This is a genomic window from Tropicimonas sp. S265A, assembly GCF_049800835.1.
GTDB lineage: Bacteria > Pseudomonadota > Alphaproteobacteria > Rhodobacterales > Rhodobacteraceae > Dinoroseobacter.
Window position 1 is genome coordinate 1 of sequence record NZ_JBNAFU010000003.1, and the last position, 55647, is coordinate 55647.

Here is a 55647-nt window from a genome sequence, read left to right on the forward strand (position 1 = left end):
TGACCTTCCCCCCGATATCCGGGCCATTGCGAACTGGAATTTTCCACCTTTGAATGGATGAAGGAGGAAGACCCATGAAGCGGAAGCGCTTTTCTGAAGAACAGATCATCGGCGTGCTGAAAGAGAGCGAGGCTGGTGCGAAGACGGATGACATCTGTCGGCGTCACGGCATCAGCTCGGCGACATTCTACAGCTGGCGTAAGAAGTATGGCGGGATGGATGCATCTGAGGCCAAACGGCTGCGTGAGTTGGAAGTGGAGAACGCCAAGCTTAAGCGGATCGTGGCGGACCAGATGCTGGACATGACCTCGATGAAGGAACTTCTGGCAAAAAATTGGTAACGCCCATGGCTAAGCGCAAAGCCGTGGGGTTTCTGATCAGCGAGCTGGGTCTGAGCGAACGTAGGGCCTGTCGGATCGTCGGGCTGTCCCGGTCGGTGCAGCAATATCGACCACTGCCGAAGAACGATGAGGCTGCGATCAAGCGCATGAAAGAACTGGCGTCTGAGAACCGGCGCTATGGCTATCTGCGCCTGCACGCGATGATGCGACGCGAAGGCTTGGTGGTGAACCACAAGCGCACGTACAGGCTTTACACCGAGCTTGGCTTGCAGGTTCGGACGAAGAAGCGGCGCAAGCTGCCTAGGCGGGATCGTGTCGCACCCACGGTGCCAGAAAGACCGATGCAACGATGGTCCTTGGACTTCGTCGGCGACCAGTTGGCTGACTGCCGCCGGTTTCGGGTGCTTAACATTGTCGACGACCACAACCGGTTCTGTCCCGGCCAAATCGTCGATGTGTCGATCCCTGGGGCGCGCATGGCGCGCTTTCTGGACGACTTGGCACTGCGTGTCGGGCTGCCGGCAGAAATCGTCCTCGACAACGGCCCAGAAGGGACCAGCAAGGCCATGTTTGACTGGTCAGAGCGGACCGGCGTGCGTCTGCGGTTCATCGAGCCAGGAAAACCAGTGCAGAACGCCTTCGTCGAAAGTTTCAATGGCAAGTTCAGAGACGAATGTCTGAACCTCCACTGGTTCCGATCCCTCCGTCATGCGCGCGAAGAAATTGGAAGATGGCGAAATCACTACAACACCAAGCGCCCTCATTCGGCGCTCGGATATCTATCACCAACGGAGTTCCTGATGAAAACCACCGCGCCAGCGCTTGAGACTCTTGCGGTCTCCACGCTGCCGCTCAACACTGAAACCCAACCGGAAGATTCCAGATCAAACCGGCCCTAACGACGGGGGAAGGTCATTCCCATTCTCTGGTTTCATCGTTGAAACGCTGATGAGGCTCACTTTTCATCGTATTCTTTTCAGCTTCGGGACGTCTCGACATTGTTAAGAAGACCTCCGACCATCTTCGATCGCTGGGATTGCGTCTGCCACCTGTTCGGTCGCCGCTCTCAATGGATTGTCCGCGAGATGCGCGTAACGCGCCGTGGTTCCGGGTTGACTGTGCCCCAAAAGAGCCCCGAGCACCGGCAGCGACATGCCGCTCGCAACTGCGAAAGACGCGTAGCTATGCCTCAAATCATGGAGGCGAAAATCCTTAAGCTCTGCAGCTTCACGCATATGCCCCCAAGGGTCTTTCAAGTTCTTTAGGTGGTCACCAGGCCGCCCGCCACAGATGATGTGAGCGTTCCCGGGTTGGCGTGGGACAGATAGAAGAAGATCAAGCGCCGGTTTGCTCAGAAAGATCGTCCGCGCGCCGGTCTTGGTATCCGGCAACGCTAGCTGGCCCTTCTCGCGATCCAACTCGGACCACTTTGCGGACAAAATCTCTCTGCATCGGGCGCCGGTTAGCAGCAGCAGCTTCACTGCATAGCCAGCGTAGGGGTTCACCCTTTTTGTAAATCTCGTTTTGGTTTTGCTGCAGAACCAGTTGAGCGGCCTTTCTGCAATCACGTCGTCAAGCACGCGCGCCAGTCGCTCGGTTTCAAGCTGTGAGAGGTAGCGCTTCCGCGAAACTTCTTTGTACTTCTTGACCAGCCTTGTGGGGTACGAGTTCTCGGGCCGCCACTCCCAAACCTCAGCCAGCTGAAAGGCTTTGGACAGCAGGGCCAAGACACGGTTTGCCTGATATGGCGTGGTAACGAGGGACTTGTGAAATACGACAATGTCCGGACGAGACACGTCGGCAACGCGAAGCGCGCCGAACTTGGGGCCTAGTATCCGCGCGATCATAGCTTCGTCATTTCGAAGGCTGCTGCGCTTCTTGTTGAAACGTGCGTGCTCCTCAACGTAGCGCTCAAACAGAGCATGCATTGTCGGTGCTTTGCTACTCTGAGCTTTCTCGGCGGCCGGATCGCCGCCAAGCCGCACCACAGCGCTCCAGTCCGCCGCAATTTTTCGCGCTTGCTCTGCCGTCATGGCGCTCGCATCACCGATCTTCGGCTCGCGAATACGCGCAGCGCGTCCTCCTCGCACTCTGTACCTAAGAAAGAAACTCTTCTTTCCGTTCGGCCTGACGAAGAGTGAGAAACCAGAAATAGCCGTATCGTGGATCTTGTATAGCGAAGCTTCCGGGGCAGCTTTTGCAACGACAGTCTTGGTGAGCTTCAAGTGACGTTTTGGCATCGACAGCCCACCTCGTGATCTCTGTCCGGCTCAAATCTGTCTTTCACCTGTCTTCCACATCTTCCGAAAGCACGAAGTAGATTGGAGTGGGTTGCCATGATTAGAAGATACATTATGGTTTAAAAACAACGAAACCAGACAAAACCGTGGATATCGAAAAAGAAATATCGTCTGACTTTTAATCAGTGGGTCGCAGGTTCGAATCCTGCACGGCTCACCACTGAAATCGGTGACTTGTATGCCAAACCAGCTTTGGCTCCTGCTCTCCGGCGACAAAATGGTGACCACTGCGGCACATGTGCTGATCAGCGTCGCTTATCAGGTTGACCATCAACTCCGCGACCCAACCTCCTCGCGCACCGCAGCCCGCTGATGTCTCACGTCAAAACCAGGGCCGAAAGCGAGTAGTCACCGCTGACGCAGACTCCTATCGATGCGGTTGCGAGACCGGGAATTCGATTGCGCCTTTTGACAACGGGAGTTGAGTTCATGCGGCCTTCAATCCATCAGGTGTGTGCCAGAAAGCGGCCAGCTCGCATCGGTGATGAGCCACGATACCCATCGCACCGAAGAGTCGAGACGACGCATGGGCATAGCTAGTGTAGACCGCTGCTACGCCGCGCATGGATGACGGTCTGCTCAAGCGGATCATGCCCGTCTGGCGCAGGTACAAAGTTCACGTTCTTGCCAGATTGCTCGAAGAAGGCCAGCATCTCAACGACAGGGTCAGTTATCTTCAAGCGCAGAACTTCAGTCGCAGCCACGGCCATGGGCGATTGGGCCGGGCTCATGGCATAGGAGCCATTTCCCTTGATGTAGGCGTGATAGCCCCTGTCGCGCAGCAAACGCCGCAACTTCACCACACGGGCAGTCAGATGGTCCACGTGGGCATTGTCGGTTTGGCCGCGAATGGTGCAATCCGGCGGTAACCGGATGAGCGCCAAATCTGTGTAACGGGCGGAATCCAGTCGCAGTTTCAGCCTGTCGTGTTGGTCTCCTCGTCGGCTTGACCAGAGACACCGCGAGCCGCGTTGGACAAGCCGCGCGCCAGAAGGTCAAACACAATGCGAATACGACGGCTGGTCTGCAGTTCCCTGTGGGTCACCAACCAGATCGGAAACTCGAGAGACGGAAACTCGGCCAGCACCTTCTCAACGCCAGGCTCGGAATCGCCCAATACTTCCGGCTGCATGGATACGCCGTAGCCGGCCTTTACCAGTTCCCACGCGACCACACCGCTTTCACTCGACATCACGAAACGATCTGCCCTGACAGGAACGCCCATGTTATGAAGCGGGGCCATAAGCCGTTGAGGATCTGCGTTGCCGACGAAGTCATGGGCCGCAATATCGTGCGCTGTTTTCGGGCGCCCCGCACGGTCAAGATAGGCAGTCGCAGCATAGAGATTGGCGCGAAAATCTCCCACATGCCGCGCAATCAGATCGGGTTGTACAGGGCGGACATGACGGATTGCAATATCCGCCTCGCGCTGGGTGAGGTTCTGCACGTCGCTCGACGCCACGATGCGGATACGAATGCCGGGTGCCGCCTCGCGAAGGGGGGACATAAGACCCGGCAGTATTGACGCGGATAGCAGGTCTGTTGCAGTCACGGCGACCTCACCTGTCACCTCCTGCGACTTGCCGGTGGCCACAATTGAAATCAGCGTGGCCATGTCACCCATTGCGCGCACGCGATCGAGCAATTCGCGCCCGGTTTCAGTCAGCTTGGGCCCTCGCACGCTGCGTTCAACTAGCGTGACGCCAAGTTTGGCCTCCAGGTCAGATATCTGTCGACCGATCGTCGGCTGAGTTGTCTTCAGGGCGCGTGCCGCGCCACTGAACGATCCTTCCTCGGCGGTCGCGAGGAAGGCGCGAACCTGGTTCCAGTCAAAAGAAATCGCATCCCAGTTCATGCATTTGCGTATAGCAAATGTAGGAAATTCGGCAATCTACTGTTTCTCGATGCACAGCTATCTCTGCGCCCAACACGGAGACGCACAATGCATCGAGACAAACCATATCGCGATATCGAACCCTACTGGGATCGGATCGCCCCGAAATATGCGGCCAAGCCCGTAAAGGATGAAGCCGCCTACGCCCAAAAACTCGACCATGTCCAAGCGCTCTTGAGTGCCGAAGACCGGGTTCTTGAGATCGGCTGCGGTACAGGCAGCACGGCGCTTCACCTTGCGCCCGCCGTCTCGCAGATCGTGGCGACAGACATTTCGAGCGCGATGATCGCAATAGCCGAGGATAAAAGGCGCGCAGCTGGCACAACTAATGCCAGATTTGCCCGGGCGGACGCATCCGAAACGCTTTACGAAGCACCCTTTGATGTCGTGATGAGCTTTAGTTTGCTCCACCTCGTGGAAGATGTGCCCGGGGTTCTGGATTCTGTTTACGCCCAACTCAAACCTGGCGGGCTCTTTCTTTCCAAGACGGTCTGCCTCGGCGACGCGTCCCTGAGTCTCCGTCTGTTCGTTCGCGCCTTGGGTGCGGCCGGCCTGGCCCCGCCTGTCACACCGCTCAGCCGGGCCGAACTCGACTGCGCCCTCATGCAAGCCAGGTTCGCTCTCGTAGAGCACCGTTATTTCGGTAAAGGCAAATTGAACCCTTTCATCATCGCACGGCGACCAGCCTGAGCCTCACACCAACAAGAACGAACCCAAGCATGCGTACATATCCCAACCACAGAACCTTCGCACTGTGTTGTCAGTGCTGTGGATTTTCCTGCTCATGAACATCATTTTCCATCACATTCACCAGTTTCTGTCGCCCGGCTACATCGACACCATAATGGCAGACCATTTCAACGGGATGGAAATCACGCCTGAACTCATGCTTCTTGGCGGGGTCCTTGTCTCGGTTCCCATTTCGATGATCCCGCTCTCGCTTCTATTGGAACGTCGATTTCTGCGACCGCTGACTATTGTCTGTGTGATCATCACAACGGTTACGATGATCCCCTCAGCGCCAATCGACTTGGACGATGGCTTCCACCTTGTTCTGCAACTCGTGGGTGGCGCTGGCATTATCTCTATCGCCTTTGGCGGGGCGCTCGGGTATGCGGCCGTCGCGTCAAAAGCGACCGGGCGTTAAAACCCATGGCCCATCTCACAAACACTGACGGCGGTGCTATCGGTATCTACGACAGGTTGGCTCCTGTTTATGACCAGCATCATCAACGCTGGTTGCGGCTATCAGGTGGCGAGGCGCAAGCCGCCCTTGAGGCCGCCGTCAGGGTTGAAATGAAACCGTGGTCCAAGCTCCTCGATGCGGGCTGCGGCACCGGCAGATTTGCGCGCCGACTTTTGTCAGAAAGTGTACGACCTGACCAAATCACGCTACTGGATCCATCAGGGGCCATGCTCACGCACTGCGCCGACCTCCCGGTGGAGACAAGCCGCAACCGGCTTGAGGCTTTGCCCTTTCCCGATGCTTGCTTCGACATAGTGACTTGTGCTTGGGCGCTTGAAACAGTGCCCGCACCGGAGGCTGCAGTGGACGAGTTATGCCGCGTGTTGCGATCCGGTGGGTTACTCTGTCTAATATTCTGTGCGGAAAAACGGCCGCGCAAGGTGTTGGATTGGGTGATGCAGAAGCGAATTACGTATAGCGGGGCGGGTCGGTTTCTCGACACGGACCAGATCGGCGCTCACATACGCTACGCGATGACCTGCGACGTGCAGCTTCTGCCGTCGTCGGGTCCTGCGGCGACGTTGATCGCTCGTAGACACCGGGCTTGATCTGCCGTCTGACCTGTCCCGGTTACGCGTCGCGAGGAAGGCAAAGGACTTGACCTTGATGCATGCAATCACGTTCTCCCGGCTAACGGATGTGGCGCCATCTGACATTGCAGCGCACATGTCTGATCCAAGGGTCGCCGAGCACATGCCGCTTTTGACAGGTACGTGGAACACCCAAATGGCGACCAAATTTATCAAAAAGAAAGAAGAATATTGGGCCCGCGACGGGCTGGGACACTGGGCTTTTCTGGTCGACGATCAATACGTCGGGTGGGGTGGTTTCCAGAAAGAAGAGGGCGAGTGGGATTTCGGTCTTGTCTTGCGGCCCATAGCGTTCGGCCTTGGCAGACGGATATCAAAGCAAGCCATTGATTTCGCCATGGCTGACGACCGCATTCCATTTGTGACTTTCCTGTTGCCGCCAACTCGGAAGAACCTCGGGGCGCTAAGCAGACTTGGGGCCGAGCACGTTGGCGATGTGAACTACGACGGGGCCAAGTTCATGAAGTTCCGTCTAAACACATAGCAATTCGAAGGCCGCTGGTTGCGCTCGTGGCAGCCTCAGCCCACCATCAAGTTGCTATCAATCCAAGGTGTCTGCTGTGACCGAAACGACCCATGCGACCGGCGGCTTGAAAACCTCTGGAAGCAACGCAGCGAAGACTACTCCGCAGCTTTCAGGCGATGCCACGTCAACAACTGCTGCGGCTCAGTTCGTTTGGTTTGTCCGGTAGTTCAGAAACCTGCGGTTATTGGAAGCGAGCAAGCGGTTCGAACACCGGCAATGCAAACCGCAACCGCAGGTCAGTGGACGACATTCGAGTGACAGCCAATGGCGAAGTTTTAGCCAAGGATTCAGGCGCTGCTCTGAGATACGCGCAGCGCCAATCAACGACCTGACACAATCAGGCTCGAAAAACAGCGCACATAAACTCGGAACCTTTGCCAAGCTTCCGCGTTGCCTACGCATGTTTGAACGCATGCCAGTCGACGCCCTTCCTCCGGTCATAACGGATCAACTTCTTTCGTGGTGGGCGTCAAGCTTATCCGCGTTGCCGCGCCTTGCGCTTGCGATCGCGGCTTTACTTTTCACGGCACTGGTCTTGTGGATTGCAAAGGGGACCATCCGAAGACTCGGCGCAAGGTTCAGACTTCGCCGAAACCTGATCGATGTTTTCCTGCTCATGTCGAGCGTTGTGTTTTGGCTTGTGGGGTCCTTGATTGCCCTGACAATCGTCTTTCCCACGATAACGCCATCCAATGCTTTGACCACCCTCGGGCTGGGGTCGGTCGCGATTGGGTTCGCCTTCAAGGACACGTTCGAGAACTTCCTTGCGGGCATTCTCATCTTGCTACGCGAACCTTTCCGCATTGGAGACCACATCGAATGTGAGAGCGTTGAAGGCCAGATCGAGGTTATCACGATCCGAGATACGCATATTCGACAGACAGATGGGCAGCTCGTTGTCATGCCGAATGCGCAGCTGTTTCACAACCCAGTGACGGTCAGGACCAATCGGGAGCTGCGCCGAACGAGCATCATCTGCGGTGTGGCCTACCACGAGAATGTAGATGAAGCCCGAGACGTCATCTCAGAAGCCGTGCGTAGCGTGGACATGGTGCGGGATGACGTGCGCGACATACAGGTCTTTGCAAAAAGCTTTGGGTCGTCCTCAATCGACTTCGAGGTGACTTGGTGGACCGGATCCCGACCTGTGGATATCCGGGCCAGCCGGGACAAGGTTGTGGCAGCGGTGAAGGGCGCCCTCGACTCAGAGGGCATAGAAATCCCCTTCCCATATCGCACTCTGACCATGAACGAGCCGCTGGAGATCGCAGGTGTCGCGCCAAAAAGCGATGCGGCCTGACAATGCCAGTGCACACCTCCTTAGGTGATGGCGCCGATACGTTGCGTATGCGCGCGCGGCTGCCCGTCGTGGCACTCACGCTGGCCAAACACGCGCCAGCCTTTGCGCTTTTGTACCTGCCGCCTGCCGCCTGGGCCTTTCTTTCTGGACACCTGGCCTTGGGCTTTGCGCTCTCTGGACCTGCCGTAACGGCACTCGCGGCGTTTGCCCTTGTCCTTCGCAAACCGCTTCCTGACGATTTGCGCCGGATCGAAGCCATGGTCACGGTGGCCCTCGTCTTCCTGATCGCCGCCATAGGTGCGGTGCCAGCGTTTGTCGAATTGGGAATGCCGCCGGTAGACGCCATGTTCGAAGCGATGAGCGGTATTACAACAACCGGGTTGTCCGTGGCCCAAGCGCCAGATGAGTGGCCTTTTGCGGCCCACTTTCTGAGAGCTTGGATGCAATGGATTGGAGGGCTGGCAATGGCAACGGCCGTTCTTGCTCTTTTGTTGCCGTCGGGCACATCCACACAGCGTCTTGGCGCTGTCGGGATTGACCACGGCGACAGGATCGCTTCGACACGGATGAAAGCCCGCCAACTGCTTGGCGTTTACCTCGGCCTGACACTTGTCATGATCGCACTCGCCGTGCTGGTCATCCCGGGCTGGCACGAAGCGTTGGTTTTGATCTTGTCGGGTATCTCGACAGGAGGCTTCGCGCCAAGATCAGACAGTCTCTCCTCCTACAGCCTGCTTGGGCAGTCGGTCGTGATGCTGTCTTGCGTGCTCGGATCCGTTTCGCTGGTGACCTACGTCCTCGTGCTCAAAGGAAAATTCGCAGACGCTTGGTTCGCAGGGTCTTTACGACGTGTCTTAACCGGTATCGCTCTCAGCTGCGGGGTCTACGCAGCGCTTTTGCTGGCGACAACCACGCTCACGACAACCGAAGTTGCGCGAAGACTTCTTGATCTCGTGTCGGCGCTATCGACCGCAGGGTACTCCATCGGTCCCATGCCAGAGACTGGAGTTACCTTGACCCTATTTCTGATCGCAATGCTGATTGGTGCAGATGTGGGATCCACCGGTGGCGGCCTGAAGCTGGAGCGTGTTGGCACCCTGGCACGCGCCCTCCGGCACGCATTACGGGCACCGTCGATGCCTGATCGCGCCGTCGCACCACTCCGGCAAGACGGCGACAAGGTCTCCGGGAAAGCGATCATCTCCTTGCTGGCGCTGCTGCTGATCTATGCGCTCACCTTGCTCTTGGTCTGGATGCACTTTCTTGTGCACGATCACGCGCCCGCCCCTGCGCTCTTCGATACGATTTCAGCGCTTTCAACCGTTGGCCTGTCTACCGGGTTGGTCGGAGCCGACCTGCCAGCGGATCTCAAGCTGTCACTGACCTTTGCTATGTGGCTCGGGCGGCTTGAGTTCATCGCAGTGCTTGTCGTGCTGCTTCCGAAAACCTGGATGAAAAGGATTTAATCCATGCGTGTTACTGTCTTGGGGGCATCGCGCTTCGGTGCCGCAATCGCGGAACGGTTGATCGAGCAGAACCATGAGGTCATCTTGATCGACAAAGACAAGACGCGGCTCGAAAAGCTCTCCGAAAGGCTTGATTGCGGGATGATTGAAGGGGACGGAACGATGCCCACTGTATTGCGCGAAGCCTATCGCGATCGGGAAGACGTCTTCATTGCTGTGACCAATGCGTCGGATGACAACATCCTTGCATCCATCGTCGCACGGTCCGTTGGATACGGACGCGTTATCCCTCAGATCACGGCGACCGAACTGATGGATGTGTGCCACGAACTTGACCTGGATGACGTGATCAACCCGCATGCGACGGTCTCTGAAAGCATCTGTGCCAGCCTAGAGGATCACACCGAGGTTGACCAGGACACTGTCCTTCACAATGACTTGGCTCTCAAGCGGATCGCTGTGCCCGAGGATTTGCAAGGCAAGACTTTTGGTTCGTTGGACATCCCGGATTGTGCACAAGCCGTCGCGCACATCCGGGACGAGCATGAGAGTTTCCTGCACGAGGATACGCAACTCGAGCAAGGCGATATCCTGATGTTTGTCGTAGCGCGCGACAGTGTGAAAACACTCAAGTCCGCACTCGGCGCATAACCGAAATCTAAGACCCCACCGTGCGCGCAAGGTTTGTCTTTGCAGGCAACAGCTCAGCTCGGTAGCACAGGTACACAGCCCCGGCGATTGCGGCGATGTTGGCCATAAAAGCTGCCAAAAGAATTCCCGAGTAGCCCAACACGGAGACGCCAAGCCACGCGAGAGGAAGATAAACCAGAAAGATACGGCCGAGGCTTAGGCTCATCGAGTAAAGCGCCTTGGATCTCGCGTTCATTGCAGCGTTCGCGGTCACGAGAATTCCGTAGCCAGCGAAGCTCCAACCAACGATAGACAGATACTCCGCAGTAAAGCGTGCTGCATCCGTATCGCTGGCGATAAGGCGTGCCAGTGGGTCCGCGAATGCGAAAAGGCAAAGCCCAAGAACGAAGCCATATCCGAGACAGAAAAGCCACGCTTGCACGACAGAGGCTTTTGCACGTTCATAGGCTTCCGCCCCCCAGTTCTGCCCGACAACCGGACCGATCCCGGAAGACAGCGCAAGCAAAACCACGAGGGCAACCGACTGAATTCGCGTGGCGGCGCCAAAGCCTGCCACGGCGGCATCGCCAAGCGTCGCGACAGCAGCTGTCACCAGAGCCATGCCAGCGGGATTGATGGCGTTTGAGAAGGCCGCCGGTCCACCGACACTCGCTATCGCGCCGAAGTTCGCCTTCAGTCGTTCGCCAAAACCACCGCACAGGAAAACGTGGCGCGCGCGGATCGCAAACCACAAAGCCAACCCTGCCGCGATTACGCGACCTGCAAACGTCGCGGCGGCTGCGCCGGATGTTCCAAGACCTTCGATTGGCCCAAAGCCGAATATCAAAACCGGATTGAGCGCAATGTTCATAGCAGCAGCGACGATCATGAACACGGATGCCAAAGCTGCCTGACCGTGCGCCCGCAGAACGGCGTTCGTGATCATCAGCAACACAAGAAACGGAAAGGATGCTGCCCAGATCGGCACATATACTTCGATCTCGATCAACACAGCATCACTGGCCCCCATCAACCTGAACAGCGGGACGTGAACTGCAAAAAAGCAAAGCGCTACAACGACCGAAAGGGTCAGGCCCAGCGCGAAGGCGTGCACGGACAAACGGGCAAGAAATACGTCGCCTTCTTTTCGGCCGATGGCCTGAGAAACGCTTGCATTCGCGCCGGCAGAAAGGCCAATCGCCAGAGACGAGAGCGCGGAAGTGACAGGATAGACGTACCCGATTGCTGCGAGAGGCTCACCGCCAAGCCGACCTAGAAAGTATGCATCCGCGATACCAACCGACAGAACCGCAAGGATACCAAGGGACATAGGTGCCGAAACAGCTGCAAGCGCGCGCCACACCGGACCCGTCGTAAGATCTCTGCTTGGCATCTGCTATCATCTCCGGAGCAAAAAGTTGATGTGCACATGAAAAGGCCATGCTCCTTGAAGGGAACATGGCCCGTATCTGTATGGACGAGGCGTCAGGCCGCCTTGAGGATGTCGTCCACGGCTTCGCGCGCTTCGTCTTTGGTCTTCCCATATTTCTGCTGAAGAAGGCCTTCCATCTGCTCGCGGTCGCCCTTGGCTTGTTCCATCTCATCATCGGTCAGCTCGCCATAGCTTTCGCGGAGCTTGCCTTTGATTTCGGTCCATTTGCCTTCAATCTGGTCGCGGTTCATTGCTGGTCTCCTTATTGGATGTTGGGCTGATCGCCGGTCAGGTCCGCGCGATCATCTTCTGGCGGAACAACTTCAACGCTCGGCACGGTGACGGTCTCTTCCGTCACGCGTACGTCGCCCACCTCTGCTTCGAAATTCGGCAGTTGGCCGCCTTCAATCGAGACTTCGGGCAGCTGCGCTTCTTGTGTCTGATCAATATCGATCATGTAGATGCCAGCACCCACGGCGAGCACCGCGATGACAGTTGCAATTGCAAGTCCTAGTTTCATGGCGTTCTCCTTCTCTCTGGCCAATCAACGGTCGATGGCGCGAAGAAGTTCCGAAAAAAGTCATGCAAGATCACCGCGATACGAAACAGGAACGGTGATCAGTCGCCGCCGAGGCGGGTGCCTGCGGTCTAGCTGCCACCGCAACTCGCCTGCTGTTTCACAATGGGTGTGGTGCCAGCCAAACGCCTCCGCCAGTTGTCTCCACTTCATATCGAGAAAAGACAGGTCTGGGCGCGTACCGGTGTCCTGTTCTTGCTTGTCTTCAATAAGGCCGAAACCGCCATCGACCCACACGACCATGGTAATGTCCAGGTCGAGCCGCGAAGCGGTTTCCATGTCCTGAACGTTCATCATGACCTCACCGTCACCGCACACGGCCAGCACGCGGTCAAAGCGTCCAAGTCGCGCCGCAGCAATCGCACCAGGTAACGCGATGCCCATGCCGGCAAGCCCGTTTCCAATGATGATCTGCCCGGGTTTACGCGGCGCTGTGTTGCGCGCCAAAGCCAGCTTGTGCGTGCCAACGCCGGATATCAGAACGCTTTCGTCAGTCAGGGCATCTGAAACCGCAAGCGCAAGCGCCGTTGCATCTGGTGGTTGGGACTCGAACCTGCCGCGTGCCCAGTTCAAGTCACGGAGTAGTGCTGATCGCGCTTCTTCTGCCTTTGGCCAGACTTCCCAATGTTGTGCGGAAAGCGCCTCTGTCAGCGCTTCAAGGGACACGAGAAGTGACCCGGCGACCTCCACATCCGGCGACCAATCCGCTCCGGTGTTCAGCTCGATCTCAGACAGGGCCACAACAGGTGTTGCTCTGCCATTCGAGAGCTTGTCCAAAGGGTACTCAACCGGGTCCAGCCCGACAGTCAGGATTAAATCTGCCTCCAGGATCGCATCATCGACATTGTCATGGCTTGGCAATCCGAAAGTCCCGATGAACTGCATGTCATTGGGGTCAACTGCACCCTTGGACATGAAACTCGACGCCACTGGAAGACCGGTCTCAGCCAGCAAGTGCGCAAGAGCCGCAGTAGCGCCAGTGCGCACCACGCCATTGCCAGTCAGAACAATCGGTCGTTTCGACTTCGAAATTCGCTGCGTCGCCTTTGCAATAGCCTCGGGTGCAGCCGTAGGAGCATGTCTCAGCGGGCTTTGAACAGGCGCACCTTCCACGTCCTCCGAGGCGAGATCTTCCGGCAAACTCAGATGCACGGCGCCAGGTCGCGGTCGCATCGACAGGTCCAGTGCCTCGGAAACGGCGTCCGGAATTTCTGCGCCAGACCAGATCATGCGCGACCGCTTGGTAACCGGTTCGAAAAGCTTCTCTAGATCGATAATCTGGTGGCTGTTCTTGCCCTCCGGCACGCGTCGACGCGCGCCCTGCCCCGTCACCGCTATAAAGGGCGCCAGATCCAGCGTCGCATCGGCAACACCCGTTACAAGGTTTGTCGCGCCGGGTCCGAGTGTGGCAAGGCAAACCGCCGGTCGCCCAGTCAATCGCCCATGCACAGAAGCCATGAAGGCGGCGGCCTGCTCATGTCGGCACAGGACCACGTCGATGTCAGACGAGTCGAGCGCGTTTATAAGGTCGGTTGTCTCTTCGCCCGGCAAGGCAAAGATCGTGTCGATGCCGCCCGCTTGCAGGCAACTTACGAATAGCTGTGCTCCGGTCATCGCGTTGCCCTAGATCACACCCATGGCCGAGACTGCATCGGCGACCCGGCGAAAGCCCGCGATGTTTGCGCCTCGGCTATAGTCGATCCGGTTGCCATCTCGCCCTTCGCACAGGACACGCGCATGAATGTCCCGCATGATTTGTTTCAGCTCTGCATCTACTTCGTCAGGGCTGGCATAGCGCCCATGGCTGTTCTGACTCATTTCCAGTCCTGATACAGCGACGCCACCCGCATTGGAGGCTTTCCCAGGCGCGTGTAGGACTCCGGCGTTTTCGATGACGTCGTGCGCGTCGCTGGTCAGCGGCATGTTTGCGCCCTCTGCGATGATCGACACGCCAGTCTCGACCAGAACTTTGGCCATTTCTTTATCAAGTTCGTTTTGCGTCGCACAGGGCAGCGCAATGTCGACCTCTGCTTCCCATGGGCTCATGCCGGATTTGAAGACCGCGCCGCTTTGGCTCGGAGGCGATGAGATATCTTCGCCAGACTGCTTGCGTGCCCGGACCCATTCGATTGTCTCGCGCGCCAGTCCGTCCTCAGCGTGAAGGGTTCCCGAGGTATCCGACAAGGTGATTACCTTCGCGCCTCGCTCGACCGCTTTCTCAGCAGCATGCGTTGCAACGTTCCCTTTGCCTGATATGGCGATCCTCTTGCCCTCGAACTCTTTTCCAGCTTCGGCAAGCATTGCGTCGACGAAGTAGACAAGCCCGTAGCCGGTCGCCTCAGCCCGGATCGCAGACCCGCCGAAACTTTGCCCTTTGCCAGTCAGCGCGCCGTCAAACTTCTGCGCGTGCGCTTTATAGGTTCCGAAGAGCCAACCTATCTCGCGTGTGCCGACATTGATGTCGCCGGCAGGGATGTCCCGGTCAGGGCCGATGAACGGGGCCAACTGGTGCATGAAAGCCTGGCAAAAACGCATGATCTCGGCACCGCTCCGACCACGCGGGTCGAAGTCTGCGCCCCCCTTGCCGCCACCAAGTGGCAGGCCGGTCAAAGCGTTCTTGAAAACCTGTTCAAACCCGAGGAACTTCAGAACCGATGGCGACACGCTCGGGTGAAAGCGAAGGCCACCTTTGTAGGGACCGATTGCATTTGAATACTGAACACGCCACCCGCGATTGACCTCGGTTTCGCCCTTGTCGTTCTGCCAAACCACGCGAAAGCCGATGATCCGGTCCGGCTCGGCCAAACGCTCAAGGACTTTGCTGCGGCATAGGCTGAGTGCGCCTTCTCGATCGTGGTCACATCGCGCGCGACGTGTTCAACGGCTTGATGAAATTCTTTCTGATCAGGAGAATTTGCACGAACTGTGCACATGAAATCTTCAACGAGCGCAGAGCGTCGCATGGGCTCTCCTTGGATTTTCGGGGAAAAGATGAATGAAGGGTGAGCGGACCACTCACGAACCGCTCACCCCTTCAGGGGACCCTACTGCCTTAGGGCGTTTTCCCCTGAAACGCTCTTGCCACCAACGCAATGACGAACAGAGCGATAAAGACAAAGAACAGAATCTGCGCGATCCCGGCAGATGCGCTCGCGATGCCGCCGAAGCCGAACAGAGCGGCGATCAGGGCAACCACGAGAAAGGTAACGGCCCACTTGAGCATCGATTTTCTCCTTTTCAGTTGCACTTACCCAACTGCGACCGACAGAAAACGTTCCCTTACGGGTCAAAAAACTTTGAGCTTGCGCAAAAGCAGCTGCACATCGTCGGTGCGGAACGGCTGCTCTAGCACGTGGATGTTTTGATACGGATGCTCATAGACCGATCTGTGCCCGTTCATGACGACAACGGGGGTACCAAGCGCAACCCACTGTTGCGCTTCGGGCAGTGCGATCACGTTTTCAAACGCGCCTTCGATAAATACGACCGGACATGCCGAAACCGACACGAGCTTGAGGGATGCTGCAATTTCAACTGACTTGGCCCCGGCAGCCACCAACGTTTCCCGCAGGTCCAGCTGTACGAGCGGATTGGAATGAATGACCACACAGGGTGAGTGCGTGGCAACAGACGGCTTATCCATGCAGGAGGTGTCCTGTCGGTTGGTTTCGGGAACGGAAGAAGCTTGGTTGTGTTGTCTGTATGAAGCGCGCCGTGGTTGCGCGCATTAAACTGTGACACAGCTTGCGAAAGAAACCATGGTTACGGACTGCTCAAATTGCCCGTTGCGAAGGCTCGATATTCACAGCGACTTGGGAAAGGACGAACTGGCGTTCATGCGGCGGTTCAAGCACGGTGAATTGAAGGTTGACCCTGGCACCCCATTGTTGATGGAGGGGTCAAACAGCCCGCAGTTATTCACCACTCTCAAGGGTATGGGCGTCCGCTACAAGCTGCTGCCGGATGGCAAAAGGCAGATCGTGAACTTTGTACTCCCCGGCGATTTCATTGGTCTTCAGGCGGGCGTCATGGGGGAAATGAAACATTCGGTCGAAGCAACGACGCCCATGGTGTTGTGTGTCTTTGACCGATCAGAGCTGTGGACCCTGTTTAAACAGCAACCAGACCGGGCGTTCGATCTGACTTGGGCCGCCGCGATGGAGGAGCATTTCCTCGGGGAAGCGCTCACATCGATTGGTCAGATGTCCGCAATCCAGCGGATCAGTTGGGGCCTCATGCGATTCTTCCAACGATGCGTAGACTTGGAGCTGGTCGACAACGAGAGCTGCCCGTTCCCATTCAAGCAGCAAGACCTTGCTGATGCGCTGGGGCTTTCGCTCGTCCACACAAATAAAACGCTGATGAAGCTGCGCGACCGGCAGTTGCTGTCTCTGCAGGATGGGAAGCTGCGATTGCTTGACGCCGAGGGGCTGCAAGAACTTGCGTTCCTTGACCTTCAGCGCCCGTCAAAACGTCCGTTGATCTAATTGAAAAGCCCGGCTCTGCGCCGGGCTCTTTTCATGTTTTTGATTTGGGTCCTGCGAGCAGCCAGATGATGAAGCCCACCAATGGCAGGATAAGCACCAGCAGACACCAAAGAACCTTTCGTCCGGTTGTCGCGCTGGAGCTGAGGATCGACACGAAGGCCCAGATGTTCAGAGCTAAGAGAATGAGGCCGCCTAGGCTGGTAATCTCAACCATGTGTAAGTTTCTTCCTTTCCGGGGCGGACCGCCGTTACGCGGCCTTCAGTTCGGTGCAGCTCTTGAGCACATTGGAGCCATCCGATTGCTTGATCAGAAAGGCAGGCGAAGATGAACTCGCGTTTCGGGTCACTTCAGTGCCCTCAATCATTCTGGAGACGTCGTTGGTGAAGCGCTCAGCGATTTCGCCGGACCCTTCGCCGTCACCCCAGTTCCATTTCACGCTGTCGCCAACGGAAAAGCCCATTATTGCGCCTCCTCAACGGTGACACGATCAGTTGCATCATCCTCGACGAAGGTATCACCCCAAAGAAGTGCGGCAACAATCACGACCAGAGGAACCATCGCTGCGACGGCCATGCCCCACAACGAGGGTTTGTGCCGTTTAGCTTGCTTTTCGATATTTGTGTCGGGTGCAGACATTTTTGTCTCCTTTCAATGGAACAACAGTGATCAGCGTAATTTGTTCCGGGCTACCGGGGCGTCGGGGCTTCGCCAACGCCCGGCTCCACCTCCGCTTTCACCTGTCCCCAGGCAAGGAGGGTAAATACAGCCGTGCCGCCCACCACGTTTCCGGCGAGAACGGGGATGAAAAACTGGAACAGCGCGGCAGACGCCCCCAGCTCACCTTGAATGACGAGGACCCACATCTCGACCGAGCCTGCGATGATGTGGGTAAAGTCACCCGCTGCGATGAGCCATGTGAACAGAAGTATGAGCAGGACATCGGAACCGTTCTGTCCAGGCATCATCCAGACAATCGACGCCACAAGGATGCCCGCCGGAATGGCTCTCAAGAACGCCTCCATCGCGGGGAAACCAGTCGCATGGTACGACAGATCATTCACTACGAGCAGCAGATCGTCCGAAACAGCGCCACTGGTTGTAATGAAGGCCGCAGCGATCAACGCACCGACGATGTTTGCGGCCAACACGATGCTCCAGAGCCGCAGCACTGCAAACAGGCATTCGAGGGACCGTTCCGCCACCAGCGGCAGAATCGTTGTGATCGTATTTTCGGTGAACAACTGCATCCTTCCGAGGATGATCAGCAGAAACCCAAAACTGTAACCGATGTTCTCGATGAGATAGCGCCACGCTTCGTCCGGTAGATAGGCACGGAAAATTGCCTCGCCCAAGACGGAGAATGAAATAAGGATGCCCGCCGCGATGCCGGACCAGATGAGGGAATTGGCCGGACGCTCAAGCTCTTCCTCTCCGTCTCGTCGGATCACTTCGTAAATGAGCTTCGAGTTCAACCGCGTTGCGTCGCGGACGGCATATTCTTCGTTCATCGTCGGCCTCCTGATCGATAGCAGTTCAACCCCGAGGCGCGTGGTTTGTTCCAGATTTCTTGGAACTCGACTGGGGCCGCGGCGTTTACACCTCAGCAGAAAGGAGTTCTGAATATGAACGAGACATTGAAAATTGTTCCGACCGCCGTTGATGTTAAGACCGGTGTGAAAGACACTGCGGCGATCGCCGAAGGGTTGGCTGATGTGCTGGCTGACACCTACCGTTTGGTGTTCAAAACGCACGCGTATCACTGGAACGTAACTGGCCCGGCCTTCTATTCGATCCACAAGCTTACCGAGGACCACTACGAAAACATGTTTACCGCAGCCGATGAGCTTGCAGAGCGTATTCGGTCACTCGGGCATCTTGCGCCCATGCGGATGGAAGACATCATCGGCCGCTCGCGCGTGGAAGACCCGCAAGGAAAACTCTCTGCCGGTGAAATGGTTGAGGACCTTGCGCAAGACCACGAAAAACTGGCGCATCGCCTGCACGCACTGGTCGAGTTGGTCGAAGGTCGTCGTGACCCGGTGACCGAGGACCTCGCGACCGAACGGTCGGCTTTTCACGAGGAAGCTGCATGGATGCTCCGCGCCATCTCGGCATCTTAAAAAAAAAAGCCCCGGCAAACTGCCGGGGCTTTCTGCTCGTCTTGTTTAGGTATCAAACCAGTTCGGCCATTTCCTCGGTGGTCGCAAAAAACATCGCCTGGCTGACGGCTGCGGTCACTTGTTCCTCGGAATAGGGCTTGGTGATCAGAAACGCAGGCTCGGGTCGTTCACCGGTCAACAAACGCTCCGGATACGCAGTGATGAAAATGACTGGTCGATCGCCGAGTTCTTCCAGCAAGGCATTGACCGCATCAATCCCAGACGATTTATCCGCAAGCTGGATGTCGGATAGGATCAGGTCAGGCACGTTTGCGCGACCTTTGGCAATCGCCTCATCCTTGGTGCGGGCAACATCCGTCACCGTATGCCCCATGTCGGTGACGATGGATTTCAAATCCATCGCGATGATGCCCTCATCCTCGATGATCAGAATGTTGCCCAAGACCGCTTCGCCCATTTGATGTCGTGCACGCTCGAACAGCTCTTCTGCTTCATTATGCGAGATATCCATGATCTCGGCGATCGCCGAAAAATCAAAGCCCTCAATCGAACGCAGCAACAGCGCCTCTCGCGTGTTGTGTGGAAGATCGGCAAGACGCCATTGCGCCCGCGCTTCTAGCAATTGATCAGTGTCAGAAACGCCTTCGATCAGGGCACCGGATGTTGACCAGATTTTGTGGAAGACGCTGAAAAGCCCGAGCTTTGTCGAGCTGCACGCACCGACCGAGGCCGGACCAGCGACGATGGTCTCCAACGTTGCGAGCGCGTAGCGATCGCCGCTTTCTTGTTGCCCTGTCAGCGCACGGGCGTAACGCCGCAAGAACGGCAATTCCGCTGCAAGCGAGGTACCGAGATCTCCGGGTGATGTGATCTCAGACATCCAAGTCTCCTTTTGTGTTCTTTGTGTGGGACCTTTTCCGCGCTAGTTCGTTCCACACAGAGCAGTACTTTTTTAAAGATGAAGCGAGACATGGCGTCGAAAAAGCAGAAGTCCAACGTGGATCGTCAGATCGATGAGAACCTCAAGCGCGTCTACGAGGACACGCTGAAAGAGGAATTGCCGGACCGATTTTTAGATCTTTTGGCACAGCTGAAAGAAAAGGAAGGGTCGAAATCCGATGGTGCATGACCCGAGAGAAGAAATCGTCGAACACTTACCCTCGTTGCGCGCATTTGCGAGATCACTGACGCGCAATCCGAGCTCTGCCGATGACCTTGTTCAGGACACGATCGTGAAAGCCTGGTCCAACATCGACAGTTTTCAGGCCGGGACCAACATGCGCGCGTGGCTGTTCACGATCCTCCGCAACACCTTTTATTCACTGAAGCGCAAGAGAAAACGTGAAGTCGAAGACACCGAAGGCGACATGGCAGAGCGTTTGTCGGAGAAGCCGCGCCATGATGGTCGCTTGGCCATGCGGGACTTCGCGCAGGCCTTCGAACAGCTTCCTGATGAGCAACGCGAAGCTCTCCTACTCGTTGGTGCGTCTGGTTTTGCCTACGAGGAAGCCGCAGCCATGTGCGACTGCAAGGTCGGGACCATCAAAAGCCGTGTGAACCGCGGTCGCAAGCGCCTTACGGAGCTGCTCGAACTGAGCGATGACGACAGTCTGGAATTGACGGATCCCGCGACGATGGCGGTGCTGTCCGGTCGTCCCGCAGCATGAACACCTTGTTGCGCCGCTGGGGTGGCGTTCGTTCGCTCCGCAATCGTTTGGTTATCCTCCTGAGTATTGGCATCTTGCCGCTCGGCGTCGTTGCCGTGGTGCAGACCGCGGCCGTGGTGAAGGATGCCCGTGTGCTGGAAGAACGAGATGTGCTGAACCGGACGCTGGAAGCAGCTTCAAACGAGCAATCCGTTTTGCGAAAATCCTTTGGCGCCGCCTCGGCATTGGGTGCAAACGCGCGGGTCACGGGTCCGGACAGCGAAACATGTCAACAGATCATGGAAGACTTCGTTGCACAGACGTCCCCGTATATCTTCGCTGGATTCATCTCTGCTGACGGTATCATGCGCTGTACCTCGACAGGAGATACCATCGATCTTAGCGCGATGGAGTCGTGGACAGACTTCGTGGCCGATCCACGCCCCGTTACCGCCGTGAATGCCGAAGGTGCAGCAACGGGACAATCAGTGATCATCACCACCGTGCCGGTCTTTGATCCAGTCTCGAACGACCTAATCGGCGCAGCCTCGATTTCCCTGCCTCACCGAGTTCTGGATCAGCTTTTCGAAAGCAGCGAACGACAGCTTGGGCTCGCGCTTCTCGATCCGGATGGAACGGTTCTGATGGCCAGTACCGGGATCGACCGAGCCAACCAGTTCGAACGCCTTGGTCTTGATCCTGCCGCACTGGATGTTCCCAGCTCTGGCTTGACGTTCCTGTACGATGACCAACTGGGCAATGAACGACTTGCGGCACTCGTTCCGCTCCTTGAGGATCGGGTATTCGTTCTGGGTCTCTGGGAAAAGTCTGTACGGCCATACTCGATACCTTTCCTCGGAACGCCTGAACCGCTCTTTCCGATCTTGATGTGGGTCGTCGCGCTTGGCCTTGCGATACTCGCTGTTGACCGACTGATCTTGAGGCATCTCAAGGAAATAGATGACAAGATGTCGGGGTTTTCACTGGATGATCCAAGAGACAGCTATGCGAGCGTAGAAGAGGCACCTTCAGAGCTTCGTTCGATCGGGGTGACTTACAACCGCATGGTCGAACGCATTCTACATGATGCGGCTCTTTTGGAAGACGCAGTGCGCGAGAAAGAACTGCTTCTTCGCGAAATCACCACCGCGTGAAGAACAACCTTCAGCTCATCTCATCCATTCTGAACATGCAAATGCGCTCTGTTCCCGAAGGTCAGGGCAAGCGCGTTCTGGGGCGCGTCCAGGATCGCGTCATGAGCCTGTCGTCGATCCACAAAGCCCTCTACTCAGGCACTGACGTCGATAATGTGCGTGTGGACACGCTTTTGTCGGACGTGGTCAGCGCAGCGTTCACACTCGGTTTGCCCGCAGGGTCAGGGGTCAAGACCGACAAGGAACTGGCACCTGTGTATCTTGATGCCGACCAAGCTGTACCCGTCGCGCTTTTGACCAATGAACTTGTCACCAATGCAGTGAAATACGTCGGCCGACCAAAAGATGGTGGCCCCGTCATTCGGGTGCGGCTGGATCAGCAGGACAACGAAATTTGCCTCTCGGTAGAGAACACTCTGGGCGAACCGCTGCGCGAAGACCTTCAGGATGAAAGCACCGGCCTCGGCGGCAGGTTGATTGATGCCTTCGTCACCCAGCTTGGGGCCGCTGCCGAACAAACCGAGGGAAGCGGGTTCTACCGCGTGCGTGTGTGCTTCCGGTCCTTGTCGCATCAGACTGAGGCCCCCTCGGTGCGCGACCAAGTCGCGAAAGAAGTCGCCACCCTGAGACGTACTGCGCAAGCATGACAAAACCCGAAGGGCACCCTATGGCAATCGATCCGGCCTCAACGCCACCTTCCGCTATTGAGAGTTTTGAGCCGTTGTTCACGGCGGAAGAAGCTTTCCCGGCCTTCGAAAGGCTTTGGCTGAACGCCGAGATGCGAATTGAAGGCTGTTTCCGCATTTTCGACCTGCGCACCAAGCTACGCAGCCCGGAAGCGAGGTTGATAGGCGAGACATGGTTTGACCTGATCGTTCATTGCCTTGACCGTGGTGTTTCCATTGATCTCACGATCTCGGATTTCGACCCTGTCGTCGGTACAGAATACCACCGTCTTAGTTGGGCAAGTGCTCGGCAGCTTGCAGCCGCCGCAGAACTCGCAAAACATGGCAATCTCACCTATTCGATTGCGTTGCACCCGGCACGAGTGGGGTCGCTGCCTCGCCTGCTGCTGTATCCCAAGCTGCGTCAAAAACTGTACGAGCGTGACGAAGACCTGCTGACACCGGGCGTGTCAGAGCGAAAAACAGCGCTTCGATCTACCCATCGTGCCAGCAACGCATCACCAAAAGCTTTCCGTTTTTGACGGGGAGGTTCTGTATATCGGCGGCTTGGATCTGAACGAACGGCGGTGGGATACGACGTCATATGACCGAAAGGCGTCTGAGACCTGGCATGATATCCAAGCCATCGTTCAAGGCCCGATAGTCGCCGCAGCGCAGTCTCACTTAAGAACGTTCAAGGACGTTGCGGCAGGGGTCAAGGAGCCGGAGGAGGCTTCAGATAGCTTCCTTCGGACGATATCGACGAGGCGCAGATTTCCGTTCTTTCATATCTCACCTAACCCGCGGATCACCGAGATAGAAACGGCACACCTCAGAGCAATCAAATCCGCAAACGGGCCGATATACCTTGAAACCCAGTTTTTTCGCCACCGTCCGTTAGCGGAAGCGTTGGCCGCGGCTGCGGGACACAATCAGGACCTTGGCCTCATGATGGTGTTGCCAGCCGCACCCGAGGATGTCGCGTTTCGGGGCAACCGGAATCTCGATGCGCGTATGGGTGCCCAGCAGCAGATGGAGGCGCTAGAGATCCTCAAAGAGGCGTTCAAAGATCGACTGGCACTTGCATCACCGGTCCAAAGACGCCCAGCAGAGACCGCAGAGGGCGGCCCCGCATTGCTGCACGGCTCCCCGCAAATCTACGTGCACTCCAAGTTGTCATTGTTCGGGCTAAGAGAGGGGATTCTGTCTTCGGCAAACCTAAACGGACGAAGCCTGCGTTGGGACACCGAAGCGGGGCTTCATCTGAAAAACCCAAAGCACATTACACTGCTTTGGTCGAAGGTGCTGTGCGCCTGGCTGGGATCAACGGCGCCCGACCCCTCTGGAGACCCCATTGACTTCATAGCCAGCGTCAATCGGCTTCTTGCGGCCAATATGGTCCTCGCGCCTGAAAACCGCATTCACCACCTGCTGCCTTTTGCGCGTGGTAAGGATGTTGCACTTGCTCAAACGGTGCATGGTGTCCCGGACGAACTCGTATAAAAAAAGGCCCGCATGTCGCGGGCCTTTTCCGGGTTCAGATGGGGTTCGTTACCCTTCCCAGTTCGGAAGTGCTTCCAGCTCGGTTTCGGACATCGGAACAGACACCCGGTAGTCGTCACCGTCTTCGCTGACAGTAATGTCCAGTTTGTCGATCCCGAGCTCCACAGGCTTTTCACCGAGTCCAAGAAAGCCACCGACATCAACAATGGCCGCGTCAATCTTGCCCTCATCCGACAGGTTCAGCTGGCTAACTTCGCCAATCCATTCACCGGATGCATCATAGACGCGGGCGCCGGTAAGATCTTCGGCAGTCAGCGCGGCGACCTTCTCAGCCTCAAGCGGGACACCATAGGCAACAGGGTTGTTCTCCATATGATCGTCGGTCAACGCCTCGCGGTTGTCGCGCTTCATCCACTCGCGATCATAGGCTGGCGCGGCTTCGAGGTCGGCCTTGCTCGCCGGTATCACGAGGAAAAAGTCATCGGGCGCGTCGGTTTCGCTGTCTGAAACGAACCGAATTTCGTCCTTGTTCATTGCAACGTGGTGCTCACCAATTCCGAGAAAGCCACCGATATCGACCAGAACCGAAGAGATATCGCCCTCGCGGGTGATGACGAGGTCATTGATCTCTCCCACATCGTCCCATTCGGTCTGAGCACCTTGAACGGACATCATGCTCCAGCCCTCGTCCCCTTGAGGCGCGGTGGCGTAGACGCGCATGCCGATAAAGTCCGATGCGTGCATATCGGTTTCGGATGCACCCGGGATAAACATATCGTTGTCGGCGGTCATTTCTGCATGGGCGGCAGCTGCGGTGAAGAGTGCAGCGCTCAGCGCGGTGGTTCTCAAAAGGCGTGTCATGTTATCCTCCGTGTTGCATTGCAAGGGGCCGGGCCCTCAACAAACCAACAGCAAGCCGCTCGGATTGTTCCAATTAACATAATGATATCATTCAAAAAAAGGCCCGCCGAACAGGCGGGCCAGTAAAAGGGGCCGGAAGACCGAGGGCAGAGAACGGCGTTCCGGAAGATCATGGGCCCAATTGAGTGAACCCATAACATGTCAACACGCCAAGGCCGCGCGGGTTCCCTTCACGCAGCAGTCTTTTTCAATTCTGCGTCGACACTGGCCAACTGGTTGTGCGCTGCGGAGTAGGCTCTGGCAGCCGCGACCAGCGATTTGAAGAGCGCGCGGTGACGTGGTCGGTAAAACAGATGTTCAGGATGCCACTGGACGCCTATGGCAAACGGATCACTGACCCGTTCCACAGCTTGAACCATACCAAATTCGTCCGCTGCAGCTATGCGTAGACCCCTGCCAAGTTTGTTTACCGACTGACGATGCAAGGAGTTTACACGCATTGGACCGTGGCCAACAACGCAAGCCAAACGACTGTCATCCGTGATATGCACGGTCCTCTTGGGCAAGACCGTGTAAGTGAAGCGCGCACCGTACTCGCCAAAGGCGTCTTGGTGAAGGGTACCGCCCGTTACCACGTTCAGCATCTGCGAGCCGCGACAAATTCCGAGTGCCGGAATACCGCGTTTAAACGCAGTTTGTAGGACTTCGCGCTCAAACGCATCCCGCTCATCATCAAAACGCGCTTCCAGAAATAGTTCTCCGCCGTAGAGCGTCGGGGAAATGTCGTCGCCGCCACCGATGACCACGCCATCAACCGATTCAAGATCAATATCGGCCCGGGTTTGCCATCGCACGGCGCGACCACCGCCAAGCCAAACATTCAACGCAATCAACGGGAAGACACGCCACCCGGTGCGGCGCGAGACTGTCACTCCAATCACAGGGCGGCTCATGACGCACCCAAGTGACTGTGCGCAGACAGAATTTCAGATACGCGATCTGACCAGTCCCCGTCGAAATCGAGGCGCTCTCTTCGCAACTTGTTCAGGAGTTCTTTGTCCTGAGCGACTGCGTCGACAAGTTTCCACTGGTTCCAGGCCAGATCGATACTCCAATCGGCTTCGTCAATCCGACAGTCGGGCAACCGAAAGTGATAAGCCGGACGCGCTTTGACTGACCCCAAACCCTTGGCAGCTTCGGTGACGCGTGCGTCATCAACTGTCGCGAGAAGGGGCAGCATGTCGAGACCGTGATCTCTGGACGGCGCGTGGGCCAGGTAGGCGGCAAGAAGCCCATCGAAACTCGTTGGCAGAGAGTTCGCGAGAGCATCAACAAACGCGTCGGCGTACGGGCGCACGAAGGGCAGCATGCGGCGGGAAACATCAATCGGGTCTTCGGCACGCAGGAAGGGTTCCAGCAGCGCGTAGGCGGCGACACGGCGCGCGACCGCAGCCCCATCCATCTCAGCCGCCTCAATATTCAAATGCAGGCCGAACCCGAGGAACACGCCATCACGCGAACCAACTGCGCCAGCGTCGCGGAGTGATGACACTATGATGTCAAAGTCGGGCAATCGATCCCGGCTAAACGGCTCGGTTACCAATTCGACAGGCACCACATTTCTGAGCAGTTTCTCGGCGGTTTCGCCGCCAAGCTCGCGCGCCGTTTCCGCATACCGCGTGTCGAGGTAGACCTCACATTTGCCGAACGCTTCGGTTTGGCACGTCCAGTAGCCAGGAGCGTGTTTCCGCGCCTGACTGTTTGTGGCCAAAGCGACAACTTCAGCTGCGGTGCGCTCTGACAAACCCGAAAACTCAAGCTCAAGGCCAATTCGGCCAAGGTGGTCTTCCGAAATGTCCGGCGTCAAAAAATCTCTTGGATGTTGCATGGTTCGGAAACGCGCCGACCCGGCGAATGGTTCCTCAAGAGCGACCCGGTGTTTTGAAGTGAACACGGAACCGACACGGCGGAGGAACGTTTAAACTTCCAGCAGAAGGAGGCTCTCGTGACACACAGAATTGCTTTACAGCAGGTGCTGCAACTTACGCCCGACACGCGCCAATACGTTTTCTCTCGCCCCAGCAACTACAACTTCAAACCCGGGCAGGCGACCGATCTCGCGTTGGATCGGGAAGGATGGCGCGATGAAAAGCGGCCCTTTACCTTCACCAACGACCCCGACGCCAATATCCTGTCGTTCACGATAAAGAGCTATCCATCTCATGATGGCGTCACCGCGCGTCTCGCGAGTTTGGAACCAGGCGACGATGTGCTTATCGACGAGCCTTGGGGTGCTATCGAAGACAAGGGCCCAGGTGTCTTTCTGGCTGCGGGCGCCGGTATCACTCCTTTCATCGGCATTCTGAAGCAACGGGCTCGTAAACGTGAGATTTCCGAGTGCAGCCTGCATTTCGCCAACAGGACCGAGGACGACATTATCTGCCGTCACCTGTGGGAAAACCTGCCAGGTTTCGAGGTCGAGTTCCTGTTATCTGACCCCCAAAGAGGCAACGTACCTGCCCGTCGACTGGACGCAGCGTACCTCGATCAGGCAATAACAGACTGGGATCAGCGCTTCTATCTTTGCGGACCTCCAGAGATGGAGGACGAGGTCGCAGACATTCTTCGAAGCAACGGCGTTCCGGACGAGAAAATCGTGCGGGAAGAGTGATACCAAGCCTCTGGATAAGCGCCGGAAGTTGACACTTTGATTTACGTTCAAAGAAGCGAAACGTCTGCGTCGGAGCCCTCCCTTCGCCGCACACCCAAGGAACCGAACAGGTCGCTCCGCGTTGACCAGCATAGTCATTGAAGGGAAAGCCTATGCTGGGGTCTTACAAGACTGCATCAGTCGATCAGCCCAAGGGTGCGATCACCGATCTAGCCACTGACATCGTTGATGTCATGCGCGGATACAAAACGATGCAGGAGCGTGCCGAAGACGATTTGCGTCCGATCGTCGAACGGCTCCACACCCTGCATTCCCATCATGCATCAGCACTGTTCCGCGTGCTCGAAACCTATGGGGGCGAACCAGACAAGGCCGGCTCGATCATGGGTGTCGTGCATTCGGTGGTCGCGACCGCGCGAGACTGGACCGGATCACTGGACACTTCGGCGCTTCCGCAAATTTTGGCTGGCGAGAAGCAGGTCATCAACAGCTACAGCGCCGCCATAGACAACCTCAAGGACGCACCGCGTCTGCGCGGGATCCTTGAAGATCAAAGGGCCGTTCTCCGAGCCCACATCGCAGCACTTGAGCAGTGATTACGGGCTGCTGCCACGGCCAATTGCATTTCAACCAAGGAGGGAAGAATGTCATCCTCAAAGACGGAAACTACGAAGGAAAGATTAAAAAGCGCGGCCAAGAGCGTTGGCGCTTCGGCAAAGGCTCATGCAAAGCAGCGCGTCGACGAAGCGCAATCAACCTTTGCGGACCGCACCGAAGCCGAGGCTGACAGCATGCGCCGTGCCGCAGCCGAGTTCGACCATAACCCGATCGCACAGCAAGCAGCGTATCACCTTTCCGAAAATCTTGCGAAAGCCGCAGAGATGGTCCGGCACGCAGACCTTCCAACTCTGCAAGAAGACGTAACCGATTTCGCGTACAAGCATCCGTTTGTCTTCTTTGGTGGTGCTGCCGCGCTCGGTTTTGTCGCCGCGCGCGCACTAAAAGCCTCCGATCGAGCAGAAGGTCCGGAAATGTCCGCTTCGGACACCTCGGTTCGCCCGCAAGCCGATGGGGTCAAATGGGGGTATTCCTGATGTCACACGAGTCCGGCAGCCGTCGAGCGGCTTCGACCCTTTTCGCGAACGTTGCAGACAGTGTGCTCCGCATTCTCCGCAAGGAGGCGAAGCTTGCGCGCGCGGAACTGGCCGAAAACTTCGATAAGGCCAAGGTGGCGCTGGCTCTTCTCGCAACGGCCGTTGTTCTGGCTCTTGTCGCGGCTGTCGTCCTTGCAAATGCCGGCGTCTCCGCGCTTGTCACAGTCGGGGTACCGCCTTGGGTCGCTGCGCTTATCGTCGGCGGGACTGTTTTGCTGATCGCGGTTGGCTTTGCAGCAAAAGCGATGAGTGACCTGTCGGCTGAGAGCCTTGCTCCGTCGCGCACGATCAGGAATGTGCAGCGTGATATCGACGTTCTCAAGGAGCGGATCGGTGGCTGAAACTGACAAGATTACCAGCGAACTGGAGGACGAACGCGTTCAACTGCGCGCAGAGCTGGACGCCTTGTCGCAAAAAATTCGTCTCGGAAAAGCGGTCGCTCAAGCGTCACATGCTTTCGGTCATTCAGCAGATGATCTTGGCCGCAAGGCAGGCAAGATCGCACAAGAAAACACCCTGCCGCTCGCTGTCACCGGGGTGGGTCTTGCCCTCTTGGCTGTAAACGTTCTTGGACAATCATCACCAAGTCGTTCAGGCGCGGACGATACCCGCGAAACGGACACTGCGAGCGGTGTCCGCAGCCCGACGCCAGAGATGCAAGGCTGTGCTGCGCGCGCTGCGTCTTGGCTTGAGGCGCCAGAAATTCAACACAACAGGAAAGGAGAACATGATATGACAACGTATCACCCGTCATCGCAATCGATGAAAAGGCGCGCGTACGCCGCGACAGAAACCCTGCGCGCGCGCATTGACGAAGGTCTCGAAGACTTGCCGGACAGTGCGAAAGCGCGCATTCGAAAGGCCCGCGAGGCTGCAATTTCTGCCCAGGCCCAGGTTGAGAGCGAAGCTCGCCGGGTTGCCGCGACCACACGCGACGTGGTGCATGAGAATCCGTTGTTGGTTGGCGCGCTCGCACTTGCCGCCGGCGCCGCGATCGCCGCTGCACTGCCACGCACGGCTGCGGAGAACCGCGCCATCGGTGGGCACCGCGATGCGCTGTTCGATGAAGCGGAACGTATTTTCGACGAAGAGAAGTCCAAGGCACTGGCACGGGCAAAAGCCCTTGCAAAGGCAGGGCACGAAAAGATCACAGAAGGTTTGAGCGGTGATGTGTCTGACCCCATCGCCAAGGCAAGCAGCGGCCGCGGCAATGTCAAAACGACGGGCACAGACAGCGCTCGTAACGGCGCGACCTAAACAAGTTATGGAACAGGTAAAACCCCCGCCAAGTTGGCGGGGGTTTTTTCATGTACTCGAAGCCGTATCCGTTCTTTTCTCTGCATTCCTTGGGGCGAAGACGAACAGCACCCAAACCAGCAGCGGGATCGCGATAAGACCGCCAACAGGCCCCCACAACCACAACCAAAAAACGAATGAAAGAAAGACGAACAACGGGTTTAGAGCCATGCGATGCCCAACGAGTGTCGGCGTAACGAATTGCGCTTCAATCATGTTGAATGTGACAAACACAGCGGCTGGTAGAAAGCTGAAAGCGCCATCGAACGTCACCACGCCTACGACCAGCAATGCCAGCGCGATCGACGCAGGGCCGAGGTACATCAGATAATTCAAAAGGAACGTTGCAAGACCCCACAGAATTGGCTGCGGCATTCCCAACACCGACATAGCCAACGCAACGATCAGTCCGAACCCGGCATTGATCATCGAAATCGTCAGAAAATACTGCGATACGCGACGTTCTGCCTCGCACATGCGCGCTTGCGACCATGTCGGCACGAGGTTGGCCAGCTTGTCATAGACGTCCGACCTGCTGACAAGAAAAAAATAGAGCGTCCCGAGGAAGATCAGAAGCGCGCTCAAAACAGATGGACCGTAGCTTAGCGCATCTAGAACGCCCGGTATCGGGACAGGGTCAGTATCAGCTTCGGCGGGTGTTTCTCCGTCCGAGAGCGCGTCTGCGACAGTTGATTGCAGTTCCTGAACGCCCGAGAACGCACCTTTCACCGTTTCGACTACGATCCGTACCTCCTCCCAGATCAATGGAGCGTTCCGGATAACGTCTGACACAGTTGGCTCGATCGCGACAAACAGAAGAAAGGCAACCAGAACGAAAACGAACAAAACCGCAAAGGCTGCGAGCGCGGGATGGAAACCCAACCGACCAATGCGATCCACGAGCGGGGCCAGCACCACCCCGATCACAACCGCCGTCAGCACGGGCGCGAACACAGCTTGTGCCCAATCCAGCGCAAAGCACACAGCCACGGCTGCGATTGCGCAGACAAAAGGGGCGCATCTCATAGAGCTCAAGTTTTCAGTTTTCATTGAGTGCGAACGCATAAGTCGGTGATTGGTTGCCCTGAATGACAGGCGGCACCCTGTTGATCTTCGGCCTTACCGACTTGGACAATCCTCAGACGTCGAGTGTAGGTCATGCGCGTCAGTCAATCCTGAATGGCCAACGGCTTGTAGGGAAAACTCCGGCTGATCGTGATCATGACCGGGTCATTGGCGTCGTGCGATATTGCTTGCAAAACGATTAGAAGTTTCGCGCCATCAGCAGCTTTCTTTGAACCACACGCTGGCCTCGGCCTATTTGATCATCCGTCGATCCGTCTTGACACCCGGCGCCTTCTGCTCCCCTCCGCATGCTCCAAATGAGAGCGGGAAAGACGCTTTGACGCTGTTGCTGGAGTACACTCGCATCCCGTTTGGCCAGCGGATTCTTCGCAAGAGCGACTTGCCGCGACCATGCGGCCGCAATTGCTCGTTCCTGAGCAGGTTTAAGCGCCCAACGAAGGCCAACTACTGCCTCCTGTCGACGTGCAAAGCGACGACCTCCACTTGGTTTGACGGCGTCTCCTGACCGTTTAGTGGTCACTTTGAGGGTTGCGATGACCCAAAACATGCCACCACTAAGCGACCCTGCAACACGATGTCGGAAGACACGTCATTGAAAAGCGAGTTCTGATCGGTGGCTCGCAGGTTCGAACCTCGAACACCTGCCGCAAACACTAGTCTGGCGTGAGATGTCGTTAAGGTCCGATATCCGGCTTGCATCGGACGAGTCTACAGCAGGGTCCGTTTCAGTCGAAACGGCGGCCAGTCGGAGCTGCCCAAGCACCGGCATAACGGGCATCGCCTGACTGTCTCTGCCGAAGGCGTGCGCAATACCTGCGGTCTGCGCGGCGAAACCGGCGCGTCGGCACAAGATCCGCCTTCACCGCCTACTCGGGGCTGGTCTTCGCATGGCCGATGGCGCATTTTCTGAGCCAAGCGATTACTCTGGCGCTAGGCTTTGCGCGCGGGAACGCCCGGGCCCTCCCGGTGCTGCTGTAGCTTCGGTCAGGGCGTTGGCCAGCCAGTTCCATTCGTCGAGCATGCGGCTTGCCTGCGAAGGAAGGCGACCCAAGAGTTGGGCAGGTTGGGAGGCCTGAAAAATGACGCTGAATGCCGAGCTGAAGTTCAAGATCACCGACAGGCAACCCGTTTGCGGCGCCTTTATCAAAACACCGCATCCGATCGTGATCGAAATCATGGGACAGGCCGGATACGACTTCTTGGTGCTCGACGCCGAGCACGCGCCGTTTGATCGCGCAGCCATCGACACCATGATGATTGCCGGGCGGGCCTCGGGTGTGCCTTTGATCGTGCGCGTCCCTGCGAGCGGACCCGAGTGGATCATGGCGGTTCTGGACGCCGGCGCCGCCGGGGTGATGGTGCCTCATGTGAATGACGCCGATTTCGCGGCAAGACTGGTACGCGCTACGCGCTATGGCTCCTGGACACATGGCGGTCGCGGCTTCGCTGGCACCACCCGTGCCGCTGAGTACGCGGCGCGCGGCCTGTCCGATCACCTTGCCATGACCCCGGACGAAATCACGTTGATCTGCCAGATCGAGGACCCACCTGGCGCCGGGGCTTGCCGCGACATCGCGGCAGTCGAGGGGGTAGATGCCCTCTTTGTCGGGCGGGCTGACCTTGCCGTTGGTTATGGAAAGACCGATTTCTTCGATGCCGAGGTCGCCGCGAAATCCGTGGAGGTTCTGTCAGCACAGGGGGCCGCAACGGGCCTTTACTGTGCGCCGGGCGAAAACCTTGGACCCTTGGCCGAAGCAGGCGCGACCGTCTTTGTCATTGGGTCTGATCACACATGCCTGAAACGCGGGAGCGCAGACGATCTGGCAGCTGTGCGTGCACTGAAGTCCTGAATGGGAGGCCTGCAATGACCATCCGATACCTCAAGCGCGGCAAGCCGGATGCTGAACGCGCCGAAGACGACGCCAAGGTCCGCGCAACGGTTGAAGCGACCCTGGCGGATATAAAGGCGCGAGGCGACGCCGCGGTGCGCGCGCTGAGCAAGAAGTTTGATGGCTATGCGCCACCGAGCTTTCGCCTCAGCCAATCCGAGGTCGAAGCGGCCATGTCGCGGGTTTCGGACCAGGACATGACGGATATACGCTTTGCCCAGGCTCAAATCCGCGCCTTTGCCGAGGCTCAGCGGGCATCGATGACCGACATCGAGATTGAGACGGTTCCGGGCGTGATCCTCGGACACAAGAACATTCCTGTGCAATCCGTGGGGTGCTATGTGCCGGGCGGGAAGTTCCCCATGGTAGCCTCCGCCCACATGTCGGTGTTGACGGCCTCGGTTGCGGGCGTGCCGCGGATCATCGCCTCGGCGCCACCCGTCGATGGAGCGCCGCATCCGGCCATTGTCGCGGCGATGCACATGGGTGGCGCACATGAGATCTACGTTCTCGGCGGCATTCAGGCGGTTGGGGCGATGGCACTGGGAACCGAAACCATCCACCCCGTGGATATGCTCGTCGGACCCGGCAATGCCTTTGTCGCCGAAGCCAAGCGGCAGCTTTTCGGACGGGTGGGTATCGACCTGTTTGCCGGCCCGACAGAGACGATGGTTATCGCCGATGACACGGTTGATGCGGAAATGTGCGCAACCGACCTTCTGGGACAGGCAGAGCATGGCTACAACTCGCCCGCGGTGCTTGTCACAAACTCGCAGAAGTTGGCCGAGGACACGCTGACCGAGATCGATCGGCTGCTTGAAATCCTGCCCACGGCAGAGACCGCGGCAGTAAGTTGGCGCGATTACGGAGAGGTCATTCTGTGTGATGGCTACGACGCCATGCTGGCCGTCGCGAACGAGATCGCATCCGAGCATGTTCAGGTGATGACCGACCGCGACGACTGGTTCCTGGAGAAGATGCACAGCTACGGTGCCCTGTTCCTGGGGCCGCGCACCAATGTGGCCAATGGCGACAAGGTAATCGGGACGAACCACACGTTGCCCACCAGAAAGGCAGGTCGGTACACAGGTGGGCTATGGGTCGGCAAGTTTCTGAAAACACACAGCTATCAGAAGGTTCTGACCGATGAGGCTGCAGCCGAGATTGGCGCTTACGGCTCACGCCTGTGCATGTTGGAAGGCTTCGTCGGCCATGCCGAACAGTGCAATCTGCGCGTGCGCCGCTATGGTGGCCAGAATGTTGGGTACGGAATGGCAGCGCGAACCGGAAAGGCGGCGGAGTAAAACACTGCTAGGGGTTTGCCGCTGACGAGAAACGCAGGCGAAGCGTCACGATTTCGTAGTTAGAGACCGTCAGCGTAACCGCATTGTCGGCCATGACCAGCGCCTCGGCGCGGTCTTCCAGAAGGCCGCACCGCTCAACCGCGACAACCGAAGGGTGCACTGACAATCTGACATCGCCGCGTGTGTTATGCGCCTCGTACAGCCGAACGATAACACCGTCGCGGTTCTCTGCTGGTTTGACAGTTTCAATCACCACACGCGGGCTGTTGCAGTGCACAAGCGCGTCCTGACGCGCCACGCCGGTGCCGGGCCCGGAAAAAACCCTGGGCGGGACGTTGAGCGCATACGCCTCGCGGCGCACGTCGATGCGCGTATCGCCCACATGCGGCAAGAGCGCGTATGTAAAGCGGTGATGACCCTGGTCGGCGGTGTTGTCCGGCATCGTGGCAGATTTGATAAGCGAAAGTCGCAGGACATCGTCGCGCACGTCGTAGCCGTATTTGCAGTCATTGAGCAGCGCCACGCCGTAGTCACCGTCGCTCAGGTCAGCCCACTTGTGCGCGGGCACCTCGAACTGGGCAGCATCCCAACTTGTATTCCGGTGCGTTGGCCGGTCGATCTGGCCCCACTGAATGTCAAACTCCGCCCGTGTGGCGCGGACCGATACCGGAAAAGCTGCTTTCAGCAGCAAATGGGTTTCGTGCCAATCGACTTCCGTGTCGAAGTCGATCCGCGCGGAATGCCGGCACAGGCTGATGCGTTGAGTCAGCCGTGAGCGGCGAAAGACGCGGGTCACTTCCACGGTTGCGCGGAGCGGGCCGTTTTCCGTCACCGCGAAGCTGTTGAGTGCCGTGATAATCTCGCCACGATCCTCGAAGAAGATATCAATATCCCAGGCGTCCCAACTGATGGGGCGGTCCTCGAACAGTTCCAGCTTGTTCCCAACTGTACCGTGTTTGAGCACTTCGCGCGATGCGCGTTTGTCCCAGATTGAGGTGAGCATGCCATGATCGCCGATCGCTACACGCAGGAAATCGTTTTCCAGAAGCGCGCCCCCATCTTCCAGCGCGATGGCGTTAGCGCCCGTGGCCTGTGGCGCCTCAGCCGCCGCGGCATCAAGCACCCGCGCGGTCAGAGGAGTTGCCTCGGGCAGTTCGACCAGAAGCCCGTTCTCTACGTGTTGCTGCACAAGCGTCACGCCATTCTCGGCAACCGGTCCGGAACCGGGGGGAAGAAGCGCGTGCCGTGGTCTTTGCAACGGACTGCCATCCAGCACAAGGAAGGCGGCCCCTTCCGGCAGTAGGGCTTGTGCCGCGCGTTCGAGGGCCGCTTCGCCCACGGTCGAGATTTCTGCGAAGTCGCGCTTGGCGTCCTCGAAAACGACCGGGACCGACGTACCTGTCAGGATGTCGTGAAACTGAAGCGTGCAGAGCTTCTGCCAAGCTTCTGTCAGGTCCTGGGGCGTTTGTCCTGCAAGCATGGCGAGCGACATTGCCAGCTCGGTATCGTGCAAAAGAACCTCGGCCTTGCGGTTGGCGCGCTTGATCCAGCCATTGCCTGTCAGCACACCCCGATGGCCTTCTAGATAGAACTCTCCAAGCCATGTGGGCAGGTTCGGATTCGTTGCCTCCAGACTTTCGAAGAATGCCCGCACGGTCGATTGCTTCAGCTGAGGCGCACCGGGGAGCGCTTCGTAGACTTTGGCCTTGCGAATGAGGTCGTCTGTCGGCCCACCGCCCCCGTCACCGTAGCCGAACGCGATCAGAAGCTCATGGACCCGATCTTTCATCTTGTTGCGGGTCCATGTGCCAACGACCTCTGCCGCCGTAAGATCCGACTTGTAATTTGTTGGGAACGGCAGGTGCTGAACCGTGCGCGGGGTGGTCAGGAACTGGGCCAGAACACGGGAGCCGTCTATCCCCTCCCACCAGGTGGTGGAGGCGGGCATCTGGTTGTACTGGTTCCAGTTCACCTTGTTGGTCACAAACCAGCGCAGACCCGCCTGTTTCATCAACTGCGGCAAGCACCCCGGAAACCCGAAGGTATCAGGAAGCCATAGCACGGGACATTCCATGTCTGGACCGAACGTGCCGTGACAGTAGGTTCGCGCCAACAATATCTGCCGCACAAGCGCTTCGGCACCGGGCATGTTGGCGTCTGGTTCAATCCACATCCCTCCAAGGATTTCCCACCTGCCCTCTGCAACACGGGTCTTGATAGCTTCAAAAATCTCCGGGTAATCGATCTCGGTCCACGCATAGAGTTGTGGCTGGGAATGCGAAAAACGAAAGCTGCCATGCTTGTCCATCAAGCGCAGCACATTCGAGTAGGTGCGGGCATTCTTCTGCCGGATCTGGGACATTGGCCAAAGATAGGCGATGTCCATGTGCGCATGACCTGCGGCATGCAGCTTGATATCCAAAGGAGGTCCGGCTTTTGCGAGCCCGTCGCGCAGTCTTTCCGTGGCTGGCGCAACCGACGCGCGGAAGGCACTGTCCATGGGATCGCGCGTATCCAGAACCAGAAACGCCGCATCGAGCGCATTCAGGATCGCGTGTTTTTCGGGCCGGTTGTCGTTCATTTCCGTCGACAGATCGAGCGCGGTTTCGGCCAGCGTGACAAAGTCCTGTAGAGCCCGGTCGATATCGATCACAAAACAGTCCCGCATAAAGAGCCGAGACCGGTCTGCGGGGTCCGGCGGCCAGCCCGTAAGACCTGTCCAGCCATGCAGCATCAACTCGTGCGGCAGGCCGTCGGATTTGGGCAGATCGATGGTTTGGTGATACCGGTCGGCAGACGCATATGGTGCCCCGTCGATGTAAACCAGAGCCTCGGGGTGGGTGAAGATATCACCCGCCACACCCAGCGGAAGGTGAAGCGCCGGATTGTGCCACCCCTTCGGTGAGACAAAGCTGGAACGCAGAACAAAATGCAGGTTCTGCCCGCCCCAGTAACTGTTCCAGTCCAGCCGTTGTCCATGGCTGTGCGCGGCAATAACCGACACGTCCGGCATCGCGGACGCATCAGGCAGCGTTTCCAGCGCAAAGCGCTCTATCGGACGACGTGCCCTCGCGACGTAGGGCTCAATCAGCCGCAGACGTTGGGCAATCTTCTCGGCCGTCAGCCGCTGGCGGTGGGACATACCGTTCTTTCGTTACGCGAGCACGAAGCCCGGGATCGTGCCACGCAAGATCGTTTCCTGCTGGCCGTCGAGTTTTGACAGATCGTCGAGTGCCGCGCGCGCGTCGTCGGACGACCCCCAGTCGCGATCAAGATCGGGCCACGGGATCGAAGAGATCAAAAGCCGCGTGTAAGCGTGCTGCGGATCGCCGATCACGTCACGCGGGGGACCGGCCTCCACAACGTGGCCCTTGTAGAGAACCATGACGTAGTCCGAAACGTGGTAAGCGGTGGCCAGATCGTGCGTGATGTAAATGATCGAAATGCCGTGACGGTCCTTGAGATCGTGGATGTTCTTTAGGATCGTCGCGCGCAGGGACGCATCCACCATCGAGACTGGTTCGTCCGCAATCAGCAGTTTCGGGCTGAGCATCAGTGCACGTGCAACGATCAGGCGTTGACGCTGCCCGCCTGACAACTGATGCGGATAGCGGCCCAGAACGGTTTCCGGGGCGAGCCCCACTGCACGGCAGGCCTCTTCCATCGCTTCGGCTGTATGGGTCGCGTCCCTTGAAAGGCCAAACCTCTCAAACGGGAACTTGAGGGTATGATTGACCCTGTAGAACGGGTTGAAGCACGCATAGGGGTCCTGGAACACGGCTTGCACTTCCTTGCGGAAGGCCAGCGCGTCGTCCGACGATTGCCGATTGATATCGCGTCCCTTGAACAGAACCTCGCCTTCGGTGGGCTCGTTGAACCCCAGCATCAGGCTTCCCATCGTAGACTTGCCCGATCCCGATTGCCCGACGATGGAAATGATCTTGGGCACTTCACCATCGAGGGTGAAACTCATCGGGTGCAACGCCGTCACCGTGCCGTACTGCTTAGTCACATTGCGCAACTCCAGAAGCGGCGTGCCATCTTCGGTCACGAATCCGGCGGCGGGTTTGGCCGGGGCCGGATCGAGGAAGCTATCGCCGCCGACCAGCGGCACGGAGGAGATCAGTTCCCGCGTATACGGGTGTTGAGGTGTTTCGATGATCTGCCGGACCGGACCGAACTCCACCAATTCGCCCTTTTTCAGCACCGCGATGGTGTCGACCGATTGCGCCATCAATCCCATGTCGTGCCCGATGAGGATCAGGCCCGCGCCGATCTTTGCCTGCACATCGCGCAAGGTTTGCATCACGTGGCGCTGGGTGATGACGTCAAGCGCCGAAGTAGGCTCATCGGCGATGATAAGGTCGGGCGCAAGGCAAACGCCGATGGCGATGCAGACGCGCTGCTTCATCCCGCCGGACAACTCGTGCGGGTAGAGCGGACCGACCACCTCGGGATCCAGCCCCACACCCCTGAGCGCGACATCCGAGCGCCGCTTGAGCTCCACATCCGTGACCGCACCTTCATGGGCGACAATCCCGTCCCAGATCTGGTTTTCAATCCGCATCACCGGGTTGAGGGAATTCATGGCGCCTTGCGGGATATAACTTATCTTGCGCAACCGTACGCGGCGCATTTCCTCGTCCGTGAGATTAAGAATGTCGGTTTGCCCAAGCGAGTTCAGGTGAATTTCCCCCTGCGAGACGAAACCGGGTTTTGCCAGCATCCGCATCGCGGCGAGCGCCGTCGTGGTCTTGCCGGAGCCGGATTCGCCAATGAACCCGATGCGGTGTCCCTGCGGGACCGACAAGGAGATATCGGTCACCGCATGGACCACGCCTTCGGAGGTCGGAAAGTCGATGGACACGTTCTTGAAATCGAGAATGGTCATACCGGCGGCTCCTTACAAGCGCCTCAGCCGGGGGTTTGACACCTCGTCGAGCCCCAGGTTGATCAACAGCAACCCGATGAACATCACCGCAAGAAGGACCGTCGGGATGCCCCACCACCACCACAGGTTCTGGATCAGCGCGCCGGAATTGATCGCATCGTAGATTACCCGGCCCAGCGTCGGCACGCGTTGCGGCCCCAGACCCAATACTTCCAGCCCCACGGCCGTGACGATGGAGGTCGTCACATTGGCAATGAACGACCCGAAAAGGTACGGCACGAGGTTCGGAAGCATCTCTCGGAACATGATATGTCCGGTGGACGCACCAGACAGGCGCGCCATCTGCACGTAACCCGATTCCCGCATCGACAGCACCTGCGCGCGGATCAGCCGCGTCGGAGACTGCCAGACGAAGCAGGCGATGAGAACTGCCATGATCGTCAGGGAGATGTCGCCGTAAGCAGCTTGAAACACGACAAGGATCAGCAGCGGCGGGATCGTTATCATCACGTCCGAACTGACGCGGATTACATCATCGACACGGCCACCGATGAACCCCGCTGAGAAGCCGAGGAAGATCCCGATGGACATGCCGATCAGCGATGCCAGTACGCCAACAAAAAGCGAATTCGGTGCCCCCACGATGAGCAGGGCGAGAATGTCCTTGCCGGTCACATCCGTGCCAAGCGGATGTGCCCAGGACCCCACCTGCCCGCGCATGTTCTCGATCCCCGCCGGGGCCTGCCGAGGCATGCCGGAGCCGGTGAACACCATATCGGTATCCCAGAAGATGCGCCCGAGAATACCAAGGGCAACGATGCCGAGCAGAAGCCCCGCACCCCAGATCAGCTTGGGATTGCGCCACGGGTTATCGAAGCGCTTCATGCGCTTGATCTGGCGCTTCGTCAGGCCCGAGGCATCCGGAGCGGCAGTTTCGGGTGCAGCTGCGTTTTGGTCGGACATGCGCCTACCCTCCGTGCCGGATGCGGGGGTCAATGAAGGGATAGATCAGATCGACCAGAAAAACTGCAAGCGCTGTCATCAGGATGATGACGAACGACACGCCCTGAATGACGGGGTAATCCTGCGTCAGGATCGCATCGTATAGCAGCTTGCCCATGCCGGGGTACGCGAAGATGCGCTCCACCAGCACTTGTCCGGCCACGAGGAGGCCGATCTTCAGCGCAAACGCGGTAATCTGCGGCAGGATGGCATTGCGGATCATGTAGCGGTACAGAATATAGCGCGGGCGCAGACCCTTGGCCTTGGCCAGTGTCGTGTAGTCTTCGCCCTGCACGGTGATCATCAGTCCGCGCATACCCAATGCCCAGAAACCGAAAGTCACCACCACGATCGACATCGCGGGCAGGAACCCATGGTAGAGAACGGAACTGACGAATTCCAACGTCCACCCCGGCTCCACACTCAACCCGTAGGGTCCACTCAACGGGAACCAGCGCAACTGGGTCGAAAAGATATACATCAACAAGAGACCTGACAGGATCGGCGGGATCGAGGTGAAGACCATCGCTGCCGGGATCAGCGCTTTCCAAAGCCGCGGCGTTTGTTCCCAAACCATCAGCGCGCCAAGCAGATTGCCGATGAAAAAGGTGATAACGAGCGAGATCATCATCAGCCCAAGGGTCCACGGGAGCGCATTGCCGATCATTGTGGCAACCGGCGTCGGGAAACTGGCCGTGGACAGGCCGAAATCGAAGGTCAGCGTGTTCTTGATATAGAGCAGGTATTGCAGGATCAGCGGTTGATCGAGGCCGAAGGTCGCGCGCAGTTGCGCCAATATCTCTTCGGCGTTGGCGACCGATCCACCACCCGCTGCCATGCGACCAAGGGCAGCCGAGGCCGGATCAAGGCCAGACAGCCGCGGAATGATCCAGATGAGCGTTGCTGCGATCAGAACCGTCAGAACCAGCGTACTGAGCCGGTTCATGAGGTAGCTGGCAGGGATACGTCCCATGCAATGTCCTCCCAAAATGTGATCCAGGCGTCCTCTTGACGGAACGTCCCTAGAAAGCTCGGACGGTCAGGCCGCCTGCCCCGCCGCCTGGCGAGAGATGGTATGGTTCCAACCGCGCAACACCATCCGTTCATCCGGATGCTGGTTGTCCGGCTCAACCTGATCATGGCCGTTATAGAGTTGGCACAAAACGGTCTTGCGCGTGCGGTCGGATCGGTTCGGCATGGAGCCGTGCAGAGTGAAGTAGTGAAAGAAGACCACGTCACCGGCCTTGCATTCGACGGGCATGGCCGCCTCGATCGGATACTGGTCGATCACATCGTTCTGACGTCGCCCGTCCGCGCCTTCCACGCGACCAAGGCGGTGTGAGCCCGGATAGACCCTCAGGCACCCCATCTCGTCGCTGGCATCGCTGACATGAATGATGCCTGCGATCATGCTGTCCCGGAGCGTCGGAAAATATGGCCAGTCCTGATGCATCGGAAAAGGTGAGCCGTTCTCCGATGGCTTCTGAAAGAGCTTGGAGTGATGAAGGATGATGTCTGGCCCGAGGATCGCTTCCACCACGTCAAGAAAGCGGGGGTTCAGGAACGCGTTCAACCATGTACGCGAGTATTTCTGCACATTGTGGGTATGCAAGACCACATCACCCTTGCGCGCGATTTTATCGGTTTGGCCACCATCCCATGTGGCATCGACCACCTCTCCGCTTGCGCAGAGCTGCGAGACGATCGCGTCGAAATCGTTCTGAAGTGCCGCCACTTCTTCGGCGGTGAACACGCCTTTCGCGCGGTAGTAGCCATTCTCCGAAAAGAATTCCTTGATGCCAGACATCTGCCTGAACCTTATTTGAATGAGGCGGGGCGAGGGAATACGCCCCGTCTGGGGGCCCCCGGACCAGCGCGTCGAGGCGCGGACCGGCAACCGTGAAGTGCAGCGGTCACTCCGCTTTCGTCAGATTGTGAATCATCTGATGCGTTGTGTTCCACCAGTGAAACGGATGGTTGTAGTAGTTTTCGTTTGACGGCCAGCCGGTCCAGTAGGTGGTGTTGAAGGGGATCAACTTTGCCGATTGGACCAGCGGGATGAACGGCATGCCTTCGGCAAGGTGACCATAGGCTTCGGCGACCATGCCCGGGATGGCCGGATCACCAAGCGGCATGCCTTCCATCTGATCAACGATTGCCGAATACGCCTCCGCGGCCGCACCGTTCCAACGTGCCGTGTTGTTGAACCCCGGTGAGCGTTCGCCCACCGGTACGACGTCGGCGACGGTATAGCGCCCCATGGAGGTCCAGGGCTCGTTCACCGACCCGCAGGACAGCCAGCTATAGGTCATTTCATAATTGCCAAAGGGCAGAACCTCGCCCCAAAACACCGAATTCTCGACCGGAACGGACCGCGCGTCGATGCCTGCGCGCTGGAGCTGTTCGACGATGACGTCGATCGTGCGCGTGTATTCGACCGAGGCCGAGTTCACATGGATGGCAACCGCAAGCGTTTCGCCGTCTTTTTCGTAGTAGTCGCCGTTACGCGTCCAGCCCTGAGCTTCAATCAATGCCTGACCCGCCGCAACATCCGCGGATGGGGACAGGCCAAGCCCCGCCTCCACAACCGCATCGATGAAAGGCGCCATCGAGCCGTACTCCACGAACATTGTCTGCGAAGCGGTTGTGGCGCCTTCGACAGCAATGTTCACGATCTGGGACCGATCTATGATCAGGTTGATCGCCTGGCGCATCTCTGCGCTGTCCCACGGAGCAAGCGTTGTGTTGATCTCAAGCTGTCGCGCGCAGGGATCGGCCGCTGCAAATGGATAATCGTCGTACCAGGCGATTACAGCATCGTTCTGGAAACCGATCGCCTCGAACGTTCCAACAGAAACACTTTGCGCTGCATCAATTTGGTTGGTGGCCATCAACTGGGCGCGGCTTTCCTCCCCGCCGGACTCCAGAAACACCACGCGCAGGGGCTCTGGGAGGTCCTGAAATCCGGTTTGCGCGCCCCACCAGTCATCGTTGCGGTCCCAGATGGCACGGTTCGACGCTGCGCTCGTGAACGTGTAGGGCCCGGTCCCGACAGGCGGGTTGAAAGTGAAGGTCGCCGGGTTTTCCGCCTGGCTCCAGATATGCTCCGGCATGATCAGGAAAGAGCCAAAGATCCGTACGCCGAAGTTCTCGACGACAAAGCGTGGGTTGGGCCCGTTCAAGGTGAAACGCACCGTCAGATCGTCAATTTTTTCGACGCTAGCCACCTGTGCGCGCAGGGTTGCCACCTCACGAGCGGTCAGCTCCTCGTTGGCCAGCGCCATTTCGGTCGAAAAGACCACATCATCTGCATTGAAGGGCTCGCCGTCCGACCATGTCACGCCTTCACGCAGCGTGATCGTGAACTGGGTGGACTCTGCATTTGCCTCAAACCCCGTGGCAAGCCATGGGTCAAGGTCACCGGTCCCATAGTTCAGAATGAACAAAGGCTCCCACATGGTCTGATGCGCGCCATGCATCCGGCGAATGCCGGTACCATCTGTCATCCAGTTGAAGTTCTCGGGATCCTGGATCGTCCGGTCGAGGTCGAAGATCACGGTATCCGCGCGCGCGATATCCTGCGCCCCGGCCATGCTGGCCATGGCGACCACCACGGCCGATGTTGCCAGCGGCAGCATCCTGTTCACTCTCATCTCTTTCCTCCCTAGGGTCTTTTTAAGTGCCGTGGCGTCCCACGGGTTGCGCAACGTCCTCCGCCTGTCTGGCGGATGAAGTCATCTCAGGTAGTCGAGAACATAAACCCGCGTATCCGCCGGCAAGTCAGAAGGTGCGATCTCTACGGTATGATCGCATGCGAAATCGATTTCATCGTCTCTGAAATGGCTCAGAAAACTCTCAATCCACATCGTGTTTCTTGGTTTGTAAGTCAGCGTTCGAAAATGCATCGGAATGACAATCCTCGGGCGCACACGGTGGATCATCTTCAGTAGATCCGGAAGTTCGATCGTCAGATAGCCCCCGGCCAAAGCCAACAGCACGTCAACATCCTCGAAAAAGTCGATCTGAGCATCGGTCAGCGGATTTCCGACATCCCCCATATGCGCGATCTTGATGCCCCCGAGTTCAAACCGGTACATCCCGTTTTGGCCGGGAACCTCGTGTTCGGGGTGATGGTCCCACTCGGCAGCTTCGATAGCGCGCACCCCCAAGCCACCAGCTTCAGCAGCCCCGCTGTTCTGCGCCACCGTCAGCGCGTTGATCACGGTTGGCTTGCCCGGGATCAGATCCGCACGGCAATGGGCACTATCATCATCGGAAGAGATCACCACGACATCCGCGGTATCCGTGATCGGCGCATAGCCTACACCTTCGGGCGTGTAGGGATCGGTGATTACGGAAAACCCCGTGTCATCGGTCAATTTGAATGCCGCGTGCCCAAACCAGGTGATCTTCAAACCTTGTGCCCCCGGTTGATCAGTTATTGCCCACGACGTGCGGGCTTGTCGTTTGCAGGATGTCGTCGTTTGCCGGGCGCGGGTGATGGCGCCAGTACCCATGCAGGTCGCGTCCGCGCGCAACAATCGCCTCCACGCCCTTTGCCCAGCTGGCATCTGTGATTTGAACTTCCGGCGGGCAATACCTGAGCGTGAGTCCGCAGCGCCGTCGGTCCGACAGGTTGGCCCTGGAGCCATGAACCAGCATATCTGCGTGGAGCGAAACCTGACCCGCCTTCAACGTGTTGGTGAACGGTGCCCCATGGCTTTCCGCATCTGCAATACCCTTGTGGAAAACTGAGTCAGCCCCCATGGCAGAAGTTTGCATAGCACCCTTGTCGTGTGTGCCCGGAATGAACCTCATTGCCGCGTTCTCCTCATCGGCGTCATCGATGGCCAGCCAGACCGTGACCGTGCGGGCCGGACTTAATTTCCAGAAGGACGCATCTTGGTGCCAGGGCACCTGTTTGGGGTCATGGGCGCGTTTCGACAGGATTGCGCTGGCCCAGCAGATGATGTTGTCCCCGACCAAGTCCTGCACAAGGTCGAGAATACGAGGCTCGGTCGCGATGTCCCAAATGCCTGCCATCCGCGCCTGGTAGCAGTTGATCCCATAGGCCCCCTCATCACCGAGGTCGGACATCAGTTTGTCGAAATAGCGCCGCAGGTCAGCAATTTCATCCGCTTCGTAGACGGTGAATGGTTGAACGAACCCATGCCGGTTGTACTGCGCGACCTGCGCAGGCGTCAGGCAACGGGCAGAAGCAGGCGCGACCGGGCGAAAACTCAGGTCGAGGTCGATCGTGTCTTCCATGCTTTGTTGCCCTCCCCGCAACATCGCGTCGGGCAAGGATACGACGGACACTGTCGTTTTCGCAGACCCGCGCTTGACAAAAAGATGTACTATTTTGATCTTCACTCTCGGATGCCGCACCTGCGAAGACACTGAAACATATGAGACGCCCGCAGAAGATGTTCAGAATTGACACGTATATCGGCCATGCCGAAGCGTTTCATTTTGTGCGCAAGGACCTTGCGGAAACGCTCCCACTTTTTGAGCACAATCACGATTTCTATGAACTGATGCTTGTCGACCAGGGCCAGGTGCACCATTGGATCAACGGCGTCGAAGAACTGCTCGGTCGCGGGCATCTGGTTTTTCTGAGGCCTTCGGATACACACGCGTTGCAAGGTGTACCCGGCACCGGGGCCCGCATACTGAACGTGATGTTCCGACAGGAAACATCTACCCATCTTGTGGAGCGATACCACGAGGAACTCAAAGGAAGGTTCTTCTGGCAAAACGGATCCTTGCCAACTGCCCTGCGACTCCACGGCCCGCAACTGGAACGCGCAGTGAACTCGTTGCAAATGCTGCAAACCTCCCACCGAAGTCTCGCGAGGATAGAGAACTTCCTGCTGTCAGTGATCACGCACGTGCTAGATGCGGGGGACATCACGGACGATCGCGCCCCCGCCTGGCTTCTTGCAGCATGTCGCGCGGCGCGCGACCCCAGGGTCTTTCGGCAAGGCGCGAACGGCTTCCTGGCAGAGGCCGGGCGCAGCCATGAGCACGTCTGCAGGCAGGCCCGGCGGTACTTGGGACTAAGCCCGACACAATACGTAAACCGGATCAGGGTCCAGCATGCTGCCATGTTGCTGGCAGGAACAGACAAGCCGTTGGCGGATCTGGCTGCGTATTGCGGCTTTGAAAACCTGAGCTATTTTCACCGTCTTTTTCGCCACCAGTATGGAACCACACCCCACCACTACCGGCGCAGGCATAGCAAGACCGGCACAGTTTGAGATCAAGCGCTCGGGCAGGATATCGAGGTTTCGGTCGCGGCAGAAGCGATCTGTCCCTCAGCTACGCTCAAAAGCACTCGGCTAAAGTCGTCGCCATGTTGCGGATCAATTGCGGGTACAGGTCCGGACCAAGCTGAAGATTGACACCCAGAGGGTCGATCACGGCCGTGTTTGCGTCCGTCCCGTCCAACACAGTCGCAACGAGTCCCGGGTTGTATTGAGGCTCTGCAAGGACGCATCCGATCCCTTCCGATCGCACGCGTTCCTGGATCTCGGCAATCCTCGCTGGACTCGGGTCGCTCGCATCGCCAAGCGAGATCGCGCCAGAAGCCGGAACGCCGAAGTCGACTTCAAAATATTGGTAGGCATCGTGGAAGGCCACGAAGTTACCGCTGCGTGCGGGCTCCAGAATACCGCTCACTTCCTCAGAGAGCGCCTCCATCTCGGCACGGGCCTCTGCCGCATTCGCGAAGTACGTCCCCGCATTATCCGGGTCCGCAGCAGACAACTGGGCTGCAATCACATTGAGCCATGTCGCGGCATTGCGCGTGGACAGCCACGCGTGGGGATCGTGCTCTCCATGGTCGTGGCTGTCATGCGCATGGTCTTCATGGCCGTGCTCGTCATGGTCATGCGCGTCGGCCTTCGCCTCGTCATGGGCGTGATCATGATCATGATCGTGAGCATCGGCTTTGGCTTCTTTGTGGTCATGATCATGATCGTGATCGTGTGCGTCTGCCTTGGCTTCTTCGTGGTCATGGTCATGATCTTCGTGTCCGTGCGCGCCATCACCGTGATCATGGGCTTCAAACAAGACACTTTCGCGGAAATCGTGCAGGATCGTCCCATCCGCTTCAAGTAGCGCAGTCACAGATGCGCCGTCGGCCAGTGTTTCCACGGCGTCTTCGAGCCAAGGTGTCAGGTCCTCTCCCAGCCAGAAGACAACGTCCGCCTCCTGAAGCGTGGCCGCCTCCGAAGGTCGCAAGTTATACTGATGCGGCGACGCCCCTGCGGGTATTACCAAATCAGGCGACCCGATACCGACCATCACCCGCGCCACGAGCGAATGAACCGGCGCAATGTCGACAGCAACTCTAGGGGCCTCGGCAAGTGCCGTCCCTCCCAACAGAGAGGTGGCAAGCGACAAGGGAAGGAGCATTCTGGACATCGAAACCTCGGTGTGATCTTATAACAATACGAGCGGTATAGATGATATGAAATAACATGACAAGAGAGGCGCGAGGTATGGGCGCGAAGACCGCGACACCTGTCGGGTTTCAAAAGCACGATCACGCAGCCTGTAGCCAGAACGCGTTGCAGGCGGCCGACGAACGCTGTGCTGCCGAAGGTCTTCGCCTGACACCGGTACGTCGCAAGGTGTTGGAGTTGCTTCTGCGCGAGCACCGCGCGCTTGGGGCCTATGCCATCCTTGACCTTTTGCGCGACGAGGGGTTCGGTTCACAACCGCCGGTGGCTTATCGCGCATTGGACTTTCTGGTTGAACATGGCTTCGTTCACAAGATTGAACGCCTGAACGCGTTTGTTGCCTGCGCCCACCCCAGTGAAAACCACTCGCCTGCTTTCATGATTTGCCGCCTCTGTGACGCCGTTGCCGAGGCCCAATCTGCACCGTCGAGGGGCTCACTCGGAGCCGCCGCCCGTGCAACCGGATTCCTGATCGAAAAAACCGTGGTCGAAGCCGAAGGCGTATGCCCCGCCTGCATAGACAAAGCGGACGCATGAGCCTTATCGCGGTTAAAAACCTTGGCGTTGCCTTCGGCGCGAAAACCGTCCTGCACAACGTGGCCCTACACCTCGACGCCGGGGAAATCGTCACGATTGTCGGGCCGAACGGGTCTGGCAAGACCAGTCTCCTGCGGGCGATTATCGGTGCCGTGCAACCGTCCAGCGGAGAGATCACCCTGAAACCCGGCCTCAAGATCGGATACGTCCCGCAACGCTTGCACATCGACCCGACACTACCGATCACGGTCGAACGTTTCATGCGATTGTCGGACAAGGTCACCAAAGCCAAATGCAGGTCAGCGCTCGATGCCGCCGGCGTGCCGGACTTGCTCAAACGCCAGATGTCAAAACTGTCGGGCGGGCAATTCCAGCGTGTGTTGCTGGCGCGCGCCCTGATCAATACCCCCGATGTCCTGCTTTTGGACGAGGCCACGCAGGGCCTCGATCAGTCGGGGTCCGCCGCATTCTATCGGCAGATCGAAACCGTGCGCCAGGAAACCGGATGTGCGGTGCTGATGATCAGCCACGAACTACACGTTGTGATGAGCGCCTCTGACAGGGTTATTTGCCTCAACGGGCATGTCTGTTGCGAAGGCACGCCCGCAGTCGTCGCCTCGGCGCCGGAGTATCGCGCGCTGTTTGGCACCGGCACCGGAGGCGCACTTGCGCTCTATCGGCATGATCACGACCACGGTCACGATCATGATCACCCCCATAGTCACGAGGCCGCAGAGTAGTGCTCGACGATTTCATGACCCGCGCAACACTTGCTGGAATCGGCGTTGCGTTTGCGGCAGCACCACTTGGGTGTTTCGTTGTCTGGAGACGGATGGCCTATTTCGGGGACGCCACCGCACACGCGGCGATCCTCGGCGTCGCTCTGGCGCTTGCTTTCCAGATATCGATCTTCGTCGGGGCGATGGTGGTGGCGCTGGTCATGGCTTTGACGGTAACGGTCCTGGCAGGGCGCGGTTACGCCATGGACACGCTGCTCGGGGTGCTCGCACACTCAGCACTGGCATTCGGACTGGTTGCGGTGTCTTTCCTGTCCGGCGTCAGGCTCGACCTGATGGCCTATCTTTTCGGTGACATACTGTCTGTCTCGCGTACTGATTTGCTCGTGATATGGGGGGGCGCTGCCGTCGTCGTCGCTTTGATCATGTGGCGCTGGTCCGCCCTGCTGACATCGACATTGAACGAGGAACTCGCCTACGCGAGCGGTCTCAACCCGAGACAGGAACAACTCGTGTTGACCATCGCGCTGGCGATCACCGTTGCAGTCGCGATCAAGGTCGTCGGCGTTCTTTTGATTGCCGCGATGCTGATAATTCCGGCAGCTGCGGCGCGCGGGCTAAGCCGAACACCTGAGGCCATGGCCTTTATTGCGGCGGCAATTGGCGCGATATCAGCAGTTGCCGGACTTCAGGGGGCTTATGTTCTTGATACACCGGCCGGGCCGTCCATCGTCTGCGTTGCGACACTGCTCTTTGCGGGCCTCAACATCGTCGGATGGCGCAGCCAGGGTGACGGCTAAAACAAGCGGCGGAGTTCCGTGAGACTTGGTGCGCCTGCACTGCACCCCTTCAGGCCGCGCTGCCCCACGCTGCCCCGCGCTGTTCTTTGGGAAAAGAGGAGGCCACATGCCCAACTCATCGGTAACGCTCCATCTTTTGTGTGGCAAGGTCGCGTCGGGCAAATCAACTCTGGCAAAGCGGTTGGCCCGCGCTGATGGAACAGTTCTGATCTCGGAGGACGCCTGGCTGGACGCGCTCTTCGGCGAGGAGATGGCTTCGCTATCGGATTACGTCCGATGTACGTCGAAGCTTCGCAACGCCATGGGGCCGCACGTGACAGCCTTGCTGCGTGCGGGTGTCTCGGTAGTCCTCGATTTTCAGGCAAACACTGTGGAAACACGCAAATGGATGCGTGGGCTCCTTGACGGAACACATGCAGAGCACAAGCTCCATATCCTGGATGTTCCTGATGAGGTTTGTATCGCACGGCTTCATGCCCGTAACGCAGAAGGCGCGCATCCGTTTGCGGTGAGTGACGCCCAGTTCAGACAGGTCACAAAGCATTTTGCATTTCCTTCAGCAGGCGAAGGCTTCAATCTGGTCTGGAACGGATCCGGTGCTCCCGGAACCAACACGGACCATCGCTGATGGTCCACACTGCGTGCCTACAATCGCATTGATGCGCCTGACACTCAAACCGCTCCATGCCATGCGCGGCTCGCTACTCCCCTGAGCGGCAGGACAAGCCGTGCAAAGGGCTCCGATGTTTGCAAACGCGGCTCTGGCATCGTAGCCACGTGATATGGCAGATTTTCCTGTGCTCTGGTCCTTTCGCAGATGCCCCTATGCGATGCGCGCACGGCTGGCGATTCAAAGCTCTGGAATACAAGTGGAGTTGCGTGAAATCCTGTTGCGCGACAAACCCGAACAGTTCCTCGATACATCGCCATCCGCAACTGTTCCAGCGCTCGCCCTGCCGGATCGTGTCTTGGATGAAAGCCTCGACATCATGGTCTGGGCCCTGAAGCAGAATGACCCGCGCGGGTTGCTGGATATGCCCGCGGCAGGATGGAAGCTGATCCAGGAGAATGACGGTCCGTTCAAAGCCGCCCTCGATCACACGAAGTACGCTGTCAGATACCCGGACCTCGATCCTCGGGCCGAACGCGCAAGGGCTGCGGCATACCTGACAGCGCTGGACACCCGAATTGCCGAGGACGGGTGGATTTTCGGACGCCGCCCAACACTTGCAGATTACGCCATACTGCCCTTTGCACGTCAGTTCGCCAATACGGACCGCTGCTGGTTCGACGTACAACCGTGGGCAGCACTGCGCGACTGGCTCGACCGCTTCATCCAAGGCCCGGAGTTCAGCGGCATCATGGCCAAACATGCACCATGGGCGCAGGGTAACGCACCGGTCTGGTTCGGCACGCGGCACGTCGAAGAGCCCTGACAAACGCGCCTCATAACCAAATCCGGTACTCGGGCAAGTGCATGCGGCGCAAAATGCGTTGATCGAATCACGGTTCTTGACTATGCGCGTCTCCAGAAACGGCTACGCCGGGAGAAGACGGGACACCCCGTCGCCGAAGGAGCAACCGCCCCGGAAACTCTCAGGTCCAAGGACCGGTATAGCTGCAACACTCCGGAAAGCGACCCGCAAGGGTCCACCGTAGGAGAAAGCCCGCAATCGGGTGAAACTCTCAGGTTCCACGCACGGAGGGGGCAAGCGGCAAAAGCCGCAAGTGCAAGGAGCTTTATCATGTCCAGAGTTGCCGTCATTGGTGCGGGCGTTACCGGCCTGACCACTGCCTACGAACTGCAAAACCACGGCTTTGACGTAACGGTTTTCGATCGCAACCGATACGCCGCGATGGAGACCAGCTTTGCGAACGGGGGGCAGCTTTCTGCGTCGAACGCGGAAGTGTGGACCCAATGGGGTACCGTTCTGAAGGGCCTCAAATGGATGCTGCACGCGGATGCACCCCTTCTGGTGAACCCCGCCCCAACCTTCCACAAGATGCGCTGGATGGCGGAGTTTCTGTCAAACATTCCGAATTACAAAGCCAACACCATCGAAACGGTGCGCCTTGCGATAGCGGCGCGCACGGTCCTTTTTGAGATGGCAGACCGCGAAGGGATCGATTTTGATCTCGAACGTCGTGGTATTCTGCACTTCTACGACCGGCAGAAGGACCTCGCGCACGCGCGCAAGGTCAACCTCTTGCTTCAGGAGGGCGGACTTGACCGGCGCGAGGTCAGCGTCGAAGAAATGCGCGAGATAGAACCTGCGCTTCAAGGCGATCTGCTGGGCGGGTTTCTGACCGAGTCTGACAGTTCGGGTGACATCCACAAGTTCACAATGGGTCTTGCCAAAGCCTGCATCCGCCGTGGCGCGATGCTTCGTTTTGGCGCCAACGTCGAAAAGGTGTCGTCGGTGCAAGGAGGAGTTCGGATTTGCGAGGGCGGAACCGAGCATGTCTTTGACGCTGTTGTAGTCAGCGCAGGAATCCACAGCCGGGAATTCTCCCGTCAACTCGGGGACCGCGTGAACATCTATCCGGTGAAGGGCTACTCCGTGACCGTGGCGCTGGAGGACGCCGAAAGCCAGGCTTCCGCTCCCTGGATCAGTCTGCTTGATGACCGGGCGAAAATCGTGGCGAGCCGTCTTGGCGCAAACCGGTTCCGGATTGCCGGAACCGCCGAATTCAACGGTGCAAACCGCGATATCCGGGCAGACAGAATTCGACCGTTGACGGAATGGTGCGAGCGTCATTTCCCCGGCATCTCGACCGAAAACGTGACACCATGGGCGGGCTTGCGTCCGATGATGCCGTCCATGCTGCCGCGGGTCGGACGCGGTATCGCACCGGGCGTGTTCTACAACACGGGCCATGGGCACCTTGGCTGGACGCTTTCGGCCGCCACCGCGCGCATCGTTGCAGGTGCAGTCGCCCAAGAACATCGTGGCGCGGCCCCGGCCGCTTTGGCAGCCTGACGCCCATACTCTTGCGGCTCTGTTCAAGGCGCAGGACGGGGCCGCTTTTCAATGAACCAAACCGTAGCGCCCGAAGTCGTGCCGTTTTGCGAAATGCACTCGTGAATTGAATTCGTCGCGAGGTGATCCAGTTGTCTTTCATCGCATCCCGGAGACGCTGATGAGAAAGATCGCCCTTTTCGCCGTGTGGGCCTGCGTCGCTGCGGACGCCAAGGCCTTGGACCTGGTGCTGACTGACCGATACGAAATCAACCGACCAGCCAGCCTCGACTACGATCCGGCCTTTTGCGGTCTCTGGATCGCGAACGAAGGTCCCGAGGCAATCCTGGTAACGTTGGACGGTCTGGAGCTCCGCAGGATCGGCTCTGACCTCTACCGGATCAAAGCGATCACACTGGAGGGTGACGCACTTCTGGTTGGAGACGGTGCAGGTGGCTTTCAACGGTTGTCGAAGGACGGGGTAGCGCTTGGCCCGCCATTCCAGATCGAAGGCGGTTGGGCCGACACGGAAGGCATCGCGATCGACGGGGATGGAAACCTGATAACGGTCGAGGACGATCCCGAGTACCTGACATGGCTCACCCCGAGTGGCGAAATCATTCGCCGGATCGACACCATGACGCTGGACCCACCGCTGAGTGAGGCCCAGGGCATCGCAAGAGACCCTAGAACAGGTCATCTGCTGATCGTTGATGATTTCGAAGGCACGAACAGCCTTTATGAGTTCGACGCCACCGGAACGCTTCTGGCGACAGCCCCGCTGATCGCCTTCGGGCTCGATCCCGAGGGCATCGCGATACGTCCTGGCTCCGATCAACTCTTCATAGCCTTCGACGGCGGGGCGGCGATTGCCAGCTTTGACTATCAGCCGACCCTTCCGGACGGGCACGCGCCATTGCCGCCCGCGTCGGATTGCGTGATGTTCTGAGTGGCCGAACTGCGGACCGGTTCCGTTGACGGGATTGAGCGAGCGACTTAGGTGCGCGCCGGAACCAGACTGCGCTTGATACTGCCTGCGCGGACACGCAACATGCGCTCGGCGATCGCCAGACAGCCGCCCAAGCGTTGTCCCACCGTCAGTCCGGGCACGCGTACGACCGACCCCAGAAACCGCCAGAACGGCGTGCCGAAGGGACCACCTGTGTCCCGGGCATCCGGATCGAACCAATTGACCAGATCCTTGCGCGTGGCGTTTGCCCGGGTAGAGATGCCATCGTGGAGACGGCGGGTAAACAGCACGGGTCCATCAAGGCGGGCGATCTTGCCCACCAGGGCGGTCTCAACCAGCAGGTCGAAGTCCGAACTGATATGGCTCCCGATCAGGCGCGTGCGTATCAGCGCATCGCGCCGGTAAAGGCCGAAAACGGATGTCACGAGCCCAAGACCCCTTACAGCATCGCGGACCCGCTGCACCGGCGACGGCGACAAGCAATGAACGTATGGGCTGATCACATCGAGTGCATTGAGATCACCGTCCGTGACCATGAAGTTCGGATAGACCAGCGCGGTTTCGTCGCCGTAGGTCGCGAAGCCCTCTAGGCACTGCGACAGGAACTCAGGCGCAATCAGGTCGTCATGCGCTGCCCATTTGAAGAAAGGTGCCGACGAGCAATGAACAAGGTAATTGTAATTCTTGGCCGCCCCGATATTGCGCGGATGGCGCACTGCCCTGATGCGAGGATCCCGATCTGCGTAGTAGCGAATGATTGCAGGGGTTTCATCCGTCGAAGCGTTGTCTGCAATGATCAACTCGAAGTCTGTGAAGGTCTGCGCCAAGATGGAGTCTATCGCGTCGGCGAGGTAATTCTCGCCGTTGAATACTGGCAGACCGATGCTCACAGTGGGCGCAGGAACCACAAAACCTGATACTCTGTTCACACCAATGTCCCAGCTTCTTTACAAAGCCTGAATGATGCAAGCCGGGCGGGCGGCGTGTCAATTGAAAGCAGAGCTTGGCGCGTGTGGCTGTTCCCCGGCAGTCTGTCTGTTCGTAAGCTTCCGCATCCTTGGGATACTGTAGTCGCCCCGGAAACGGTCCAAGACGACCCGAACGAGAACGGTTCGTCAACTCGACCGGTTTTCCTGCGTCTAGGTCGAAATCACTTCGAACTTCGGCTCAAGGCCCATGGTACGCAGATCGCTTGCGATCTCATCCTTGTAGAGCCCGTTGGAGATCAGGATCAGCGCGGGTGCGATATCCGCGACAGCAGACGGCGCAATCACTTGCGTGCCGGTTCCGGGAATGAAGCGACCATGTTTCTGAGGGTTGACGTCCACCATTGCCGCAAACCCCGACCCGGTGTGCGCCATGACATTGGCGAAGGTAATGCCTTTGGATCCGGCGCCCCAGATGACGACCGGCCCATCCGTCGCCTCCAACAGCATCTCCCACCGCTGCGTCTCGCGGTGAAAATAGTCGGCAAAGCCGGATGCGACGCGCTGCAAAGGCTCAAGATCGCAGGGTGCAACCACTTTCTCACCGGCAGTCTCGGCCTTTTCCGCTTCGATGGACAGGAACTGATCACCATACCCTCGCACCAGAGAGACGGGACGAAGACCAGCCGCACGAAACGCCGCGCAAAGCGAGGCTTCAGTCCAGTATGTGACGTGCTCGTAGATGACGTCCCAAGGCGATGGCGCCATAAGCATCCATTCCGCGTTCGGAACCTCGAAATAAAGTGGTGTGGTTCGCGCGCCCAAGGCATGCGCAACGTCATCAAGAAACAAACGCGGTGTATCGAGATGTTCGAGAACATGGCGACACAGCACCAGATCGGCAGGATCGCGTAGCGTAGTCGCGTCAAACGCTTGCGCATGAATTTCCACGCCTTCACGGTTCGAATACGCTGACACCCGCCCCTCCATCGACGGGTCATACCCAATCGCGGATTTCACCCCCAACCGCGCGAACAGGTTCAAGACGTAGCCGTCTCCGCAGCCGATCTCGACGACTGTGCCGTCGGTCAACCCGTAGTCCGAGACAAGGCGCTGCACGAGTGCCTCTGCGAAATCGCGAAAATGCGGCGAGTGGTGCAAGGCGTTCTCATAGCCCTGCGCATACGCAACAAGGGTCGGGTCAAAGGCCCGGTTCCAG

General features: G+C 58.2%; 61 protein-coding genes, 1 pseudogene and 1 riboswitch (1 of these 63 only partly in view). Of the genes and pseudogenes, 32 read left to right on the forward strand and 30 right to left on the reverse strand.

Going from position 1 to position 55647, the window contains the following annotated elements; genetic code table 11:
- The first annotated feature begins 74 nt into the window (after positions 1–74).
- Positions 75–1240, forward strand: a protein-coding gene (locus ACP15N_RS10025) for an IS3 family transposase (protein ID WP_425092124.1) whose coding sequence is annotated in 2 segments (ribosomal slippage) — positions 75–327 and positions 327–1240 — 1167 coding nt in all. Because the reading frame shifts where the segments join, the coding sequence is not laid out codon by codon here.
- Between the two features lie 102 nt (positions 1241–1342).
- On the opposite strand, the gene ACP15N_RS10030 is transcribed toward ACP15N_RS10025, so the two are convergent.
- Complete coding sequence (locus ACP15N_RS10030; RefSeq protein ID WP_425092125.1) at positions 1343–2581, reverse strand: tyrosine-type recombinase/integrase; 1239 nt, start codon at positions 2579–2581, stop codon at positions 1343–1345.
- Between the two features lie 238 nt (positions 2582–2819).
- On the opposite strand from ACP15N_RS10030, the gene ACP15N_RS10035 reads away from it, so the two are divergent.
- Positions 2820–2954 (forward strand): hypothetical protein, encoded by a 135-nt coding sequence (locus tag ACP15N_RS10035; protein ID WP_425092126.1) that lies wholly within the window; start codon positions 2820–2822, stop codon positions 2952–2954.
- Between the two features lie 223 nt (positions 2955–3177).
- Here ACP15N_RS10035 and ACP15N_RS10040 read toward each other — a convergent pair whose 3' ends face one another.
- Both ACP15N_RS10040 and ACP15N_RS10045 read right to left on the reverse strand, forming a co-directional pair.
- Positions 3178–3465 carry a hypothetical protein gene (locus tag ACP15N_RS10040; protein WP_425092127.1) on the reverse strand — a complete coding sequence of 96 codons (288 nt, stop codon included), beginning with the start codon at positions 3463–3465 and terminating at the stop codon, positions 3178–3180.
- A gap of 92 nt (positions 3466–3557) precedes the next feature.
- Entirely contained in the window at positions 3558–4496 is a 939-nt protein-coding gene (locus ACP15N_RS10045) for a LysR family transcriptional regulator (protein WP_425092128.1), read from the reverse strand.
- Between the two features lie 87 nt (positions 4497–4583).
- Here ACP15N_RS10045 and ACP15N_RS10050 point away from each other — a divergent pair, with 87 nt between their 5' ends.
- The 7 genes from ACP15N_RS10050 to ACP15N_RS10080 all read left to right on the forward strand — a co-directional run bounded on the left by ACP15N_RS10050 (position 4584) and on the right by ACP15N_RS10080 (position 10314).
- Positions 4584–5225 carry a class I SAM-dependent methyltransferase gene (locus ACP15N_RS10050; protein ID WP_425092129.1) on the forward strand — a complete coding sequence of 214 codons (642 nt, stop codon included), beginning with the start codon at positions 4584–4586 and terminating at the stop codon, positions 5223–5225.
- A gap of 64 nt (positions 5226–5289) precedes the next feature.
- Positions 5290–5682, forward strand: a complete 393-nt coding sequence (locus tag ACP15N_RS10055; protein WP_425092130.1) for a DUF6326 family protein — start codon at positions 5290–5292, stop codon at positions 5680–5682.
- Positions 5683–5687: 5 nt separating this feature from the next.
- Positions 5688–6329, forward strand: coding sequence for a class I SAM-dependent methyltransferase (locus ACP15N_RS10060; RefSeq protein WP_425092131.1), 642 nt, complete (start codon positions 5688–5690; stop codon positions 6327–6329).
- A 58-nt stretch (positions 6330–6387) separates the two neighbouring features.
- A complete protein-coding gene (locus ACP15N_RS10065) occupies positions 6388–6855 on the forward strand; it encodes a GNAT family N-acetyltransferase (protein WP_425092132.1) in 468 nt (155 codons plus the stop codon).
- A 658-nt stretch (positions 6856–7513) separates the two neighbouring features.
- Entirely contained in the window at positions 7514–8197 is a 684-nt protein-coding gene (locus ACP15N_RS10070; protein ID WP_425092133.1) for a mechanosensitive ion channel family protein, read from the forward strand.
- Between the two features lie 8 nt (positions 8198–8205).
- The gene (locus ACP15N_RS10075; protein WP_425092134.1) at positions 8206–9663 is read left to right on the forward strand and encodes a TrkH family potassium uptake protein; all 1458 of its coding nucleotides are present in this window, start codon (positions 8206–8208) and stop codon (positions 9661–9663) included.
- Positions 9664–9666: 3 nt separating this feature from the next.
- Positions 9667–10314, forward strand: a complete 648-nt coding sequence (locus tag ACP15N_RS10080) for a potassium channel family protein (RefSeq protein ID WP_425092135.1) — start codon at positions 9667–9669, stop codon at positions 10312–10314.
- Positions 10315–10321: 7 nt separating this feature from the next.
- Here ACP15N_RS10080 and ACP15N_RS10085 read toward each other — a convergent pair whose 3' ends face one another.
- From ACP15N_RS10085 to ACP15N_RS10115, 7 genes and pseudogenes are all read right to left on the reverse strand, one after another.
- The gene (locus tag ACP15N_RS10085) at positions 10322–11623 is read right to left on the reverse strand and encodes an MATE family efflux transporter (RefSeq protein ID WP_425092136.1); all 1302 of its coding nucleotides are present in this window, start codon (positions 11621–11623) and stop codon (positions 10322–10324) included.
- A 155-nt stretch (positions 11624–11778) separates the two neighbouring features.
- Positions 11779–11976, reverse strand: coding sequence for a CsbD family protein (locus ACP15N_RS10090; protein WP_425092137.1), 198 nt, complete (start codon positions 11974–11976; stop codon positions 11779–11781).
- A gap of 11 nt (positions 11977–11987) precedes the next feature.
- Positions 11988–12245 (reverse strand): hypothetical protein, encoded by a 258-nt coding sequence (locus ACP15N_RS10095; RefSeq protein ID WP_425092138.1) that lies wholly within the window; start codon positions 12243–12245, stop codon positions 11988–11990.
- A 60-nt stretch (positions 12246–12305) separates the two neighbouring features.
- Positions 12306–13916, reverse strand: a complete 1611-nt coding sequence (locus tag ACP15N_RS10100) for a thiamine pyrophosphate-binding protein (protein WP_425092139.1) — start codon at positions 13914–13916, stop codon at positions 12306–12308.
- Positions 13917–13925: 9 nt separating this feature from the next.
- Positions 13926–15265 (reverse strand): annotated as a pseudogene (gdhA, locus tag ACP15N_RS10105) (NADP-specific glutamate dehydrogenase).
- A gap of 89 nt (positions 15266–15354) precedes the next feature.
- On the reverse strand, positions 15355–15525 hold the full coding sequence (locus ACP15N_RS10110) for a DUF1328 domain-containing protein (protein ID WP_425092140.1): 171 nt from the start codon (positions 15523–15525) through the stop codon (positions 15355–15357).
- A 63-nt stretch (positions 15526–15588) separates the two neighbouring features.
- Complete coding sequence (locus ACP15N_RS10115) at positions 15589–15945, reverse strand: hypothetical protein (RefSeq protein ID WP_425092141.1); 357 nt, start codon at positions 15943–15945, stop codon at positions 15589–15591.
- A gap of 115 nt (positions 15946–16060) precedes the next feature.
- Here ACP15N_RS10115 and ACP15N_RS10120 point away from each other — a divergent pair, with 115 nt between their 5' ends.
- Positions 16061–16789, forward strand: a complete 729-nt coding sequence (locus ACP15N_RS10120; RefSeq protein WP_425092142.1) for a Crp/Fnr family transcriptional regulator — start codon at positions 16061–16063, stop codon at positions 16787–16789.
- Between the two features lie 31 nt (positions 16790–16820).
- Here the strand turns inward: ACP15N_RS10120 and ACP15N_RS10125 are convergent, their stop codons facing one another.
- Genes ACP15N_RS10125 through ACP15N_RS10140 form a run of 4 tightly spaced genes read right to left on the reverse strand, consistent with a single transcriptional unit; the run spans position 16821 to position 18298 of the window.
- On the reverse strand, positions 16821–17003 hold the full coding sequence (locus ACP15N_RS10125) for a PLD nuclease N-terminal domain-containing protein (protein WP_425092144.1): 183 nt from the start codon (positions 17001–17003) through the stop codon (positions 16821–16823).
- Positions 17004–17037: 34 nt separating this feature from the next.
- Positions 17038–17250, reverse strand: a complete 213-nt coding sequence (locus tag ACP15N_RS10130) for a DUF2945 domain-containing protein (RefSeq protein WP_425092145.1) — start codon at positions 17248–17250, stop codon at positions 17038–17040.
- Entirely contained in the window at positions 17250–17426 is a 177-nt protein-coding gene (locus tag ACP15N_RS10135) for a hypothetical protein (protein WP_425092146.1), read from the reverse strand. Before ACP15N_RS10135 ends, ACP15N_RS10130 begins: the two co-directional genes overlap by 1 nt.
- Positions 17427–17476: 50 nt before the next feature.
- Entirely contained in the window at positions 17477–18298 is an 822-nt protein-coding gene (locus ACP15N_RS10140; protein WP_425092147.1) for a formate/nitrite transporter family protein, read from the reverse strand.
- 114 nt (positions 18299–18412) lie between these two features.
- Here ACP15N_RS10140 and ACP15N_RS10145 point away from each other — a divergent pair, with 114 nt between their 5' ends.
- Positions 18413–18910 carry a Dps family protein gene (locus ACP15N_RS10145; RefSeq protein ID WP_425092148.1) on the forward strand — a complete coding sequence of 166 codons (498 nt, stop codon included), beginning with the start codon at positions 18413–18415 and terminating at the stop codon, positions 18908–18910.
- Positions 18911–18962: 52 nt separating this feature from the next.
- On the opposite strand, the gene ACP15N_RS10150 is transcribed toward ACP15N_RS10145, so the two are convergent.
- Complete coding sequence (locus ACP15N_RS10150; RefSeq protein ID WP_425092149.1) at positions 18963–19790, reverse strand: response regulator; 828 nt, start codon at positions 19788–19790, stop codon at positions 18963–18965.
- 90 nt (positions 19791–19880) lie between these two features.
- On the opposite strand from ACP15N_RS10150, the gene ACP15N_RS10155 reads away from it, so the two are divergent.
- The 6 genes from ACP15N_RS10155 to ACP15N_RS10180 are packed head-to-tail and all read left to right on the forward strand — an operon-like array spanning position 19881 to position 23878.
- Positions 19881–20039, forward strand: a complete 159-nt coding sequence (locus ACP15N_RS10155) for a NepR family anti-sigma factor (RefSeq protein WP_425092150.1) — start codon at positions 19881–19883, stop codon at positions 20037–20039.
- Positions 20029–20577: an RNA polymerase sigma factor gene (locus ACP15N_RS10160; RefSeq protein ID WP_425092151.1), complete on the forward strand. Its 549-nt coding sequence runs from the start codon at positions 20029–20031 to the stop codon at positions 20575–20577. Before ACP15N_RS10155 ends, ACP15N_RS10160 begins: the two co-directional genes overlap by 11 nt.
- Positions 20574–21710, forward strand: a complete 1137-nt coding sequence (locus ACP15N_RS10165) for a cache domain-containing protein (protein ID WP_425092152.1) — start codon at positions 20574–20576, stop codon at positions 21708–21710. The genes ACP15N_RS10160 and ACP15N_RS10165 overlap by 4 nt, the downstream gene beginning before the upstream one ends.
- Positions 21707–22357, forward strand: a complete 651-nt coding sequence (locus ACP15N_RS10170; protein WP_425092153.1) for a sensor histidine kinase — start codon at positions 21707–21709, stop codon at positions 22355–22357. Before ACP15N_RS10165 ends, ACP15N_RS10170 begins: the two co-directional genes overlap by 4 nt.
- A 20-nt stretch (positions 22358–22377) precedes the next feature.
- Entirely contained in the window at positions 22378–22917 is a 540-nt protein-coding gene (locus ACP15N_RS10175; RefSeq protein ID WP_425092154.1) for a hypothetical protein, read from the forward strand.
- On the forward strand, positions 22880–23878 hold the full coding sequence (locus ACP15N_RS10180; protein ID WP_425092155.1) for a hypothetical protein: 999 nt from the start codon (positions 22880–22882) through the stop codon (positions 23876–23878). Before ACP15N_RS10175 ends, ACP15N_RS10180 begins: the two co-directional genes overlap by 38 nt.
- Positions 23879–23926: 48 nt before the next feature.
- On the opposite strand, the gene ACP15N_RS10185 is transcribed toward ACP15N_RS10180, so the two are convergent.
- The 3 genes from ACP15N_RS10185 to ACP15N_RS10195 form a co-directional block, all read right to left on the reverse strand.
- Positions 23927–24739 (reverse strand): PRC-barrel domain-containing protein, encoded by an 813-nt coding sequence (locus ACP15N_RS10185; protein WP_425092156.1) that lies wholly within the window; start codon positions 24737–24739, stop codon positions 23927–23929.
- A gap of 230 nt (positions 24740–24969) precedes the next feature.
- Positions 24970–25692, reverse strand: a complete 723-nt coding sequence (locus ACP15N_RS10190; RefSeq protein ID WP_425092157.1) for a gamma-glutamyl-gamma-aminobutyrate hydrolase family protein — start codon at positions 25690–25692, stop codon at positions 24970–24972.
- Positions 25689–26606 carry an amidoligase family protein gene (locus ACP15N_RS10195; protein ID WP_425092158.1) on the reverse strand — a complete coding sequence of 306 codons (918 nt, stop codon included), beginning with the start codon at positions 26604–26606 and terminating at the stop codon, positions 25689–25691. The genes ACP15N_RS10190 and ACP15N_RS10195 overlap by 4 nt, the downstream gene beginning before the upstream one ends.
- A 138-nt stretch (positions 26607–26744) precedes the next feature.
- Between ACP15N_RS10195 and ACP15N_RS10200 the strand changes: the two genes are divergently transcribed.
- From ACP15N_RS10200 to ACP15N_RS10220, 5 genes are all read left to right on the forward strand, one after another.
- Positions 26745–27410, forward strand: coding sequence for an FAD-binding oxidoreductase (locus ACP15N_RS10200; protein ID WP_425092159.1), 666 nt, complete (start codon positions 26745–26747; stop codon positions 27408–27410).
- Between the two features lie 152 nt (positions 27411–27562).
- Positions 27563–28006 carry a DUF2383 domain-containing protein gene (locus tag ACP15N_RS10205; RefSeq protein WP_425092160.1) on the forward strand — a complete coding sequence of 148 codons (444 nt, stop codon included), beginning with the start codon at positions 27563–27565 and terminating at the stop codon, positions 28004–28006.
- 48 nt (positions 28007–28054) lie between these two features.
- Entirely contained in the window at positions 28055–28504 is a 450-nt protein-coding gene (locus ACP15N_RS10210) for a hypothetical protein (protein WP_425092161.1), read from the forward strand.
- Positions 28504–28905, forward strand: coding sequence for a phage holin family protein (locus tag ACP15N_RS10215; RefSeq protein WP_425092162.1), 402 nt, complete (start codon positions 28504–28506; stop codon positions 28903–28905). The genes ACP15N_RS10210 and ACP15N_RS10215 overlap by 1 nt, the downstream gene beginning before the upstream one ends.
- 391 nt (positions 28906–29296) lie before the next feature.
- On the forward strand, positions 29297–29821 hold the full coding sequence (locus ACP15N_RS10220; RefSeq protein ID WP_425092163.1) for a hypothetical protein: 525 nt from the start codon (positions 29297–29299) through the stop codon (positions 29819–29821).
- 48 nt (positions 29822–29869) lie between these two features.
- Here the strand turns inward: ACP15N_RS10220 and ACP15N_RS10225 are convergent, their stop codons facing one another.
- Positions 29870–30886 carry an AI-2E family transporter gene (locus tag ACP15N_RS10225; RefSeq protein ID WP_425092164.1) on the reverse strand — a complete coding sequence of 339 codons (1017 nt, stop codon included), beginning with the start codon at positions 30884–30886 and terminating at the stop codon, positions 29870–29872.
- 1139 nt (positions 30887–32025) lie between these two features.
- Between ACP15N_RS10225 and ACP15N_RS10230 the strand changes: the two genes are divergently transcribed.
- Together ACP15N_RS10230 and hisD are read left to right on the forward strand one after the other, a co-directional pair.
- Complete coding sequence (locus tag ACP15N_RS10230; protein WP_425092165.1) at positions 32026–32796, forward strand: HpcH/HpaI aldolase family protein; 771 nt, start codon at positions 32026–32028, stop codon at positions 32794–32796.
- 14 nt (positions 32797–32810) lie between these two features.
- Positions 32811–34139: a histidinol dehydrogenase gene (hisD, locus tag ACP15N_RS10235; RefSeq protein ID WP_425092166.1), complete on the forward strand. Its 1329-nt coding sequence runs from the start codon at positions 32811–32813 to the stop codon at positions 34137–34139.
- 7 nt (positions 34140–34146) lie between these two features.
- Here the strand turns inward: hisD and ACP15N_RS10240 are convergent, their stop codons facing one another.
- The 8 genes from ACP15N_RS10240 to ACP15N_RS10275 form a co-directional block, all read right to left on the reverse strand.
- A complete protein-coding gene (locus tag ACP15N_RS10240; protein ID WP_425092167.1) occupies positions 34147–37281 on the reverse strand; it encodes an alpha-mannosidase in 3135 nt (1044 codons plus the stop codon).
- Positions 37282–37293: 12 nt separating this feature from the next.
- On the reverse strand, positions 37294–39030 hold the full coding sequence (locus tag ACP15N_RS10245) for an ABC transporter ATP-binding protein (RefSeq protein WP_425092168.1): 1737 nt from the start codon (positions 39028–39030) through the stop codon (positions 37294–37296).
- 12 nt (positions 39031–39042) lie between these two features.
- Positions 39043–39993: an ABC transporter permease gene (locus ACP15N_RS10250; protein WP_425092169.1), complete on the reverse strand. Its 951-nt coding sequence runs from the start codon at positions 39991–39993 to the stop codon at positions 39043–39045.
- 4 nt (positions 39994–39997) lie between these two features.
- Positions 39998–41005 carry an ABC transporter permease gene (locus tag ACP15N_RS10255; RefSeq protein ID WP_425092170.1) on the reverse strand — a complete coding sequence of 336 codons (1008 nt, stop codon included), beginning with the start codon at positions 41003–41005 and terminating at the stop codon, positions 39998–40000.
- A 66-nt stretch (positions 41006–41071) separates the two neighbouring features.
- On the reverse strand, positions 41072–41839 hold the full coding sequence (locus tag ACP15N_RS10260; RefSeq protein ID WP_425092171.1) for a phytanoyl-CoA dioxygenase family protein: 768 nt from the start codon (positions 41837–41839) through the stop codon (positions 41072–41074).
- A 106-nt stretch (positions 41840–41945) separates the two neighbouring features.
- Complete coding sequence (locus ACP15N_RS10265) at positions 41946–43685, reverse strand: ABC transporter substrate-binding protein (protein WP_425092172.1); 1740 nt, start codon at positions 43683–43685, stop codon at positions 41946–41948.
- A gap of 81 nt (positions 43686–43766) precedes the next feature.
- Complete coding sequence (locus ACP15N_RS10270) at positions 43767–44447, reverse strand: MBL fold metallo-hydrolase (protein ID WP_425092173.1); 681 nt, start codon at positions 44445–44447, stop codon at positions 43767–43769.
- 19 nt (positions 44448–44466) lie between these two features.
- Complete coding sequence (locus ACP15N_RS10275; protein WP_425092174.1) at positions 44467–45300, reverse strand: phytanoyl-CoA dioxygenase family protein; 834 nt, start codon at positions 45298–45300, stop codon at positions 44467–44469.
- Between the two features lie 158 nt (positions 45301–45458).
- Here ACP15N_RS10275 and ACP15N_RS10280 point away from each other — a divergent pair, with 158 nt between their 5' ends.
- Positions 45459–46292 carry an AraC family transcriptional regulator gene (locus tag ACP15N_RS10280; protein ID WP_425092175.1) on the forward strand — a complete coding sequence of 278 codons (834 nt, stop codon included), beginning with the start codon at positions 45459–45461 and terminating at the stop codon, positions 46290–46292.
- Between the two features lie 67 nt (positions 46293–46359).
- On the opposite strand, the gene ACP15N_RS10285 is transcribed toward ACP15N_RS10280, so the two are convergent.
- The gene (locus ACP15N_RS10285; protein WP_425092176.1) at positions 46360–47460 is read right to left on the reverse strand and encodes a zinc ABC transporter substrate-binding protein; all 1101 of its coding nucleotides are present in this window, start codon (positions 47458–47460) and stop codon (positions 46360–46362) included.
- Between the two features lie 77 nt (positions 47461–47537).
- Between ACP15N_RS10285 and ACP15N_RS10290 the strand changes: the two genes are divergently transcribed.
- From ACP15N_RS10290 to ACP15N_RS10320, 7 genes are all read left to right on the forward strand, one after another.
- Entirely contained in the window at positions 47538–48035 is a 498-nt protein-coding gene (locus tag ACP15N_RS10290; protein WP_425092177.1) for a transcriptional repressor, read from the forward strand.
- Positions 48032–48775 (forward strand): ATP-binding cassette domain-containing protein, encoded by a 744-nt coding sequence (locus ACP15N_RS10295; RefSeq protein WP_425092178.1) that lies wholly within the window; start codon positions 48032–48034, stop codon positions 48773–48775. Before ACP15N_RS10290 ends, ACP15N_RS10295 begins: the two co-directional genes overlap by 4 nt.
- Positions 48775–49572, forward strand: coding sequence for an iron chelate uptake ABC transporter family permease subunit (locus tag ACP15N_RS10300; RefSeq protein ID WP_425092179.1), 798 nt, complete (start codon positions 48775–48777; stop codon positions 49570–49572). Before ACP15N_RS10295 ends, ACP15N_RS10300 begins: the two co-directional genes overlap by 1 nt.
- Before the next feature lie 106 nt (positions 49573–49678).
- Positions 49679–50200, forward strand: a complete 522-nt coding sequence (locus tag ACP15N_RS10305; protein ID WP_425092180.1) for an AAA family ATPase — start codon at positions 49679–49681, stop codon at positions 50198–50200.
- 154 nt (positions 50201–50354) lie between these two features.
- Positions 50355–51008, forward strand: coding sequence for a glutathione S-transferase (locus tag ACP15N_RS10310; RefSeq protein ID WP_425092181.1), 654 nt, complete (start codon positions 50355–50357; stop codon positions 51006–51008).
- A gap of 98 nt (positions 51009–51106) precedes the next feature.
- Positions 51107–51194: riboswitch (glycine riboswitch) on the forward strand.
- Between the two features lie 123 nt (positions 51195–51317).
- Complete coding sequence (locus tag ACP15N_RS10315) at positions 51318–52553, forward strand: D-amino acid dehydrogenase (protein WP_425092182.1); 1236 nt, start codon at positions 51318–51320, stop codon at positions 52551–52553.
- Positions 52554–52713: 160 nt separating this feature from the next.
- On the forward strand, positions 52714–53481 hold the full coding sequence (locus tag ACP15N_RS10320; protein WP_425092183.1) for a hypothetical protein: 768 nt from the start codon (positions 52714–52716) through the stop codon (positions 53479–53481).
- Between the two features lie 47 nt (positions 53482–53528).
- Here the strand turns inward: ACP15N_RS10320 and ACP15N_RS10325 are convergent, their stop codons facing one another.
- Together ACP15N_RS10325 and ACP15N_RS10330 are read right to left on the reverse strand one after the other, a co-directional pair.
- Positions 53529–54431: a glycosyltransferase family 2 protein gene (locus ACP15N_RS10325; protein ID WP_425092184.1), complete on the reverse strand. Its 903-nt coding sequence runs from the start codon at positions 54429–54431 to the stop codon at positions 53529–53531.
- A gap of 210 nt (positions 54432–54641) precedes the next feature.
- Positions 54642–55647 carry the 3' portion of a class I SAM-dependent methyltransferase gene (locus ACP15N_RS10330; protein WP_425092185.1) on the reverse strand. Its footprint extends 167 nt past the window's final position, so only the last 1006 of its 1173 coding nucleotides appear in the window; its start codon lies beyond the right edge, outside the window; it ends in the stop codon at positions 54642–54644.

Coding starts and splice junctions, on each gene's coding strand:
- ACP15N_RS10225 (WP_425092164.1), bottom strand. CDS start 30,886: ATGAGATGCGCCCCTTTTGTCTGCGCAATCGCAGCCGTGGCTGTGTGC.
- ACP15N_RS10260 (WP_425092171.1), bottom strand. CDS start 41,839: ATGTCTGGCATCAAGGAATTCTTTTCGGAGAATGGCTACTACCGCGCG.
- ACP15N_RS10215 (WP_425092162.1), top strand. CDS start 28,504: ATGTCACACGAGTCCGGCAGCCGTCGAGCGGCTTCGACCCTTTTCGCG.
- ACP15N_RS10110 (WP_425092140.1), bottom strand. CDS start 15,525: ATGCTCAAGTGGGCCGTTACCTTTCTCGTGGTTGCCCTGATCGCCGCT.
- ACP15N_RS10045 (WP_425092128.1), bottom strand. CDS start 4,496: ATGAACTGGGATGCGATTTCTTTTGACTGGAACCAGGTTCGCGCCTTC.
- ACP15N_RS10060 (WP_425092131.1), top strand. CDS start 5,688: ATGGCCCATCTCACAAACACTGACGGCGGTGCTATCGGTATCTACGAC.
- ACP15N_RS10250 (WP_425092169.1), bottom strand. CDS start 39,993: ATGTCCGACCAAAACGCAGCTGCACCCGAAACTGCCGCTCCGGATGCC.
- ACP15N_RS10160 (WP_425092151.1), top strand. CDS start 20,029: ATGGTGCATGACCCGAGAGAAGAAATCGTCGAACACTTACCCTCGTTG.
- ACP15N_RS10095 (WP_425092138.1), bottom strand. CDS start 12,245: ATGAAACTAGGACTTGCAATTGCAACTGTCATCGCGGTGCTCGCCGTG.
- ACP15N_RS10120 (WP_425092142.1), top strand. CDS start 16,061: ATGGTTACGGACTGCTCAAATTGCCCGTTGCGAAGGCTCGATATTCAC.
- ACP15N_RS10305 (WP_425092180.1), top strand. CDS start 49,679: ATGCCCAACTCATCGGTAACGCTCCATCTTTTGTGTGGCAAGGTCGCG.
- ACP15N_RS10140 (WP_425092147.1), bottom strand. CDS start 18,298: ATGAACGAAGAATATGCCGTCCGCGACGCAACGCGGTTGAACTCGAAG.
- ACP15N_RS10255 (WP_425092170.1), bottom strand. CDS start 41,005: ATGGGACGTATCCCTGCCAGCTACCTCATGAACCGGCTCAGTACGCTG.
- ACP15N_RS10310 (WP_425092181.1), top strand. CDS start 50,355: ATGGCAGATTTTCCTGTGCTCTGGTCCTTTCGCAGATGCCCCTATGCG.
- ACP15N_RS10080 (WP_425092135.1), top strand. CDS start 9,667: ATGCGTGTTACTGTCTTGGGGGCATCGCGCTTCGGTGCCGCAATCGCG.
- ACP15N_RS10125 (WP_425092144.1), bottom strand. CDS start 17,003: ATGGTTGAGATTACCAGCCTAGGCGGCCTCATTCTCTTAGCTCTGAAC.
- ACP15N_RS10245 (WP_425092168.1), bottom strand. CDS start 39,030: ATGACCATTCTCGATTTCAAGAACGTGTCCATCGACTTTCCGACCTCC.
- ACP15N_RS10070 (WP_425092133.1), top strand. CDS start 7,514: ATGTCGAGCGTTGTGTTTTGGCTTGTGGGGTCCTTGATTGCCCTGACA.
- ACP15N_RS10030 (WP_425092125.1), bottom strand. CDS start 2,581: ATGCCAAAACGTCACTTGAAGCTCACCAAGACTGTCGTTGCAAAAGCT.
- ACP15N_RS10290 (WP_425092177.1), top strand. CDS start 47,538: ATGGGCGCGAAGACCGCGACACCTGTCGGGTTTCAAAAGCACGATCAC.
- ACP15N_RS10205 (WP_425092160.1), top strand. CDS start 27,563: ATGCTGGGGTCTTACAAGACTGCATCAGTCGATCAGCCCAAGGGTGCG.
- ACP15N_RS10230 (WP_425092165.1), top strand. CDS start 32,026: ATGACGCTGAATGCCGAGCTGAAGTTCAAGATCACCGACAGGCAACCC.
- ACP15N_RS10145 (WP_425092148.1), top strand. CDS start 18,413: ATGAACGAGACATTGAAAATTGTTCCGACCGCCGTTGATGTTAAGACC.
- ACP15N_RS10100 (WP_425092139.1), bottom strand. CDS start 13,916: ATGACCGGAGCACAGCTATTCGTAAGTTGCCTGCAAGCGGGCGGCATC.
- ACP15N_RS10050 (WP_425092129.1), top strand. CDS start 4,584: ATGCATCGAGACAAACCATATCGCGATATCGAACCCTACTGGGATCGG.
- ACP15N_RS10280 (WP_425092175.1), top strand. CDS start 45,459: ATGTTCAGAATTGACACGTATATCGGCCATGCCGAAGCGTTTCATTTT.
- ACP15N_RS10115 (WP_425092141.1), bottom strand. CDS start 15,945: ATGGATAAGCCGTCTGTTGCCACGCACTCACCCTGTGTGGTCATTCAT.
- ACP15N_RS10275 (WP_425092174.1), bottom strand. CDS start 45,300: ATGGAAGACACGATCGACCTCGACCTGAGTTTTCGCCCGGTCGCGCCT.
- ACP15N_RS10130 (WP_425092145.1), bottom strand. CDS start 17,250: ATGGGCTTTTCCGTTGGCGACAGCGTGAAATGGAACTGGGGTGACGGC.
- ACP15N_RS10265 (WP_425092172.1), bottom strand. CDS start 43,685: ATGAGAGTGAACAGGATGCTGCCGCTGGCAACATCGGCCGTGGTGGTC.
- ACP15N_RS10155 (WP_425092150.1), top strand. CDS start 19,881: ATGGCGTCGAAAAAGCAGAAGTCCAACGTGGATCGTCAGATCGATGAG.
- hisD (WP_425092166.1), top strand. CDS start 32,811: ATGACCATCCGATACCTCAAGCGCGGCAAGCCGGATGCTGAACGCGCC.
- ACP15N_RS10035 (WP_425092126.1), top strand. CDS start 2,820: ATGCCAAACCAGCTTTGGCTCCTGCTCTCCGGCGACAAAATGGTGACC.
- ACP15N_RS10240 (WP_425092167.1), bottom strand. CDS start 37,281: ATGTCCCACCGCCAGCGGCTGACGGCCGAGAAGATTGCCCAACGTCTG.
- ACP15N_RS10165 (WP_425092152.1), top strand. CDS start 20,574: ATGAACACCTTGTTGCGCCGCTGGGGTGGCGTTCGTTCGCTCCGCAAT.
- ACP15N_RS10210 (WP_425092161.1), top strand. CDS start 28,055: ATGTCATCCTCAAAGACGGAAACTACGAAGGAAAGATTAAAAAGCGCG.
- ACP15N_RS10190 (WP_425092157.1), bottom strand. CDS start 25,692: ATGAGCCGCCCTGTGATTGGAGTGACAGTCTCGCGCCGCACCGGGTGG.
- ACP15N_RS10085 (WP_425092136.1), bottom strand. CDS start 11,623: ATGTCCCTTGGTATCCTTGCGGTTCTGTCGGTTGGTATCGCGGATGCA.
- ACP15N_RS10135 (WP_425092146.1), bottom strand. CDS start 17,426: ATGTCTGCACCCGACACAAATATCGAAAAGCAAGCTAAACGGCACAAA.
- ACP15N_RS10285 (WP_425092176.1), bottom strand. CDS start 47,460: ATGTCCAGAATGCTCCTTCCCTTGTCGCTTGCCACCTCTCTGTTGGGA.
- ACP15N_RS10220 (WP_425092163.1), top strand. CDS start 29,297: ATGACAACGTATCACCCGTCATCGCAATCGATGAAAAGGCGCGCGTAC.
- ACP15N_RS10150 (WP_425092149.1), bottom strand. CDS start 19,790: ATGTCTGAGATCACATCACCCGGAGATCTCGGTACCTCGCTTGCAGCG.
- ACP15N_RS10090 (WP_425092137.1), bottom strand. CDS start 11,976: ATGAACCGCGACCAGATTGAAGGCAAATGGACCGAAATCAAAGGCAAG.
- ACP15N_RS10320 (WP_425092183.1), top strand. CDS start 52,714: ATGAGAAAGATCGCCCTTTTCGCCGTGTGGGCCTGCGTCGCTGCGGAC.
- ACP15N_RS10185 (WP_425092156.1), bottom strand. CDS start 24,739: ATGACACGCCTTTTGAGAACCACCGCGCTGAGCGCTGCACTCTTCACC.
- ACP15N_RS10315 (WP_425092182.1), top strand. CDS start 51,318: ATGTCCAGAGTTGCCGTCATTGGTGCGGGCGTTACCGGCCTGACCACT.
- ACP15N_RS10295 (WP_425092178.1), top strand. CDS start 48,032: ATGAGCCTTATCGCGGTTAAAAACCTTGGCGTTGCCTTCGGCGCGAAA.
- ACP15N_RS10065 (WP_425092132.1), top strand. CDS start 6,388: ATGCATGCAATCACGTTCTCCCGGCTAACGGATGTGGCGCCATCTGAC.
- ACP15N_RS10175 (WP_425092154.1), top strand. CDS start 22,378: ATGGCAATCGATCCGGCCTCAACGCCACCTTCCGCTATTGAGAGTTTT.